The sequence below is a fragment of the Arthrobacter sp. Soil_C_49 genome (assembly GCF_057656635.1).
The window spans coordinates 56,737-114,407 of sequence record NZ_JBDGJZ010000001.1 but is presented as its reverse complement, the minus strand read 5'-3'; the positions used below and the strand labels follow the sequence as shown (position 1 = coordinate 114,407).

49 protein-coding genes (2 of these 49 only partly in view) are annotated in these 57,671 nt (G+C 66.4%); 15 read left to right on the top strand and 34 right to left on the bottom strand.

What is annotated here, in order from left to right:
* The 4 genes from AC3A4Z_RS00510 to AC3A4Z_RS00495 form a co-directional block, all read right to left on the bottom strand.
* A protein-coding gene (locus AC3A4Z_RS00510) for an RNA polymerase sigma factor (protein WP_493971566.1) crosses the window boundary here: on the bottom strand, positions 1-590 show its 5' end (the start). The gene continues 718 nt to the left of window position 1, outside the view; the window shows 590 of its 1,308 coding nt (coding positions 1-590); it begins with the start codon at positions 588-590; the stop codon falls past the left edge of the window.
* Between the two features lie 273 nt (positions 591-863).
* A complete protein-coding gene (locus AC3A4Z_RS00505) occupies positions 864-2,150 on the bottom strand; it encodes a DUF4192 domain-containing protein (RefSeq protein ID WP_498709338.1) in 1,287 nt (428 codons plus the stop codon).
* 131 nt (positions 2,151-2,281) lie between these two features.
* Positions 2,282-3,628: an MFS transporter gene (locus AC3A4Z_RS00500; protein WP_498709337.1), complete on the bottom strand. Its 1,347-nt coding sequence runs from the start codon at positions 3,626-3,628 to the stop codon at positions 2,282-2,284.
* A gap of 78 nt (positions 3,629-3,706) precedes the next feature.
* Positions 3,707-4,645, bottom strand: coding sequence for a proteasome assembly chaperone family protein (locus AC3A4Z_RS00495; RefSeq protein WP_498709335.1), 939 nt, complete (start codon positions 4,643-4,645; stop codon positions 3,707-3,709).
* Between the two features lie 260 nt (positions 4,646-4,905).
* Between AC3A4Z_RS00495 and AC3A4Z_RS00490 the strand changes: the two genes are divergently transcribed.
* From AC3A4Z_RS00490 to AC3A4Z_RS00470, 5 genes are all read left to right on the top strand, one after another.
* On the top strand, positions 4,906-6,432 hold the full coding sequence (locus tag AC3A4Z_RS00490; protein ID WP_498709333.1) for a leucyl aminopeptidase: 1,527 nt from the start codon (positions 4,906-4,908) through the stop codon (positions 6,430-6,432).
* A 261-nt stretch (positions 6,433-6,693) separates the two neighbouring features.
* On the top strand, positions 6,694-8,076 hold the full coding sequence (gene lpdA, locus AC3A4Z_RS00485) for a dihydrolipoyl dehydrogenase (RefSeq protein WP_493971571.1): 1,383 nt from the start codon (positions 6,694-6,696) through the stop codon (positions 8,074-8,076).
* Positions 8,077-8,193: 117 nt separating this feature from the next.
* Positions 8,194-9,948 (top strand): 2-oxoglutarate dehydrogenase, E2 component, dihydrolipoamide succinyltransferase, encoded by a 1,755-nt coding sequence (sucB, locus tag AC3A4Z_RS00480; protein WP_498709328.1) that lies wholly within the window; start codon positions 8,194-8,196, stop codon positions 9,946-9,948.
* Positions 9,949-10,063: 115 nt separating this feature from the next.
* Complete coding sequence (locus tag AC3A4Z_RS00475) at positions 10,064-10,414, top strand: hypothetical protein (protein ID WP_050055494.1); 351 nt, start codon at positions 10,064-10,066, stop codon at positions 10,412-10,414.
* A gap of 192 nt (positions 10,415-10,606) precedes the next feature.
* Positions 10,607-11,035: an OsmC family protein gene (locus AC3A4Z_RS00470; protein ID WP_142058077.1), complete on the top strand. Its 429-nt coding sequence runs from the start codon at positions 10,607-10,609 to the stop codon at positions 11,033-11,035.
* 81 nt (positions 11,036-11,116) lie between these two features.
* On the opposite strand, the gene AC3A4Z_RS00465 is transcribed toward AC3A4Z_RS00470, so the two are convergent.
* The gene (locus AC3A4Z_RS00465) at positions 11,117-14,632 is read right to left on the bottom strand and encodes a S41 family peptidase (protein WP_498709326.1); all 3,516 of its coding nucleotides are present in this window, start codon (positions 14,630-14,632) and stop codon (positions 11,117-11,119) included.
* 76 nt (positions 14,633-14,708) lie between these two features.
* On the opposite strand from AC3A4Z_RS00465, the gene AC3A4Z_RS00460 reads away from it, so the two are divergent.
* Positions 14,709-15,602 (top strand): TIGR01777 family oxidoreductase, encoded by an 894-nt coding sequence (locus tag AC3A4Z_RS00460; protein ID WP_498709324.1) that lies wholly within the window; start codon positions 14,709-14,711, stop codon positions 15,600-15,602.
* A gap of 27 nt (positions 15,603-15,629) precedes the next feature.
* On the opposite strand, the gene AC3A4Z_RS00455 is transcribed toward AC3A4Z_RS00460, so the two are convergent.
* The gene (locus tag AC3A4Z_RS00455) at positions 15,630-17,363 is read right to left on the bottom strand and encodes a serine/threonine-protein kinase (RefSeq protein WP_498709323.1); all 1,734 of its coding nucleotides are present in this window, start codon (positions 17,361-17,363) and stop codon (positions 15,630-15,632) included.
* A 163-nt stretch (positions 17,364-17,526) separates the two neighbouring features.
* Between AC3A4Z_RS00455 and lipB the strand changes: the two genes are divergently transcribed.
* From lipB to AC3A4Z_RS00435, 4 genes are all read left to right on the top strand, one after another.
* Positions 17,527-18,195, top strand: a complete 669-nt coding sequence (lipB, locus tag AC3A4Z_RS00450) for a lipoyl(octanoyl) transferase LipB (protein WP_493971576.1) — start codon at positions 17,527-17,529, stop codon at positions 18,193-18,195.
* Positions 18,192-19,211, top strand: a complete 1,020-nt coding sequence (gene lipA, locus AC3A4Z_RS00445; protein ID WP_498709320.1) for a lipoyl synthase — start codon at positions 18,192-18,194, stop codon at positions 19,209-19,211. The genes lipB and lipA overlap by 4 nt, the downstream gene beginning before the upstream one ends.
* Before the next feature lie 100 nt (positions 19,212-19,311).
* Entirely contained in the window at positions 19,312-20,064 is a 753-nt protein-coding gene (locus AC3A4Z_RS00440) for a DUF4191 family protein (protein ID WP_493971577.1), read from the top strand.
* A 79-nt stretch (positions 20,065-20,143) separates the two neighbouring features.
* Positions 20,144-20,602 carry a DUF3817 domain-containing protein gene (locus AC3A4Z_RS00435; RefSeq protein WP_498709319.1) on the top strand — a complete coding sequence of 153 codons (459 nt, stop codon included), beginning with the start codon at positions 20,144-20,146 and terminating at the stop codon, positions 20,600-20,602.
* A gap of 12 nt (positions 20,603-20,614) precedes the next feature.
* On the opposite strand, the gene AC3A4Z_RS00430 is transcribed toward AC3A4Z_RS00435, so the two are convergent.
* On the bottom strand, positions 20,615-21,052 hold the full coding sequence (locus tag AC3A4Z_RS00430) for an RDD family protein (RefSeq protein ID WP_498709318.1): 438 nt from the start codon (positions 21,050-21,052) through the stop codon (positions 20,615-20,617).
* A 279-nt stretch (positions 21,053-21,331) separates the two neighbouring features.
* On the opposite strand from AC3A4Z_RS00430, the gene glnA (AC3A4Z_RS00425) reads away from it, so the two are divergent.
* Positions 21,332-22,756, top strand: coding sequence for a type I glutamate--ammonia ligase (gene glnA / locus AC3A4Z_RS00425; protein WP_050055503.1), 1,425 nt, complete (start codon positions 21,332-21,334; stop codon positions 22,754-22,756).
* A 253-nt stretch (positions 22,757-23,009) separates the two neighbouring features.
* On the opposite strand, the gene AC3A4Z_RS00420 is transcribed toward glnA (AC3A4Z_RS00425), so the two are convergent.
* The 4 genes from AC3A4Z_RS00420 to glnA (AC3A4Z_RS00405) all read right to left on the bottom strand — a co-directional run bounded on the left by AC3A4Z_RS00420 (position 23,010) and on the right by glnA (AC3A4Z_RS00405) (position 28,439).
* Positions 23,010-23,552: a GNAT family N-acetyltransferase gene (locus AC3A4Z_RS00420; RefSeq protein WP_498710035.1), complete on the bottom strand. Its 543-nt coding sequence runs from the start codon at positions 23,550-23,552 to the stop codon at positions 23,010-23,012.
* Positions 23,549-23,992 (bottom strand): VOC family protein, encoded by a 444-nt coding sequence (locus AC3A4Z_RS00415; protein WP_498709317.1) that lies wholly within the window; start codon positions 23,990-23,992, stop codon positions 23,549-23,551. The genes AC3A4Z_RS00420 and AC3A4Z_RS00415 overlap by 4 nt, the downstream gene beginning before the upstream one ends.
* Before the next feature lie 85 nt (positions 23,993-24,077).
* Positions 24,078-27,089, bottom strand: coding sequence for a bifunctional [glutamine synthetase] adenylyltransferase/[glutamine synthetase]-adenylyl-L-tyrosine phosphorylase (locus AC3A4Z_RS00410; RefSeq protein ID WP_498709316.1), 3,012 nt, complete (start codon positions 27,087-27,089; stop codon positions 24,078-24,080).
* Positions 27,090-27,098: 9 nt separating this feature from the next.
* Positions 27,099-28,439, bottom strand: coding sequence for a type I glutamate--ammonia ligase (gene glnA / locus AC3A4Z_RS00405; RefSeq protein WP_050055506.1), 1,341 nt, complete (start codon positions 28,437-28,439; stop codon positions 27,099-27,101).
* Between the two features lie 267 nt (positions 28,440-28,706).
* On the opposite strand from glnA (AC3A4Z_RS00405), the gene panB reads away from it, so the two are divergent.
* Positions 28,707-29,603 (top strand): 3-methyl-2-oxobutanoate hydroxymethyltransferase, encoded by an 897-nt coding sequence (gene panB, locus AC3A4Z_RS00400; RefSeq protein WP_498709315.1) that lies wholly within the window; start codon positions 28,707-28,709, stop codon positions 29,601-29,603.
* Between the two features lie 57 nt (positions 29,604-29,660).
* Here the strand turns inward: panB and AC3A4Z_RS00395 are convergent, their stop codons facing one another.
* A complete protein-coding gene (locus AC3A4Z_RS00395) occupies positions 29,661-29,828 on the bottom strand; it encodes an SPOR domain-containing protein (RefSeq protein WP_493954359.1) in 168 nt (55 codons plus the stop codon).
* A gap of 120 nt (positions 29,829-29,948) precedes the next feature.
* On the opposite strand from AC3A4Z_RS00395, the gene map reads away from it, so the two are divergent.
* Positions 29,949-30,827: a type I methionyl aminopeptidase gene (gene map / locus AC3A4Z_RS00390; RefSeq protein WP_493971582.1), complete on the top strand. Its 879-nt coding sequence runs from the start codon at positions 29,949-29,951 to the stop codon at positions 30,825-30,827.
* A 151-nt stretch (positions 30,828-30,978) separates the two neighbouring features.
* Entirely contained in the window at positions 30,979-31,782 is an 804-nt protein-coding gene (gene ppgK, locus AC3A4Z_RS00385; RefSeq protein ID WP_498709313.1) for a polyphosphate--glucose phosphotransferase, read from the top strand.
* A gap of 122 nt (positions 31,783-31,904) precedes the next feature.
* On the opposite strand, the gene nrdR is transcribed toward ppgK, so the two are convergent.
* The 3 genes from nrdR to AC3A4Z_RS00370 form a co-directional block, all read right to left on the bottom strand.
* Positions 31,905-32,411 (bottom strand): transcriptional regulator NrdR, encoded by a 507-nt coding sequence (gene nrdR, locus AC3A4Z_RS00380; protein WP_498709312.1) that lies wholly within the window; start codon positions 32,409-32,411, stop codon positions 31,905-31,907.
* 144 nt (positions 32,412-32,555) lie between these two features.
* Complete coding sequence (gene hisD / locus AC3A4Z_RS00375; RefSeq protein ID WP_498709311.1) at positions 32,556-33,938, bottom strand: histidinol dehydrogenase; 1,383 nt, start codon at positions 33,936-33,938, stop codon at positions 32,556-32,558.
* Positions 33,939-33,942: 4 nt separating this feature from the next.
* On the bottom strand, positions 33,943-34,479 hold the full coding sequence (locus AC3A4Z_RS00370) for a hypothetical protein (protein ID WP_498709310.1): 537 nt from the start codon (positions 34,477-34,479) through the stop codon (positions 33,943-33,945).
* Positions 34,480-34,609: 130 nt separating this feature from the next.
* On the opposite strand from AC3A4Z_RS00370, the gene AC3A4Z_RS00365 reads away from it, so the two are divergent.
* A complete protein-coding gene (locus AC3A4Z_RS00365; protein ID WP_493971586.1) occupies positions 34,610-35,110 on the top strand; it encodes a flavin reductase in 501 nt (166 codons plus the stop codon).
* Between the two features lie 57 nt (positions 35,111-35,167).
* On the opposite strand, the gene dnaE is transcribed toward AC3A4Z_RS00365, so the two are convergent.
* From dnaE to ftsL, 19 genes are all read right to left on the bottom strand, one after another.
* Positions 35,168-38,725: a DNA polymerase III subunit alpha gene (gene dnaE, locus AC3A4Z_RS00360; protein ID WP_050055514.1), complete on the bottom strand. Its 3,558-nt coding sequence runs from the start codon at positions 38,723-38,725 to the stop codon at positions 35,168-35,170.
* A 35-nt stretch (positions 38,726-38,760) separates the two neighbouring features.
* On the bottom strand, positions 38,761-39,687 hold the full coding sequence (locus AC3A4Z_RS00355; protein WP_498710033.1) for an RluA family pseudouridine synthase: 927 nt from the start codon (positions 39,685-39,687) through the stop codon (positions 38,761-38,763).
* Complete coding sequence (gene lspA / locus AC3A4Z_RS00350; RefSeq protein ID WP_498709309.1) at positions 39,680-40,249, bottom strand: signal peptidase II; 570 nt, start codon at positions 40,247-40,249, stop codon at positions 39,680-39,682. The genes AC3A4Z_RS00355 and lspA overlap by 8 nt, the downstream gene beginning before the upstream one ends.
* A gap of 92 nt (positions 40,250-40,341) precedes the next feature.
* Entirely contained in the window at positions 40,342-41,028 is a 687-nt protein-coding gene (locus AC3A4Z_RS00345) for a DivIVA domain-containing protein (RefSeq protein ID WP_050055517.1), read from the bottom strand.
* 177 nt (positions 41,029-41,205) lie between these two features.
* Entirely contained in the window at positions 41,206-41,493 is a 288-nt protein-coding gene (locus AC3A4Z_RS00340) for a YggT family protein (RefSeq protein WP_050055518.1), read from the bottom strand.
* A 122-nt stretch (positions 41,494-41,615) separates the two neighbouring features.
* Entirely contained in the window at positions 41,616-42,146 is a 531-nt protein-coding gene (locus tag AC3A4Z_RS00335; protein WP_050055519.1) for a cell division protein SepF, read from the bottom strand.
* An 89-nt stretch (positions 42,147-42,235) separates the two neighbouring features.
* Complete coding sequence (locus AC3A4Z_RS00330; protein ID WP_498709308.1) at positions 42,236-42,973, bottom strand: YggS family pyridoxal phosphate-dependent enzyme; 738 nt, start codon at positions 42,971-42,973, stop codon at positions 42,236-42,238.
* Positions 42,966-43,655, bottom strand: coding sequence for a purine nucleoside phosphorylase YfiH/LACC1 family protein (locus AC3A4Z_RS00325; protein WP_498709306.1), 690 nt, complete (start codon positions 43,653-43,655; stop codon positions 42,966-42,968). Before AC3A4Z_RS00325 ends, AC3A4Z_RS00330 begins: the two co-directional genes overlap by 8 nt.
* 8 nt (positions 43,656-43,663) lie before the next feature.
* Positions 43,664-44,902 (bottom strand): cell division protein FtsZ, encoded by a 1,239-nt coding sequence (gene ftsZ, locus AC3A4Z_RS00320; RefSeq protein ID WP_455834014.1) that lies wholly within the window; start codon positions 44,900-44,902, stop codon positions 43,664-43,666.
* Positions 44,903-45,086: 184 nt separating this feature from the next.
* Positions 45,087-46,100 (bottom strand): cell division protein FtsQ/DivIB, encoded by a 1,014-nt coding sequence (locus tag AC3A4Z_RS00315; protein WP_498709304.1) that lies wholly within the window; start codon positions 46,098-46,100, stop codon positions 45,087-45,089.
* Positions 46,093-47,466: a UDP-N-acetylmuramate--L-alanine ligase gene (murC, locus tag AC3A4Z_RS00310; RefSeq protein WP_498709303.1), complete on the bottom strand. Its 1,374-nt coding sequence runs from the start codon at positions 47,464-47,466 to the stop codon at positions 46,093-46,095. The genes AC3A4Z_RS00315 and murC overlap by 8 nt, the downstream gene beginning before the upstream one ends.
* Positions 47,463-48,563 (bottom strand): undecaprenyldiphospho-muramoylpentapeptide beta-N-acetylglucosaminyltransferase, encoded by a 1,101-nt coding sequence (gene murG / locus AC3A4Z_RS00305; protein WP_498710031.1) that lies wholly within the window; start codon positions 48,561-48,563, stop codon positions 47,463-47,465. The genes murC and murG overlap by 4 nt, the downstream gene beginning before the upstream one ends.
* Before the next feature lie 7 nt (positions 48,564-48,570).
* Positions 48,571-49,914 carry a putative lipid II flippase FtsW gene (ftsW, locus tag AC3A4Z_RS00300; RefSeq protein WP_498709301.1) on the bottom strand — a complete coding sequence of 448 codons (1,344 nt, stop codon included), beginning with the start codon at positions 49,912-49,914 and terminating at the stop codon, positions 48,571-48,573.
* Positions 49,915-49,916: 2 nt separating this feature from the next.
* Positions 49,917-51,488, bottom strand: a complete 1,572-nt coding sequence (gene murD / locus AC3A4Z_RS00295) for a UDP-N-acetylmuramoyl-L-alanine--D-glutamate ligase (protein ID WP_498709299.1) — start codon at positions 51,486-51,488, stop codon at positions 49,917-49,919.
* Positions 51,470-52,579 carry a phospho-N-acetylmuramoyl-pentapeptide-transferase gene (gene mraY / locus AC3A4Z_RS00290; RefSeq protein ID WP_498709298.1) on the bottom strand — a complete coding sequence of 370 codons (1,110 nt, stop codon included), beginning with the start codon at positions 52,577-52,579 and terminating at the stop codon, positions 51,470-51,472. Before mraY ends, murD begins: the two co-directional genes overlap by 19 nt.
* Positions 52,576-54,042, bottom strand: coding sequence for a UDP-N-acetylmuramoyl-tripeptide--D-alanyl-D-alanine ligase (locus tag AC3A4Z_RS00285; RefSeq protein ID WP_498709296.1), 1,467 nt, complete (start codon positions 54,040-54,042; stop codon positions 52,576-52,578). The genes mraY and AC3A4Z_RS00285 overlap by 4 nt, the downstream gene beginning before the upstream one ends.
* A gap of 6 nt (positions 54,043-54,048) precedes the next feature.
* Positions 54,049-55,677, bottom strand: coding sequence for a UDP-N-acetylmuramoyl-L-alanyl-D-glutamate--2,6-diaminopimelate ligase (locus AC3A4Z_RS00280; protein WP_498709294.1), 1,629 nt, complete (start codon positions 55,675-55,677; stop codon positions 54,049-54,051).
* Between the two features lie 66 nt (positions 55,678-55,743).
* Positions 55,744-57,546 carry a peptidoglycan D,D-transpeptidase FtsI family protein gene (locus AC3A4Z_RS00275; protein WP_498709293.1) on the bottom strand — a complete coding sequence of 601 codons (1,803 nt, stop codon included), beginning with the start codon at positions 57,544-57,546 and terminating at the stop codon, positions 55,744-55,746.
* 47 nt (positions 57,547-57,593) lie between these two features.
* Positions 57,594-57,671: the end of a cell division protein FtsL gene (ftsL, locus tag AC3A4Z_RS00270; protein ID WP_498709291.1), read on the bottom strand. The gene runs 615 nt beyond the window's last position; 78 of the gene's 693 nt are visible here — the last part of the coding sequence; its start codon lies off the right edge, out of view; the stop codon is at positions 57,594-57,596.

Here is a 57,671-nt window from a genome sequence, read left to right as displayed (position 1 = left end):
CGCTTGCCGTCGTGGATGATGAACTCAAGTTCACGCTTGTACTTCGGGTCCATGGAGCCGTCGTCCGCGTTGATCTTCTCTTCGGCAAACAGCCCGGCTTCGATCCGGAGCGCAAGGTCCACTTCCTGCTCGGCGTTGAGCAGTGCGACCTTACCGATCTGCTTCAGGTAGTCCTTGACGGGGTCGGCGGTGGCGCCGGCTGACATGACCTGCTGGACAGGTGCGTCGTCGTCATCGGCATCGGAGTAGACGAAGCCCTTGCCTGATCCGGCAGCACCCTTCACGGGATCAGCTTCGGCGTCCTCTTCAACAACGTCAGGGCCTTCGAGGATGATGTCGTCGAGGTCTTCCTCGACTTCTTCTACCTCATCATCGGCGTCAGACTTGCCGGCAGCCTCGGCGGCGGCCTTCGCGCCGGGCTTGGGGCCGCGCTTTTTGGGCTCACGCTTGCCGTCCGCACCAGCTTCACCGGCAGAAGCCTTGTTGGCTGCCCGAGTGGCGGCCCGCTTGGCGGTGGTCGCAGCCTGCTTCTGCTCAGCGGACAGTTCGTCCTGGGCGGCGGGGTCCTTCTTCGTGGAAGACGGGGTCACAGAAAACCTTTCTAGCGGTGGTCTGTGGAATCACCATACGGGCAACACCACTATGACCCTGTCAAGTCCGTGGTGAAAACCAAGCGCCACCACGGCCGGCAGAGTCTATAAATACAACTGCCGGAGCGGCTGTAATGTTCCCCGAAAGGAGCAATTACAGGCATTTGATACACGGACCCAACCGGGTCTCGGCAACCATTGTCTCACGTTTCCCCGAATAGGACCTCCCCGTGGTCCTGCTGCCCTTGCCTCCAGGGCCAGGATCCTTGCCCGTCAGGCGGCATCCGGACCGAATTTCTGCCAGGCGGCGTCCTTCCGCGCCGCCCACCCGCACAGCGAACCCCTGCGGACCAGTTCGAGCAACAGCCCGGCCAGCCGGTATCCGGGCTCAATCTCAAGGGCTTCGCCGAAGTGGGCGGCGGCGTAGGAGCCGCGCCCCCGGCACCACGCGATCCATCCCCGCAATGTCAGCGCGGCCGCCGCGGACGCCCCGCCCGGGATGGCGAGCTGCTCCAGCACGAGGTCGAGGGAGTCCATGGTCCGCCACTGCGGGACCGGCGGGGCTTGCCCCATCAGGACATCCCTATAGCACGCGGTGCCCGCGAGGTCCCCGGGCACCGGAATGCCGGGACCATGGGCGTCATGCATATATTCGGACCGCATGGCGAAGGATGGCGGTCCCGGAGCATGCGGCCCGCAGGTGGTTGTTGCCCCGCCTGCTTCTTCCGCCGCAGGCTCCAGCGGCCCCGGTTCCTCCCCCTCACTGAAGATCCCGAACTCTTCGGCGCCCGCCAGCGCCGCCGGCCTGCCGGCCGCCGCCATCACCAGGACCGCATCGCGCCAGGCAGGGACAAGCAGCGTGGTCCGCAGGAACGCATCGCGCTGCACCGATGGCGGCCGCCCGTCATCAGGCCGGCGCAGCGTCGCTTCCCACTGCCGCAGGACCGCCTCGAACTGGGACCGGCTCTTCCGGCGGGGGTCCAGCTGGGCCCACCACACCGCCTCCGCTTCCAAAATCCCAGCCACGTAGGGTCCTGGTACCGGACCGGCAGCGGGCCGCTCTTCGGGCGGCGGCCCTACGCTGCTTCCGCGGAACACCATCTCGGTGCTGAGGAGGCTGTCGCGGATCTGCTCCAGCGGGCGTCCGGGCAACGGGCAGCAGGACGGGTCCGAACACCGCACGTCCCGCCAGTAGCGGTCCCCTACGTACCAGGCATCCTTAACCGGCATGCCGGCCTGGGCCAAAGCTGCCTCAAGGCCGAAGATCAGGCCGTCATAGCACCCTGGGCCGGACAACCAGCCGTTGTTGGTGAACAGGGCAAGCAGCGTACCGTTGGCCTGCCCGTCGGCCGCCAGGTATCCGCAGACCGTTGCGGCGAATGCTGCCGGATCAGCCAGGACGTCAGGTCCCGGGAGGTCGAGGCGAAGTGTTGCCCCCAGCCTCCTGCCCTGCAACGTCATGGCCACAATGCTGTTGGCGGGCCAGTATCCCAGCGAATGCGGGATGAAGCCCAGGATGTCTTCCGGGCCGCGGACTGTGAGTCGCTCTGGAGATGTCATGGCTCCAGCATTCGCCTGCGGTTGGACCGCGTCAGCAGGGAACCTGGCCTAAGTGCAAAAGCCGGGGCTGTGCAGGATAAGTCGGCCGCCACTGCCGGGCGGCCAACTGCCCGAAAGAGGCCTGTGCAGGACTAGTCGTCCGAAGACGCCGCCCTGCTGCGCCGCGCCAGGTTTTCCCTGCGCTGGCGGGCCAGGGCGCTGCGAAGCGGCGGCACCACAACACCTTGGGCCGCCATCTGCCGGCGCACCTTCCGCCGGCACACCAGCATGGCCACGGCCCCGAACCCGAGCAGCAGGAACTGGACACTCAGGGCGATCCGGAACGGTTCCAGCCCGTAGAGCGCGCCGTTCGAGAACCCGCTGGCGTAGAGCAGGTCCAGCACCAGGCCGATGAGGAAGATTGCGACCAGCGCGGCAATGAACCCGCCCACGTTCACAATCCCCGTTGCCGTGCCGATGCGGTGCGCCGGGTTGAAGGTCCGTGCAAAGTCGAAACCGATCATGGAGCCTGGACCGCCGATGGCGAGCACCACCACCAGGCCGGCCAGGAGCCACAGCGGGGAACGCCCGGGCGTCAGCAGCACAGCGGCCCAGGCCCCGGCAGTGGCGGCGGCAATCAGGAGGACCATGGTGGAGCGCCGCAGCGGATGGCGGGAGACAAAGCGGCCAATGAAGGGGCCTACGGCCATGGCGGCCGCCACGTACAAGGCCATCAGGGCGGCAACGGTTCCGGCGTCCAGGCCCTGGCCGGAAATCAGGAACGGGTAGCCCCAGGTCATGGCGAAGACGGTTCCGCTGAACTGGATGGTGAAGTGGCTCCAGAGGCCCAGCCGTGTTCCGGGCTGGCGCCAGGCGCGGGCCAGCGAGGCGCCGGTGGCTTTCAGGCCCTGCTGCGCCTGCGGTCGCGGGGTGCCGGGCGGCACGTCCTGCAGGAGCAGCACCACCAGGACCACGGCGAGTCCGGACATCCCGGCCAGCATCAGGAACGCCGGGGTCCAGCCGGCCGCGTGCAGTACGAACGCGAACGGGAGGACGCTGAACAGCTGCCCCAGCTGCCCGGACATGCCGGTCAGCTGCGTCACCAGCGGCACCCGCGCCGGGGCAAACCACAGCGGGATCAGCCGGATCACCGAAATGAAGGTCATGGCGTCCCCGGCGCCCACCAGGACGCGGCCCGCCACGCCGCCCGGGATGCTGTCGGCGAACGCCAGCTGGAGCTGGCCCAGGCCCATCAGCACGGCACCGCCCGCGATCATGGCCCGGGATCCAAAGCGGTCAACCAACAGCCCCACCGGGATCTGGAGTCCGGCGTACACGAGCAGCTGGAGGACTGTGAAGAATGAGATTGCAGAGGCGCTGGCGTGGAAGCGTTCCGTGGCCTCGAGCCCCACCACCCCGAAGGAAGTGCGCTGGGAGACGGCCACCAGGTACCCGAAGATTCCAATGGTCCAGATCAGCCAGGCTCGGGGTGCAGTCACGTCTTCATTATGCCCGGACAGCCGGACGGGCCCGGGGAGCAGCGTGCTCCGCTGCCGGCCCGGGCTAACATCGGCCGTCTATTGGCGCGGATTTTCGCGGGCGAGATAGGCCTCTACAGCGGCACCGAGGACATCGGCGTTGGGCAGCTCGTCATTTTCGTCCGCCAGGAGCGAGCGGCGGACCGTGCCTTCGGCCTTCTCGTCGTACCGCGACTCGAGCCGGGACACCACCTGCTGGACTTCGTCTGAGGCGTCGATCTGCTCGGCGATCTGCCGGCTGACCTCTCGGCCGGCTTCACGGAGCCTGTCCGAGGGCAGCATCAGCGAGGTGGCGGCGCCCAGGTACTCCAGGCCTGCAACGGCGGCGGTGGGGTATTCCGCCTCGGCCAGGTAGTGCGGCACGTGGATGACGTAACCGGCCACGTTGCGGCCTGCCTCCACGAGGCGCAGTTCGAGGATGTGTCCCACTGCCGCGGGCACTTCCACGGTGGGCTTCCACACAGAGATTCCCTCGATCAGGTCCGGCCGGTTGCCGTGGACCGTGACGCCTACCGGGCGGGTGTGCGGAACGGGCATGGGGATCGAGTGGATCCAGGTGACCAGGTTGACGTCGAGTTTTTCCACGATGCCAACCACTGCCCGGGCGAAGCGTTCCCATTGCAGGTCCGGTTCAAAGCCCGCGAGCAGCAGGAAGGGATTGCCCAGGCCGTCCACCAGCCGGTAGAGGGCGAGGCGGGGCTCCTGGTAGTCCTGCAGATGGTCTTCGACGAACGTCAGGTGCGGCCTGCGGGAGCGGTAATCGATCAGCTGGTCGGCATCGAAGACTGCAACGGGCTGGACGTCGAGCGTGTCCAGCAGTTCAGCATTGATCTGCTTCACCACTTGCCCGGCATCGGCGAAACCGGTGAAACCCATCACCAGGTTCAGCCCCTTGAGCTCCGGGCTGTGGAACAGCTCGATGTTGCTTGCATAGAGCGCGTCGGGGTCCAGCAGGGAGCCGGAGATCCGTTCAAGCACGGCATGTTCCTTTCATAGGTGCGGGTGGACATCCTCTACAACGCCGCAGGACAGCCGGGCATTCCTGCGGCTGGTGTGGCGCACATCTCAGGAAATTCACCGGCTCAGGCGGGGACGGGCTACGATCGGAACTGGCCTGCCAGACGGGCTTGCAGACACCCGGGCTGCGTCCCAAACGACGGCAATCCGGGCATCCATGGCAGAGCGGCCGAACATGCATCCCTGCCCGAACATCTCTCGAGAATTGAGGACTGATCCCTGTGGTCAAGAATACTGAAATCAACCTTAGTACCCTCGCCAGGGACCTGAAGAAGAGCCCCAGTGACGCAGTGGTCATCGGTGTGGGGAAGGGCACCGACGGCCCGGTCCTCCTGGACAACCCGCTGACGGCCAAGAGCGCAGAGGCGCTGGCGGAATCCCTCAAGGCCCTGGGCGTGACGGGGGCCGCGGACCAGATCGTCCGCCTGCCCGGCCTTCCGGAAACGGGCGCCGGAATCCTTGTCCTCGCCGGCACGGGCAGCGTGTCGGCCGGGAAGCCGCTCACGGGAGAAACGCTGCGCCGGGCGGCAGGTTCCGCTGTCCGCCAGCTTGCCGGCCTCCCCACCGTTGTCCTGGCGCTTCCGACGGCGTCCGTCGCCGACGTCGCGGCAGTCGCCGAAGGTGCTGCGCTGGGCGCCTATTCCTTCACGGAGTTCCGGTCCTCAAAGGACGGGTTGAAGGATCCCGTCAAGAACGCCGTCATCTTCACGGACCTGGCCGGCGGGGACGGCGTGGACGCCGCGCTGAAGCGTGCCGGGCTGATCGGCAAGGCAGTCAACGCCACCCGCTCGCTGGTCAACCAGCCGCCCAGCCACCTCTACCCCGAAACATTCGCCGAGGCTGCCAAGGAGCTCGCCAAGGGCCTGCCCGTCAAAGTCACCGTCTGGGACGAGAAGCGGCTGGAAAAGGAAGGCTTCGGCGGCATCATGGGTGTCGGCAAGGGCTCTGCCCGCCAGCCCCGCCTGGTCAAGGTGGAATACTCCCCTGCCAAGGCAACTTCGAAGATCGCCCTCGTTGGCAAGGGCATCACGTTCGACACCGGCGGCATCTCCATCAAGCCGGCCCTCGGCATGGGTGACATGAAGAGCGACATGGCCGGTGCCGCCGTCGTCCTTAACACTGTCCTGGCCCTCGCGGGACTTGGCCTGCCCGTCAAGGCGACCGCCTGGCTCTGCATAGCCGAGAACATGCCCTCAGGCGCGGCATCCCGTCCGGCGGACGTCCTGACGATGTTCGGCGGCAAGACGGTGGAGGTCCTGAACACCGACGCCGAGGGCCGCCTGGTCATGGCCGACGGCATCGTGGCCGCCAGCCGCGAATACCCGGACGCCATCATCGACGTCGCCACCCTCACCGGCGCACAGCTGATCGCCCTGGGCAACCGCACCGCCGGAGTGATGGGTTCGGACAGCGTCACGGGCCCGCTCAAGGCCGCCGCGGACCGGGCGGGCGAGCTGGTCTGGCCGATGCCGCTGCCCGAGGAACTGCGACCCAGCCTCGATTCACAGGTGGCGGACCTGGCCAACATCGGCGAACGCCACGGCGGCATGATGACGGCGGCCGTTTTCCTGCGCGAATTCGTGGGTAAGGGCAAGGACGGGGAACAGATCCCCTGGGCCCACATCGACATCGCCGGGCCTTCCTTTAACAACGGAAGCCCCTACGGCTACACCCACAAGCAGGGGACGGGCTGCACGGTCCGCACCCTGGTGGCCTACGTAGAGGACATCCTGGCAGCAGCGGCCTGACCCCAAGGGCCACCGCTGCCCGGCAGTCACGCGCCCTGCGGCAGGGAATGTTCCCTTCGCCGCAGGGCCGCGTGACACTCGACACAAGCGCTCCACAAACGCGGCCCCAAGGTGGAGCATGGATAAGTGGTTCGCTAAGGTGAACCACGGTAGTCACAAATGCAAGAGAACAGGCACGCTGACATAATCACGGCAGTGCAAGTTCCAAGACCAGATGATGCGCGGAAGAACGCGTCATCGTTCACGCGAGGGAGCGTTTAAGTGGCCGATCAGGCAACTGCGCAAGAATTCGACATCCTGGTACTCGGTGGAGGCAGCGGTGGATACGCCGCCGCCCTGCGGGCCGTACAGCTTGGCCTGACCGTCGGCCTCGTGGAGAAGGCAAAGCTGGGCGGCACCTGCCTCCACAACGGCTGCATCCCCACCAAGGCGCTGCTGCACTCTGCAGAGCTCGCCGACCACGCCCGTGACTCCGCCAAGTACGGCGTGAACGTCACCCTCGACAGCATCGACATCACCGCTGTCAACGCGTACAAGGACGGCATTATCGCCGGCAAGTACAAGGGCCTCCAGGGCCTCATCAAGTCCAAGGGCATCACCGTCATCGAGGGTGAGGGCAAGCTCCAGGGCACCGACACCGTCGTGGTGAACGGCACCGCCTACAAGGGCAAGAACATCGTCCTGGCTACCGGCTCGTACTCCCGTACCCTTCCGGGACTGGAAATCGGCGGCAAGGTCATCACCTCGGACCAGGCCCTGACCATGGACTACATCCCCAAGAGCGCCATCATCCTGGGCGGCGGCGTGATCGGCGTCGAGTTCGCTTCGGTGTGGAAGTCCTTCGGCGTGGACGTCACCATCGTGGAGGGCCTGCCCTCCCTGGTCCCCAACGAGGACGCCACCATCGTCAAGAACTTCGAGCGCGCCTTCAAGAAGCGCGGCATCAAGTTCTCCACCGGTGTGTTCTTCCAGGGCGTCGAGCAGAACAACGACGGCGTCAAGGTCACCCTGGTGGACGGCAAGACCTTCGAGGCGGACCTGCTCCTCGTCGCCGTCGGCCGCGGCCCCGTCACCGCCAACCTGGGCTATGAAGAAGCAGGCATCACCATCGACCGCGGCTTCGTCATCACCAACGAGCGCCTGCACACCGGCGTCGGCAACATCTACGCCGTGGGCGACATCGTCCCCGGCGTCCAGCTGGCGCACCGCGGCTACCAGCAGGGCATCTTCGTGGCCGAGGAGATCGCCGGCCTCAAGCCGGTGATCGTCGAGGACATCAACATCCCCAAGGTCACCTACTCCGAACCCGAAATCGCCACCGTGGGCTACACCGAAAAGGCAGCCAAGGAGAAGTTCGGCGAGGACCAGGTCCAGACCCAGGAATACAACCTCGCCGGCAACGGCAAGAGCTCCATCCTGGGCACCTCCGGACTGGTCAAGCTGGTCCGCCAGAAGGACGGCCCCGTGGTGGGCGTCCACATGATCGGCGCCCGCATGGGCGAGCAGGTGGGCGAAGCCCAGCTGATCGTGAACTGGGAAGCATACCCCGAGGATGTGGCGCAGCTGGTGCACGCCCACCCCACCCAGAACGAGTCCCTGGGCGAAGCCCACCTGGCACTCGCGGGCAAGCCCCTTCACGGCTAGTCTCCCCCCAAGCACCAAAGGGCCTGGTGCACCCGGCACACGATGCCGGGTGCACTAGGCTGGCCAACAAGGCAGCAATCATCCGCACAAAAGATCAATAAGGAGAACGGGGACGACATGTCTGAATCCGTTAACTTGCCCGCCCTCGGTGAGAGCGTCACCGAAGGAACCGTCACCCGCTGGCTCAAGCAGGTAGGTGACCGGGTAGAGGTGGACGAGCCGCTGCTCGAAGTCTCCACCGACAAAGTAGACACTGAAATCCCCTCTCCTGTAGCTGGCGTGATTGAGGAAATCCTGGTTGCGGAGGACGAGACCGCCGAGGTTGGCGCTCCCCTGGTCCGCATCGGCGACGGCTCCGGCGGCGGCGACGCTGCTGCACCGGCCGAGGAAGCTCCCGCACAGGAAGCACCGGCTGCCGCACCTGCCGAAGAAGCCCCGGCGCAGGAAGCACCCGCACAGCCTGCCCCTGCCCAGGAAGCACCTGCAGCCCCGGCAGCCGGCGGCGGCGAAGGACACGAGGTTACCCTCCCGGCCCTGGGTGAAAGCGTCACCGAAGGCACCGTCACCCGCTGGCTGAAGGCCGTGGGCGATTCCGTTGAGGTTGACGAGCCCCTGCTGGAAGTTTCCACCGACAAGGTGGACACCGAAATCCCGTCCCCCGTTGCCGGCACCCTGCAGGAAATCCGCGTCAACGAAGACGAAACCGCCGAGGTCGGTTCCGTCCTGGCCGTCATCGGCTCCGGTGCAGCTGCTGCCCCCGCGGAAGCGCCCGCCGCCCCCGCACCGGCACAGGAAGCACCGGCTCAGGAAGCCCCCAAGGCTGAAGCGCCGAAGGCCGAAGCACCCGCACCCGCCCCGCAGGCTGCGCCCGCGCCTGCGGCAGCACCTGCTCCGGCAGCCGCACCCGCGGCAGCCGAGGCGGCACCCTCCAACGGCGGATCCGAGTCCGGCTACGTCACTCCCCTGGTCCGCAAGCTGGCCAACCAGCACGGCGTGGACATCGCCTCGCTCTCCGGCACCGGCGTGGGCGGACGCATCCGCAAGCAGGACGTCATCGCCGCCGCCGAGGCCAAGGCCGCACCGGCTGCAGCCCCGGCAGCTGCACCGGCCGCATCTGCCCCGGCAGCGTCCAACGCCGCTGTTTCCTCGCTGCGCGGCACCACGCAGAAGGCACCGCGAATCCGCCAGGTCATCGCCCGCCGCATGCGCGAATCCCTGGAGATCTCCACCCAGCTGACGCAGGTCCACGAGGTGGACATGACCAAGGTGGCCAAGCTCCGTGCCCGTGCCAAGAACTCGTTCCAGGCACAGAACGGCGTCAAGCTGACCTTCCTGCCGTTCATCGCCAAGGCTGTTGCCGAGGCCCTCAAGCAGCACCCCAAGCTCAACGCTGCTTACGACGAGGACAAGCAGGAAATCACCTACCACAACGCCGAGCACCTGGCCATCGCCGTGGACACGGACAAGGGCCTGCTGGTTCCCGTCATTTCCGACGCCGGCAACCTGAACCTTGCCGGCCTGGCCGGCAAGATCGCCGATGTCGCCAGCCGCACCCGCGACGGCAAGATCGGCCCGGACGAGCTGTCCGGCGGTACTTTCAGCATCACCAACATCGGTTCGGTCGGGGCCCTGTTCGACACCCCGATCATCAACCAGCCGCAGGTGGGCATCCTGGGCACCGGCGCCATCGTCAAGCGCGCCGTGGTTGTTGCCGACGAGAACGGTGACGACTCGATCGCCATCCGTTCCATGATGTACCTGTCACTGACGTACGACCACCGCCTGGTGGACGGCGCGGACGCCGGCCGGTTCCTCCAGACCCTGAAGGCCCGCCTCGAAGAAGGCGCCTTCGAAGCGGACCTGGGGCTGTAACAGGCAAAAACCGCACGACGGCGGTGCAGGCAGCGGTGGGAAACCAGCGCAACGCCTGCACCGCCGTCGGCGTTTAACTACTACAAGCTGTAGAACCTCTGGCTACACTGGTCCCATGAACATCGTCTATAACATTGTGGTTTTCCTGCACATCGTCGGCGCCGCCATGATCGTGGGCATCTGGATCGGCCAGATGAAAAACCCCACCGTCCACCCCCGCCAGTTCGACGGCGCCATGCTCCAGCTCCTCACCGGTGTTGCCCTGATGGGCCTGATCCCGGCCCTGGACATCGACGCCAACTACGCCAAGCTGGGCATCAAGTTCGTCATCGCCCTCGCCGTCGGCGTGCTGGCCTTCATCGGCCGCCGGAAGTACAAGAACAACGAGCCCGTCAGCAAGGGCCTGGCACACGCAGTGGGCGGCCTGGCGCTGCTCAACGTGGCGATCGCCACCATCTGGCAGTAATTTCCCACTGCTAAGGCAATAACGACGGCGACATCCCCTTTCTGCGGGGGCGTCGCCGTCGTTATTTAAGCCGTGGTCACAATCCTCTGACAGCGGACAACCCGTGCACCCGGGGTGCCGAATCCCTAGGATGGGTAGCGGCGGGGTCCTGGCAGCAGCCTGCCCCGGTTCGAATCGATTTGAGGAGTGGTTATGGCAGCAACACGCACCGCGCACACCGTATGGAACGGCGACCTGATGACGGGTTCCGGGAACACCACGCTGGACAGCTCCGGCCTTGGTACCTACGAGGTCACGTGGAAGGCCCGCACCGAGGCTGCCGGCGGCAAGACCAGCCCGGAAGAACTCATTGCGGCAGCCCACTCGGCCTGTTTCTCCATGGCCTTCAGCCACGCACTTGCCCAGGCCGGACATTCCCCGGAGGAAGTCAACACCAAGGCTGACGTCACCTTCGTGCCGGGCACTGGCATCACCGGAAGCCACCTGACCATGTCCGCACGGATCCCCGGCATCTCCGAGGACGAGTTCCAGAAGATCGCTGCAGAGGCAAAGGTTGGCTGCCCCGTCTCCGGCGCCCTCGCCAGCATCGACATCACCCTGGACGCCACGCTGCAGTCCTAGGACTCTGCCCAGGCACAACAAAGGCCCTGTCCGGCCGGAAGGTTTTCCGGCCGGACAGGGCCTTTTCGTTGGCCTTTGCGGCTAGGGCTGCCGGCTTCCCTGCCGGCGTGCCGGCAGCGGCGCGGGGCGGAGCCGCCGGTAGCCTTCCCGGGCCGGCGGGCGGTCCGTGGGAAGTTCCTGCACCATCTCCTTCAGGGCACCGATGCCGTATTCGAGCTGCGGATCCCGGCCGGCGGCGTAGGCGTGCGGCGGATAAGCCACTTCGATGTCCGGGTCCACGCCGTAGTTTTCAACGTCCCAGCCCACGCCGCCGCTGAACCAGTTGGCGTACCGCGGCTGCGTGACTCCGGTGCCGTCGGCGAGGGAGAACCTGTTGTCGATGCCCACCACTCCGCCCCAGGTGCGGGTTCCGATCACGGGTCCGATGCCGCGGAGCTTGGACACCTGGGTGATGATGTCGCCGTCGGAGCCGGCAAATTCATCGGCGAGGATGATGACCGGCCCGCGCGGGGCGTGGTGCGGGTAGGTCCGGGGCTTTTCGCCGCGCGGCATGCTCCAGCCGGTGACTTTACGGCCGATGAGTTCGGCGACCAGCTGGGAGGTGTGGCCGCCCCGGTTGCGCCGCACGTCCACAATGAGTCCGTCCAGGGCTGTTTCGGTGTCGAGGTCCCGGTGGAGCTGGGCCCAGCCATTGGCCATCATGTCCGGAATGTGCAGGTACCCGAAGGTTCCGCCGGACGCCTCACGCACGGTCCGCCGGTTCGAGGCCACCCACTCCTGGTACCGCAGGCGCTCCTCATCCTTCACCGGAACGACGGCGACCCGTCGCTGCCTGCCCGTCCCCTCGCCGTGGGCGGTGCCGTTGAGCAGTGTCAGCTCGACGGCACGGCCTGCGGCGCCCACCAGCTGCATGGCCGGGGTGACGGAGCGGGACAGCGGGACACCGTCGATGGCCAGCAGGATGTCGCCTGCTTTGGCGCCCACGCCCGGCCTGGTCAGCGGAGATGTTGCGAGCGGGTCCGAGGATTCACCGGCGAGGATGCGGGTAATTTCCCAGCCCGCCGGGGTGAGCGAAAGGTCCGCCCCCAGGCGTCCCTGGCCGTGGCTGCCGTTTTCGGTGACGGCCGCCGGCCGGACGTAGGCGTGGGAGGTTCCCAGTTCGCCGTGCAGCTCCCACAGGAGGTCCACCAGGTCGTCGTGCGAGCCGAGGCGGTCCACCAGGGGACGGTAGCGCTTGTGGATGGACTCCCAGTCCTGCCCGGCCATGTCTTCTGCCCAGAAGAAGTCGCGCTGCAGCCGCCAGGCCTCGTCGAAAGCCTGGCCCCAGACGCTGAGGGGTTCCATCATTATCCTGATCCGGCCCAGGTCCACCTTGACCAGGTCGCCCGAATCCTCGTCCACTTTCTTGTCCGCCGGGACAACAGTGACCTTCTTCTCGGAGATCAGCACTACTTTGCTGCGGTCGCCGGAGAGCCGGAAACTGTCCAGCGATTCCACGAGGGTGGTCTGCTTGCGCCGGACAAGGTCGAAACGCGACAGGCTGGGGCGCGCGTCTTTGTCCTCCTGGCTGGCTTTGCCGTCGCCGGTGACCCCGGCGAGGGCCCAGTCAAGCCACAGCAAAGCGCCGTCGGCAGCCTTCAGGGACGTGTAGTTGCCCTGCGGCACCGGGACGCCGATGACGCGGTGGGCCAGGCCCTCGGCATCCACGATGACCTCGGGAGCGGCCGCATCGTCCTGCTTCGGTTCCGTCCCTGCCCCCGCAACCTCGCCGGCGTCGGGATCCACTGAAGGGCCAAAGGGCGACGGCGTGTCTGCAGCCAGTGCCACAAGGTAGGGCTTGATGGGGCTGGGGAAGGAGAGGTCGAAGGAGTGCCCGTCGTAGACGGGGTCGAAGCTGCGGTTGGACAGGAAGGCCAGGAACTTCCCGTCCGGCGTAAACGCAGGAGACGTGTCCCGGAACCGCCCGTCCGTGACGTCCACCGGCTCCGCGCCGGGATCGGTCACCTTTGCCAGGCGGAGCCGGCTGCGCGAACCGAAGGAGGTGACCGGTTCGGACCAGACCAGCCACCGGGAGTCCGCGGACCACGCGAGGTCCGAAACGGTGCCTTCGCCAATGCTGGCCACCAGTGTCAGTTCCCCGGTCCGTGTATCGGCCGCATACACCTCGCCGAAGGACGTGCCCAGTGCAAGCCAGTTGCCGTCCGGGCTGGCCTCCAGCGAACTGGTCCGGGTGGGGTGCGGAAAACCAATGCGCAGTGGTTCTGCTTGCGCGGGTACCCCGGCCTTCGCATCGTCAGGAGAAGGTGCTTCCTCCGGGGCGACGTCGGCCTGCTGGTCATCCCTGACAGCGGGCGTCGTTGCCCCGGCGGCCAGGACTGCAGCGCCGGCAGCCGGGACCGGCTGCGGCAAGGGCACGCTCTCCTCCTCACGACCGGCCGCCGGGCCGGTTGGCCCGTCCGGAGGTCCGGCGGGCGTGGCTGCGGAGGGTGCGGCGGCGGTGGCGGGGACGGGCGCGGCGACGTCCTTGATGTACAGCGCTTCGACGCCGTCGTGATCGGCGATGTAGGCCAGCCGCCCGTCGTTCAGCGGCCTTGGCAGGCGCGCCCGCACCCCGGGTGTTGCTTCGATGATGCGCGATGGGCCGTCTTTGTGCCGGAGCCAGGAGATGGTGCCGTGGGCTTCCACCGCGCTGGCCGAACCGGCAGCGTCCGGGACTGCCTCGCCGAGGTGTTTGGCGATGTTAAGCAGGGTCGGCCGCCTCGACTGCGAAGCCGACCCCAGGGTGATGTCCAGCCGCACGGCGTCGGCCCCGAGCCCGGATAGCATCCACAGCTCACCCGCGGACTCGAAGACCACCCGCTTTCCGTCCGTGCTGGCGTGGCGGACATAGAAGTCCTCGTGGTCCGTGTGGCGCTGCAGGTCTTTTCCGTTGGGCAGTATGGAATAGAGGTTGCCGTACCCCTCGTGGTCGGACAGGAACGCAATGCGCCCGTCCACCCACATGGGATCGGCGAGGTTGCCGTCCAGGTCCGGCAGCAGGCGCTCAAACTCGCCATTGCCGTCGTTGTCTATCCAGAGCTTTCCTGCGGTGCCTCCGCGGTACCGCTTCCACCAGGCGGGCTCGCGGGACAGCACGCTGCCCACCACCACGGGCCGCTCATCTCCCACCTCCGGGCCGAAGGCCACCGACTCCACCGGTCCGAACGGCAGCTCTTCGGCCCAGCCGCCGTCGAGCGGGACGCTGTAGGCGTGTGTGTGCCTGCTTTCGGCCTGGCGGAACGCGCTGGTGACCACCACCGAGCCGCCGGCCGTGAAGCCTTTGACCTTGGTGGTGCTGTGGCCGAAGTAGGTCAGCTGCCGGTAATCCCCGCCGTCCACTGCCGCCGACACCACCTCCGGCGCCGTTCCCTGCACCACCGTCCACACCAGCCGCTGGCCGTCAGGCGTGAAGCGGGGGTTGCGGGCAGGTAGCTGGAGGGAGGAGACACGCCATGCGCGGCCGCCGTCCAGGGGCGCAATCCACACGTCGTCCTCGGCCACAAAGGTGACCAGGTCGCCGTGCAGGTGCGGGTAACGGAAGTAGCTGGAAGAGGTCATCGTTCGATCATAGTCAACCCCCACCCGGCGCTGTTGTAGGTGCCGGGACCGCAGCAGCCGTGGTGTGATGGACCCCATGCGCATAGTCATCGCCGGGGCCTCCGGGCTGATCGGAACCCACATGTCCGCAACCTTCCGCGCTGCCGGGCACGAGGTGATTTCCCTGGTGCGGCGCGACGCCTCGTCCGCGGCGGAAGTCCGCTGGAACCCGGCCGCAGGGGAACTGGACCCGAACGCACTGGCCGGAGCCGACGCCGTCGTAAATCTCTCCGGCGCCGGTATCGGGGACAGGCCGTGGACACACAAAAGGGTGGCGGAGCTCTTCAGCTCCCGGCTTGGTCCCACCCGGACCCTTACCGATGCCATGCGGCGGTTGGATTCCCCACCGCCTGTGTTTATCAGCCAGTCCGGTGCCGGTTACTACGGTGATGCGGGAAACACGGTCCTTCGGGAAGATGCGCCGCAAGGGACCGGAACACTGGCCCGGATCTGCGGTGAGTGGGAGGCCGCGGCTGCCGCCGCCCCAACCGGTGTGCGTGTGGTGACACCGCGCACCGCGGTGGTGCTCAGCCGTAAGGGGGGTGCCCTGGGCAGACTGCTCCCCCTGATCCGTCTCGGCGTAGGCGGCCCGTTGGGAAACGGCCGCCAATACTGGCCCTGGGTCACCCTGCCGGATATCTCCGCCGCTTTCCTCTTCCTGCTGGAATCGGAGGTGAGCGGGCCGGTCAACCTCTGCGCCCCCGAGGAGGCCGACGTCAACGCGCTCGTGGCCGCCCTGGCCCATGCCCTCCACCGTCCCGCCGCCCTGCGGGTTCCTGCCCCGGTACTCCGGCTGGCGATGCGGAACCTGGCCGAGGAACTGCTGCTCGCCAGCCAGCGGACGGAGCCCGCCCGGCTTGTGGCTGCCGGATTCACCTGGCAGCATCCGACACTCGCCGAGGCGGCGCAGTGGGTGGCCGGCAAGGACTAGCGGCTCCCGGCCCCGTCTGCGGACACGTTAAGGGCCGGGAAGGATTTCGCTGACCCGCCACTTGCCGTCCACCGACACAAGCACCACGCGGAGCCGCTGCTCCGGGCCCGCGGCCCCGGCTGCCACAACGGCACCGTAGGCGTCCTTCTCCTCGTAGGCGGACGAGGCGGATGTCACGGCCACTACTGCGCGGGCTGCTGTTCCCGCCTCCACTGCCTGCACCTGGGACAACGTGCTGGAGAATCCGGCAAGGGTGTGTCCGGAAGCCCGCAGCCGCCCGCCGATTTGAAGGTCTGCTGCGGCGGCGCCGGAACCCGAATGGTTCACTTCGTCCAGCAGTTCCAGCCTTCCTGTACTGAACGCGAGGGACCTCAGCGATGACAGGCCCCGGACGGCCACCCCGGGATCAGGTGATATTGCCTCCTGCCGCGCGGCGTCGACGGGGTCCGCCTGCGGCGCCGGGACATGATGCGTTTCCGGGCCGGCTGCTGCGGTTCCCGCACTTTCGCTGGCGGGAGGGGAACCGGGTCCTGCTGCTGTGACCCCGGCGCCCGTGAGCCACCAGCCGCCCGCCACCGCTGCGAGGGCCGCGGCGGCAACGGCGCCCCGCCGCACCCGCGGGCCGCGTTCGCCTCCAGTGTGCCGGCCCTTCCGCGCGGGCCTGTCCTTCCGATGGTCCCGCGCGATATGGTCCGTCCCCTGGTCCCGCGCGGGCCTGTCCTTCCGCTGGCCCCGCGCGGCCCCGTCCGTCCGCTGGTCTTCGGCGGCATGGCCCGGCGCCGGGAACGGCAGCTTCCGCGGCGCGCCAAACTGTCCTGCCCATGCCGACGTCGCCACGCGCCTGCGCAGGCCGTCGAACCTTTGGCGCAGCCCGCCGGGCTCCTCCCGCGCGTGCAGGCGGGTCACCAGTTCGGGAAGGACCGTGGGATGGACTGCGGGCGCGAGGTCAAGGGGCAGCGGCGATGCGCTGCGGTACACCGCGGTCCCGAGGGCTGCTGCCGTGGGCCGGAGCCGCCGGTCTTCGGTAAGCCCGGACTCCAGGGCCGCGGCGAGTTCCCGGGGGACCTCCGGAACCAGGAGCGTCAGCGGCGGACGGTCCGCCGTGCGTTGCGGAGGCGCCCCCGTGAGGCAGAACCAGCCCAGGGCGGCAGCCGAATAGACGTCGCGTTCGGGTTGCAGGCCCGCCCTCACGGCGTCTACGGGTGCCGGGTCCATAAAACCGGGCGTGCCCCGGCCAGGAGCGGAAGCAGGATCGCCGAGCATCCGGGCGATACCGACGTCGGACAGCATGGGCTTCCCCTGGCCGGTGAACAGGACGTTGCCCGGTGAAACGTCGGCGTGCGTAAACCCTTTGCCGTGCAGGTATCCCAGCGCCTGGGCGATGGGCGTCAAAACTGTCACCGTCTCACCGACGCTGAGCCTGCCCCTTGCCGCCACCAGGTCCGCGAGTGAACCGGCCGGCGCGTAATCCATGATCAGGGCGGTGGTGCCGTCAGCGCCGTCTTCCACAGTCACGGCGTTGTGGGCTTTGATGAGGTGGGGATGGTCCAGGACTGACAGGATGCGGATCTCCCGGCGGATGCCCTCTTCCGTCATCGCTTCCCCGCGTGCTGCCCTGCGGCCGGCACGGCGGAAGCACTTCAGTGCAAACTCGCGGCCGCTCCGTTCCTCCCTGGCCAGCCATACTCCTGAGCTTCCGCCCTGGCCGAGCAACCGCCCCACGGAATAGCCGGGGACCCTTGGGCGCTGCGATTCTTCCATAACCTATGTCTAGCCGAATCCGGAACGGCGTGCAGAAGTTATCCACAGGCTGGCCCCGGCCTGCGGCAACGGTTTTTGGGGCTGCTGGGGGCTGGCTCACTGGACAGGGTGAGCTTCAGCACTAAACCGGGCGCGGAGCCGCCCAAGGTCTAAGCTGGTTCCCATGACTCTTGAGTTTTCACAGCTGGGTCTTGCTCCGGACTTTGTGGACTACACCCGCGGTTGGGCCATTCAGAGCGAACTCCATGACAACGTCGTTGCCGGAACGGCCCCGAGCACAGTCCTCCTCCTGGAACACGCCCCGGTCTACACCGCCGGTAAACGGACCGAGGACCATGAGCGGCCCTTCGACGGTACCCCTGTGGTCCCGGTGGACCGCGGCGGCAAACTCACCTGGCACGGCCCGGGCCAGCTGGTGGGTTACCCCATCATCAAGCTGAAGAACCGCGCCGGCATCCGCGATTACGTGGAGCGCCTCGAGTCCGTGATCATCACAGTGCTCGCCGACTACGGCATCCAGGCCGTCCGGATTAAAGGCCGCGCCGGCGTCTGGATCACGGCGGACGAAAAAGGCCCGGACAGGAAGATCGCCGCCATTGGCATCCGGGTCCACGAGGGCGTCACCATGCACGGATTCGCCATCAACTGCAACAACGATCTCACCCCCTATTCACAGATCATCGCCTGCGGCATCACCGATGCCGGCGTGACAACCATCGCCCAGGAAACCGGTTATGACGTTGCCCCGGCAGACCTCGTTTCCCGGATCACCGAAGAACTGCGCAAGAATGAAGACGCCCTGGTCGCTACCCCCGAAGGAGCTCTACTGTGACATTGGCACCTGAAGGCCGGAAGCTTTTGCGCGTTGAGCAGCGCAACTCTGCTGTTCCGGTGGAGCGCAAGCCGGAGTGGATCAAGGCCAAGGTCCAGATGGGCCCGGAATTCGTCGGGCTGAAGAACCTGGTGAAAAAAGAGGGCCTGCACACGGTGTGTGAGGAGGCCGGCTGTCCCAACATTTTTGAGTGCTGGGAGGACAAGGAAGCCACGTTCCTGATCGGCGGGTCCGAGTGCACGCGGCGGTGTGATTTCTGCCAGATCGATACCGGCAAGCCCTCCCCTGTGGACATGTTCGAGCCCACCAAGGTGGCCCGGTCGGTGCAGGCGATGCAGCTGCGCTACGCCACGGTGACCGGTGTGGCCCGTGACGACCTGGCCGATGAGGGTGTGTGGCTGTACGCCGAGACGGTCCGGAAGATCCACGAGCTGAACCCCGGGACCGGGGTGGAGCTGCTGATCCCGGACTTCTCCGGCAAAACCGAGCACATCGCCGCGATCTGTGACTCGAAGCCCGAGGTGTTCGCGCACAACGTGGAGACCGTGCCGAGGATTTTCAAGCGGATCCGGCCGGCGTTCCGGTACGAGCGGTCCCTGGATGTGATCACGCAGGGCCGGAACCTGGGTATGGTGACCAAGTCCAACCTGATCCTGGGCATGGGTGAAACCCGCGAGGAGATCTCCGAAGCGCTGAGGGACCTGCACGAGGCCGGGTGCGACCTGATCACCATCACCCAGTACCTGCGCCCGAGTGAGCGGCACCTGCCGGTAGACCGGTGGGTCAAGCCCCAGGAGTTCGTGGACCTGCAGGACGAGGCCACCGAGCTCGGCTTCCTCGGCGTCATGTCCGGCCCGCTGGTGCGTTCCTCCTACCGGGCCGGCCGGCTCTGGGCCACCGCCATGCGGAAAAAAGGCCGGGACATCCCCGCCGAACTCGCCCACATCGCAGAAGGCATCCAGGACTCCGGGACCACCCGCCAGGAAGCAAGCTCACTGCTCGCCGCGCATTCCTGAGGGCAACCATCCGAGACACCAAAGACAACACCCCGAAGGGCCGGCACCGGAGAACTCCGGTGCCGGCCCTTCGGCTTTGGTCACGTAGAATTGAGGCACTATGGCGAAATCCCCTGATTCCAGCAACCCCACTCCTGCGGGCTCGAGCGCAGTGAAGCGCGGCCTCTTCTCCCGCAAGCCGAAAGAAGCGAAGGTCAAGAAGCCCAGCCGGCTGAAGCAGATCGGCGAGGTCTTCAACATGACCCGCCGCCATGACCCGATGGTCCCGTGGCTGATGCTGCTGGTCTTCGTGGGTGTTGTGGCTCTCAGCTTCCTGGTGGGCTTCTTGCTGGACAACTGGATCACGGGCCTGATCATCGGCATCCCGCTGGGTCTGCTGGGCGCCACCCTCATCCTCTCGCGCCGCGCGGAGCGCGCCGCGTTCGCGCAGATCGAAAACCAGCCCGGCGCCTCCGGCGCTGCCCTGGGGACGCTGCGCCGCGGCTGGATCACCGAGGAACAGCCTGTGGCGGTTAACCCGCGTACCCAGGACGCAGTGTTCCGCGCCATCGGCCGTCCCGGCGTCGTGCTTGTCAGCGAAGGACCCAGCCACCGCGTGAAGCCGCTGCTGGACGCGGAACGCAAGCGTCTTGCCCGCATCCTGCCCAACGTCACCGTCCACGTCATCGAGAGCGGACGGGGAGAGGGCCAGGTGCCCATCAGCCAGGTGGCAAAGAAGATGGGCAAGCTGAAGAACGAACTGACCAAGCTTGAGGTCAATGCCGTCTCCAAGCGCATCGCGTCGCTGGGCAACAAGCTCCCCATCCCCAAGGGCATCGACCCCTACAAAGCCCGCCCCAACCGCGGGCGCTAGGCCAACCGCCCCGGTATCCGGCTACCCGCCGGTACCGGGGCTTTTTCGTGCACCAACACCGCCAGGAGGACACAGAAGCGTGAACCACAACAAGCTGACACAGGACCAGACGGACGTCCGGGTGGAGGAGGACCAGTTCAAGGAAGGGCAGGTCAACGAGGGCCGGGCAACCGAGGGCAACGCCGTCACGCCCGCCAAGACCCTGGCGCTGCGCACCTTCCGGATCTTCGCCATCGCTGAAGCGTTCAGCTGGGCAGCGCTCCTGATCGGCATGTACTTCAAATGGATTGCCGGCACGACGGAAATCGGCGTGCAGGTGGCGGGCCCCATCCACGGAGCATTGTTTGTTGGCTACGGGATCACCGCACTGGCGCTTTGGCGGCTCCAGCGCTGGCCGTTTGTGGTGGCGCTGTTCGCCGGGATATCGGCAGTGTTCCCCTTTGCCACGCTCTGGTTCGAGCGCTGGGCCGGCAAGCGGGGGCACCTTTCCGCCGCTGCAGGCGAGGCCGCGGCCGCAAGGGAGACCAGCCGGGTCTGAAGCCCGCGGATCCTACCGGCGCAGCAGCAGCGTGTTCATCGCCTTGTCATGGAGGCCGCGGTGATCGGGGTCGAAAATAACGGCAGGGATGACCAGGCACAGCAGGACGGACCTCACCAAAGCAGCGAGCGGTCCCGGCGCTCCGCCCCCGGCGCGCACCACGTGGATGCCCATGGCACGGTGCCCGATGCTGTAGCCGAGTGTGCCCACCAGGAGGATCTGTTCGACGGCGAAAATCGCCAGGTTCGCCCAGGCGTCGCCCCCGAAAGCGAAGTTGCTGATCAGCAGTGCGATGCCCCAGTCGATCAGGATCGCAACGATCCGGCGGCCTGCCCGGGCGATGGAACCGGGCCCGGACTCCGGCAGCCCGAGCCGTTCGCCCGGATATTTGGATATGCCGGAGGTGTCAGGGCCGGTGAGCCAGGAGCCAAGGTCTTTGCGATCTACCACCGTCCAAGTTTACCCGCGTTCACTCCGCCCACAGTGTGGAAGCGGTTAGACCACAGTGTGGACGGCAGATAGCGTTGCCATATCAGGGCATTCTGTAACCTGCCCGAAACAATACGGACACGGACGGGAAATGCCCCATCCATAGGCTGTTAGCAGTTTCAAGCGAATCCCCCGGCAGGGTGCACATCAGCAGGGAAACCTCGTGGTCTCCCTGCCTTTGGATTGCGTTGGATCCGATGGCTGTCACGCCAGATATTTACATATGCGTTAGGAGCATAGATGTTCAAGACTGCGGACGAAGTCCTCAAGTTCATCAAGGACGAAGATATTAAGTTCGTCGATATCCGCTTCACCGATCTCCCGGGTGTCCAGCAGCACTTTAACGTCCCGGCCAAGAGCGTTGACGCCGACTTCTTCATCAACGGCCAGCTCTTCGACGGATCCTCCATCCGCGGCTTCCAGGGCATCGCCGAGTCCGACATGCAGCTGATCCCGGACGTCACCACCGCGTTCCTGGACACCTTCCGCATGGAAAAGACCCTCGCGCTGAACTTCTCCATCGTCAACCCCCGCACGGGCGACCCGTACCACCGCGACCCCCGCGGCGTGGCCGAGAAGGCCGAAGCGTACCTGGCCTCCACCGGCATCGCAGACACCGCATTCTTCGCTCCCGAAGCAGAGTTCTTCGTGTTCGACAACGTCCAGTACCAGTCCTCCCCGCAGGGCAGCTTCTACAAGATCGATTCCGAGGAAGCACACTGGAACACCGGCCGCGAGGAAGAGGGTGGAAACCTCGGCTACAAGACCCCCGTCAAGGGCGGTTACTTCCCGGTCTCCCCCACCGACAAGCAGGCTGACCTGCGCGACGCCATGTGCGTTGCCCTGGACGAAGCCGGCCTTGAGGTCGAGCGCAGCCACCACGAAGTTGGATCCGCCGGCCAGGCCGAAATCAACTACAAGTTCACCACCCTGACGCACGCTGCCGATGACCTGCAGAAGTTCAAGTACGTCATCAAGAACACCGCAGACGCCTGGGGCAAGTCCGTGACCTTCATGCCCAAGCCGGTCTTCGGTGACAACGGCTCCGGCATGCACTGCCACCAGTCGCTGTGGAACGGCGGCGAGCCGCTGTTCTACGACGAGAAGGGCTACGCCGGCCTGTCCGACACCGCCCGCTGGTACATTGGCGGCCTGCTCAAGCACGCCTCCGCCGTCCTGGCCTTCACCAACCCGACGGTGAACTCCTACCGCCGCCTGGTCAAGGGCTTCGAGGCCCCGGTCAACATGGTCTACTCGCAGGGCAACCGCTCCGCCGGTATCCGCATCCCCATCACGGGCACCAACCCCAAGGCCAAGCGCATCGAGTTCCGCGCACCGGACCCCTCGTCCAACCCGTACCTGGCCTTCGCTGCCCAGCTGATGGCCGGCATCGACGGCATCCGCAACCGCATCGAGCCGCCGGCACCGATCGACAAGGACCTCTACGAGCTCCCCGCAGAAGAAGCCAAGGACATCCCCAAGGCTCCGGGCACGCTTGAGGAAGCCCTGGAGGCCCTGGCCGAGGACAACGAGTTCCTGCAGGCCGGCGGTGTCTTCACCCAGGACCTGATCGACACCTGGATCGAGTACAAGTACGAGAACGAGATCCGCCCGCTGTCGCTGCGCCCGAACCCCTACGAGTTCGAGCTCTACTACGGCGTCTAGTCTCCACAATTCACGAGACACCAAAGGCGGCCACCGGAACACTTCCGGTGGCCGCCTTTTTGGTGCCCTGCTCTAATCCTCGCCTGAAGGTGGGAATCCGGCTCCAGACGTGCTGAGACCGGGAGCCGGATCCCCTGACGAGTGTCCCCCGAGACGAAGACTAAGGAAGCCTTCCCCCCAACAAGGTTTGAAGAACACCGCCAATCCACATGATCTGCCAATCCGGGACCGAGTGCAACGCCGCACCGTACGGTTACGCCTGGCCGGCTGCTCCAAACGGCCTGAACATGGTCCGTTGGGGGCCTGAGGAGCCCCCCAGGTACCGGCCGCGGTCTTCGAACCCGGCCCGGCGGTAGGCGGACAGGCCCGCCGGATTGGCTTCGTTGACGGAGAGGACGACGCCGGCCTCTCCGGTCCCGTGGCGGCGGCTCAGTTTTTCAGCGGCCGCCACCGCCGCGGCAGCGCCCAGCCGGCCGTAGCCTCTGCCCTGCTGGCGCCGGTCAATGAGGAACCCGCGCAGCAGCCAGGCCGAATGGTCGTCCGGCCAGCCGGCAAGCCTGGCTGCCCCTGCCTGCAGCGTGAGCACCCCCACGGCCTGGCCGTTGGACTCAATCACGTAGGGACGGCGGGACTCCTCCGCCAGCCCCGCCAGGGCCATCCGCAGCGGGTCGCCAACAAACTTCTCCTGCCCGGGTCCCAGTTCCAGTCCCGCCACCGCCTCCAGCTGGATGGCGCGGGCGTCGTCGTCGAGATCCTGCAGCGAAATAAGCCAGACGCTGGATCCCGCTGCGTTCAGGACTGCTGGCCGGCGTCTGCGCTGCCCGCGGCTGACTCCGCCGGGGCCCCGGCAGGGTCCATCCAGAAGACCTCCCAGAGGTGCCCGTCCGGGTCCTGGAAGCTGTGGTTGTACATAAAGCCGTAGTCCTGCGGGTCCTGGGAGACGGACCCGCCATTGGCCAGGGCAGTACGCACGGCCTCATCCACTTCTTCCCGGCTGTCCACCGAGTAGGCGATGATTGCTTCCGCCGAGCCCTTAGCGCTGGCTACTTCCTTGGCGGTGAACGTCTTGAAGTAGGACTCCAGCAGGAGCATCACGTATGCGTTCTCATTCACGATCATGCACGTGGCATTCTCGTCCGTGAAGTCAGGGTTGAACGTGAAGTCCAGCGCCGTGAAAAAGTCCACAGTGCGGTTCAGGTCCTTGACAGGCAGGTTGAGGAAGGGTTGTTTTGGCATGCGCTCAAACTAGCACCCGCCCCTGACAGGTGTCAGCCGGTCCCCCGATTCCTCCCGCAATGGGCAGCCCGGGCCGCGCGCGTGGCTACTGGCCGTAAAAGACCCGCTCGAAGACCGCACGCGCCCTGCGGCTGACCCGCAAGTAGTCCTCCTCAAGGGCGGCGGCATGGCCTGGTTCGTAGCCGCACCAGCGCGCCACGGCTTCGAGGTCGCGCCGCGAGGACGGCAGCAGGTCCGAGGCTTTGCCGCTCCAGATGACGTTGGCGGACCTGATGCGGCTGGCCAGCCGCCAGGCCGCTGTGAGGAGCCGGGCATCGTCCCGCCCGAGCAGCCCAAGCTGCGTGGCGGCCTCGAGGGCGGCCACGGTGGAGGTGGTCCGCAGCTGCGGATGTTTGCCCGCATGCTGAAGCTGCAGCAGCTGGACCAGCCATTCGACGTCGCTAAGCCCGCCGCGGCCCAGCTTGAGGTGCCGGGCGGGATCCGCGCCGCGGGGCAGGCGTTCGGCCTCAACACGGGCCTTGACCCGCCGGATTTCACGGACATCCTGTTCGGACACGGTCTCGGGATAGCGGATGGGATCGATGAGCGCGAGGAAGTCCGTAGCCAGGGTATCGTCGCCTGCCATGGGCCGGGCGCGGAGCAGTGCCTGCGCCTCCCAGATCAGCGACCAGCGCCGGTAATACTCTGCGTACGAATCCAGGGAGCGGACCATCGCCCCGCTCTTGCCCTCGGGGCGCAGGTCCGCGTCCACCTGCAGCACCCGTTCGGCCATGATGGCGGGCTTCAGCGGCTGGGTGAGGAGGCTGGAGACCTTGGCAACAATCCGCGACGCCTGCTCCTGGGCTTCTTCCTCGGAGAAACCCGGCAGTGCCCGGTGGACGTACATCACGTCCGCGTCGGACCCGTAGCCGATTTCACGCCCGCCCTGCCGGCCCATGGCAACCACCAGGACCGCTGTTTTCAAGGGCCCCTTGGCGGACACAACGCCTTCGGCCACACGCAGGGCACCCAGGACTGCTGCCCTGTCGGTGTCCGCCAGGGCCGCCCCCACCGCGTCCTGGTCCAGCAATCCGGCGGAGTCGGCGATGGCGATCCGCAGTGTCTCGCGACGCCGGATCAGGCGGATCAGCCGCATGGCACTTTCCGGATCGGCGTGGCGGGACATCTTCGAGGTGATTTCCTGCCACTGTGCCTCGAAGCTGACCGGCACCAGGTCCTTATCGTGGCCGAGCCACGCCACTGATTCGGGCGAGACTTCCAGCAGGTCCGCGATCAGCCGCGAATTGGAAAGGACATGGCACAGCCGTTCGGCGGCCGCCTTCGAGTCCCGGAGCATGCCCAGGTACCAGTGGGTGGTGCCCAGGGTTTCGCTGACCCGGCGGAAGGCCAGGAGGCCGGCGTCCGGATCCACGCCTTCGGCCAGCCAGTCGAGCAGGATGGGCAGCAGCTGCCGTTGCAGCGCCGCCCGGCGGCTCACGCCGGCGGTCAGGGCCTCGATGTGGCGCATGGCGCCCTGAGGGTCCCGGTAGCCGAGGGCGGCGAGCCGGCCCTGGGCGGCTTCGGGCGTCAGCCTGGCGTCCTCGCTGCTGAGCTTGGCTGCCGTATTGAGCAGCGGCCGGTAGAAGATCCGCTCATGCAGTTCACGGACCGAGCGCTTGGTCTTCTGCCACGCCGCGAGCAGGGCGTCCGGGTGCGGGCGCTCGTTCGAAAACGGCCCCAACACCGCCTTGGCCAGCGCCCGGAGCGCCGGTTCGCCCACGGGCATGAGGTGGGTCCTGCGCAGCTGGAAGAGCTGGATGCGGTGCTCCAGGAGCCGCAAATACCGGTAGGCGTTGTCGAAGGCCGCAGCATCGGCCCGGCCGATGTAGCCGCCGGCGGACAATGCAGCGATGGCGGATGTGGTGTCGCGGCGGCGCAGCGATTCATCGGATTTGCCGTGCACCAGCTGGAGCAGCTGGACGGTGAATTCGACGTCGCGCAGTCCGCCGCGTCCCAGCTTGATCTGCCGCTGCTCCTCCGCGGGCGGGATATGTTCGGTGACCCGGCGGCGCATGGCCTGGACGGATTCAACAAACCCGTCACGGCTGGCCGAGCTCCAGATCAGCGGGGTGACGGCCTCTTCGTACAGTTGGCCAAGGACTGCGTCGCCGGCGATGGTGCGGGCCTTCAGCAATGCCTGGAACTCCCAGCTCTCCGCCCAGCGCGCGTAGTACGTCTGGTGGGAGGCCAGGGTCCGGACCAGCGGCCCGGATTTACCCTCCGGCCGAAGGTTCGCATCCACCTCCCAGAGCCCGGGTTCCCGGGCAACGGATGAGATGGCCCGGGAGATTCCGCTGGCCAGGGCAGTGCCGATGGTGGCAGCAGCAGCGTCGTCCAGGCCACCGGACTCCACCACGTAGATGACGTCGACGTCGGAAATGTAGTTCAGCTCGCGGGCTCCGCATTTGCCCATGCCAATGACTGCCAGGCCCACGCCGGCCACATCGGAGGCACTGAACTGGTTGGCAGCTTCAGCACGCGAGACGGCGAGGGCGGCCTCGATGGCGGCGCCGGCAAGGTCGGCGAGCTCCCCGCCCACGGACGGCATGAAGTCCAGGGGGTCGGCGGCGCACAGGTCCTTGACCGCCAGGTCCACGATGCCCCTGCGGTAGGCCGTCCGAAGGGCCGCGTAGGCGTCGGTTCCGGTGACGGCTGCGACCGGCCGGGCGGCACGGGGATCGGCCCCCACGGATTGCAGCAGCGAAGCACGCAGCTCCTGCGGATCAGCCGGCAGCGGCTCAGGACTGGGGCGCACCTCGAAGGCAGCGAGGTGTTCCGGGTGGCGGATGAGGAACTCCCCCAGCGCCTCGGATGCTCCCAGGACCCGGTACAGCGGTTCGCTGGTTTCGGGGTCAGCCGCGGCCAGCTCCCGCAGGGCCGGGTGCTTCTCGATCAGGCGGACCAGGGACTGCAGGGCAGTGTCCGGGCTTGCCGCCATCTGGAGCCCCGCAAAGAGCCTGTCTTCGTCCAGTCCTTCGAGCTCGCGGGCAGCGAGGAACCGCTCGCCCTTTTCGAGGTCGCTGAAGCCGGCGGAAATCAGGCGCCGTGCGAGGCTCACCACCGCTCCCTAGAGAATGCCCAGGTTGCGCTGCAGCTCGTAGGGCGTGACCTGGAGCCGGTAGTCCTGCCATTCGGCCCGCTTGTTGCGCAGGAAGTACTCGAAGACCTGCTCGCCCAGGATCTGGGGCATAAGTTCGGAGTCCTCCATGGAGCGGATGGCATCATGCAGGCTTGCCGGCAGCGGGTCGTGGCCCATGGCGCGGCGCTCGGCCGAGCTCAGCGACCAGACGTCGTCCTCTGCAGCGGCCGGAAGGTCGTAGCCTTCCTCGATGCCCTTGAGCCCGGCGCCCAGCAGCACGGCATAGGCCAGGTACGGGTTGGCTGCCGAGTCGATGCCGCGGTACTCGATCCGCGCCGACTGGCCCTTGCCCGGCTTGTACAGCGGGACGCGGACCAGCGCGGAACGGTTGTTGTGTCCCCAGCTCAGGTAGCTGGGAGCCTCGCCGCCGCCCCAGAGGCGCTTGTAGGAGTTCACGAACTGGTTGGTGACGGCCGTGAACTCGGGCGCGTGCTTGAGGATGCCGGCAATGAACTGGCGGGCGGTCTTGGACAGCTGGAATTCCGCGCCGGCCTCATAGAAGGCGTTGGTGTCGCCCTCGAACAGGGAGAAGTGGGTGTGCATGCCCGAGCCAGGGTGTGACGTGAAGGGCTTGGGCATAAAGGTGGCGTACGTGCCCTGCTGCAGCGCCACTTCCTTGATGATGGTGCGGAACGTCATGATGTTGTCCGCCGTCTGCAAGGCGTCGGCGTAACGGAGATCGATCTCGTTCTGGCCGGGTCCGCCCTCGTGGTGGCTGAACTCCACCGAGATTCCCACCGATTCCAGCATGGTCACGGCGGTCCGGCGGAAATCCTGCGCAACGCCGCCGGGGACATGGTCAAAGTAGCCGCCCTCATCAACGGGCACCGGTGCGCCGTCGGGTCCCGGCTCCTGGGACTTGAGCAGGTAGAACTCGATCTCAGGGTGCGTGTAGCAGGTGAAGCCCATGTCCGCGGCCTTGGCGAGAGTGCGCTTCAGGACGTTGCGCGGATCCGCAGCGGAGGGCTCGCCGTCCGGTGTAAGGATGTCGCAGAACATGCGTGAGGTCTGCTCAGTTTCGCCGCGCCACGGCAGGATCTGAAAGGTGGACGGGTCCGGCTGCGCCAGCATGTCGGACTCGAAGACGCGGGCAAGCCCTTCAATGGCTGAGCCGTCGAAGCCGAGGCCTTCCTCGAAGGCGCCCTCAACCTCGGCGGGCGCCAGGGCCACGGACTTGAGTGAACCCACGACGTCGGTGAACCACAGGCGCACGAAACGTACGTCGCGCTCTTCGATTGTGCGCAGGACAAACTCTTGCTGGCGGTCCATGATGGCCTCTTCTGTCGGTCAACGTCCATGCCCCGGTCCGCAGAGGAGGAAGCCGGAAAGCAGTTCACCAACACTGTACTAAGCAATTGGCGCCAGTGCTTGAGCCTGCGGGCCCCGTAACACAGCGTTAACACGTGGGCAGAGCCAAGGGCACCGGCCGCAGGGCCCGCACAGAGCCCGCCGCACCCGTAACTGTATGACGCGAATCACCCGAACGGGAGCCGCCGGCGCTGGTAAGGACTGCAGGTGCGGCACTACGCTCATGCCATGGCCACAAGCAACAGCTCCGACTCCAGCGTGCCCGCCGACGTTCCCGCCCCCTATGGCAGCGGACCTGCCCAGGGCGGCACGGCGGCTATTGCCCGGAAGCCGGCGAAGGTCCGGATCCACCACCTGCAGCAGGCCAAGGATGACGGCACGAAGTTCGCCATGCTGACTGCCTACGAGCAGTACACGGCGGAAATTTTCGACGCCGCCGGCATCGAGGTGCTCCTGGTGGGAGACTCCGCGTCCAACAATGTCTTCGGCAACGAAACCAGCCTTCCCGTCACCGTGGACGAACTGCTTCCCCTCTGCCGGGCTGTGGCACGTTCCGCCAAACGCGCGCTTGTGGTGGCCGACCTGCCGTTCGGCAGCTACGAGGTTTCGCCGGAGCAGGCGGTCGCTGCAGGTGTCAGGTTCCTGAAGGAGGGCCTCGCGCATGCCGTAAAGATTGAGGGCGGTAAATACTACGCGCCCACCGTCCGGGCCATGGTGCAGGCCGGGATTCCCGTGATGGCCCACATCGGCTTCACGCCGCAGAGCGAGCACGCGCTGGGCGGGTACCGGGTCCAGGGCCGCGGCGGCGACGCCCAAAGGTTGATAGACGACGCCGTCGCGCTGGCCGAGGCGGGCGCCTTCAGCGTGCTGATGGAAATGGTCCCCGCGGAGACTGCCGCCGCAGTGGACGCTGCCGTCAGCGTTCCCACCGTCGGCATCGGCGCCGGCAAGGAAACCACCGGCCAGGTGCTTGTGTGGCAGGACATGGCCGGCCTCAGGGGCGGCAGGATGGCCAAATTCGTCAAACAATATGCGGACCTGCGCACCACGCTCCTTGACGCCGCCGCCGCCTACGGCGAGGACGTCCGGTCCGGCCAGTTCCCCGGCCCGGAACACACCTTCTAAAAACCCGGCACTTGCGAAAGGCGGGCCGGCGTTAAGCCGGCCTGCCCGGCAAAGGTGTCAGTCGTCGTCGTCCTGCTTGTCCCACGCCTCATTGCGCGCGCGGACCTTTTCCAGTGCGTGCTCGGCTTCTTCCCTCGTTTGGTAGGGACCGATCAGCTGGCTCCAGTCCGACAGCCGGTCCTCCTCCACCTCGTGGGTCTTGATGTTGTACCAGTACTCGGTCATCGCTGTTCCCCGTTCTGCCGGCAGGAAGCTGCGGCGTGATGCGCGTAACTTAAATTCTTACGCGGCACGGACCCGCCTCCCGGTTGTTAGGCCTTCTGTGGTGCCTTATATGATCAATCTATGCCTTCCCTTGCCTCGACTGCACCCATCGGCACCCTCACCCCGGGAACCGTGAGCCCGCAGCGTCCAGTACCGGCGTCCATCCCCCGCCCGGAGTACGTCGGCAAACCGGCACCGGCCAAATTCACCGGTTCGGAGGTCAAGTCCGCCGAGACGATCGAGAAGATCCGCGTGGCCGCCAAAATCGCCGCGCAGGCCATCGTTGAGGTCGGCAAGCATATCGAGCCCGGCGTCACCACGGACCAGCTGGACAAGATAGGCCACGAATTCCTCCTCGACCACCACGCGTACCCCTCCACGCTCGGCTACCGCGGATTTCCCAAGTCCTTGTGCTCGTCGCTGAACGAAGTCATTTGCCACGGGATACCGGACAACACCGTGGTCCGCGACGGCGACATCATCAATATCGACATCACGGCGTACATCGGCGGTGTCCACGGCGACACCAACTACACCTTCCTCGTGGGCGATGTCGACGAGGAATCCCGGCTCCTGGTGGAACGGACGCAGGAATCCCTGAACCGGGCCATCAAGGCGGTCGCCCCCGGCCGCGAGATCAACGTGATCGGCCGTGCCATCCAGTCCTACGCCAAAAGGTTCGGCTACGGCGTGGTCCGGGACTTCACCGGCCACGGCGTGGGCGAAGCGTTCCATACCGGGCTGATCATCCCGCACTACGACGCCGCACCCGCGTACAACACCGTCATCGAGACCGGCATGGTGTTCACCATCGAACCGATGCTCACGCTGGGAACCGTGGAGTGGGACATGTGGGCCGATGACTGGACAGTGGTCACCAAGGACCGAAAGCGCACCGCGCAGTTTGAACACACCCTGCTGGTCACAGATACGGGCGCGGAGATCCTCACGCTGCCCTGACCGGCCCGCCACCGGCATCGCCCACGATCAAGTGCCGCCGCCGGTGACAAGAACCACCGCTGCTGAACAGCAGCCACCGCAGACTTAGCAACAACCGGGCCGGCTGCCCGCCGCCCCTCCCCTGCCCGCCCCTGCCACGAACGGAAACCCATTGGCCAAGAAGGACGAGAAGTCGCACAAGAACGCCCCGCTGATCGGCATCGACATCGGAGGCACGGGAATCAAGGGCGGCATCGTCGACCTGAAGAAGGGCAAGCTCCTGGGTGAACGGTTCCGCGTACCCACCCCGCAGCCGGCCACTCCCGAGTCGGTTGCAGAGGCAGTGGCGCTGGTGGTTTCCGAGCTCTCCGCCCGCCCCGAGGCCCCCGCCGCCGGCTCTCCGGTGGGCGTAACGTTCCCCGGCATCATCCAGCACGGCGTAGTCCATTCCGCGGCCAACGTGGACAAGAGCTGGCTCAACACGGACATCGACGCCCTCCTGACCGCCCGCCTGGGCCGTCCCGTTGAGGTCATCAACGACGCCGACGCCGCCGGGCTCGCCGAAGCGCGGTACGGCGCCGGTGCCGGGGTCGCCGGCACAGTCCTGGTGATCACGCTGGGCACCGGCATCGGCTCTGCCTTCATCTTCGACGGCAAGCTGGTGCCGAACGCCGAGCTGGGCCACCTGGAGATCGACGGCCACGACGCCGAGACCAAGGCCTCCGCCGTGGCCCGTGAACGCGACGGCCTGTCCTGGGACGAATACAGCATCCTGCTGCAGCGCTACTTCTCCCACGTCGAGTTCCTGTTCTCCCCCGAACTGTTCATTGTGGGCGGGGGCATCTCCAAGCGCGCGGACGAATACCTGCCCAACCTCAAGCTCAGCACACCCATCGTTCCGGCGGTCCTGCGCAACGAGGCCGGCATCGTGGGCGCCGCCATCGAAATCGCGCTGAAGCACAAGCTCGCCAAGTAGAAGGCACCCCCTGGATGCAGCAAGGCCCCTTCCGTTCGGAAGGGGCCTTGCTGCATGCAAAGTGATGCCGGTGGTGGCTGCGGCTTCCCCTCCACTGCCACCACCGGAGATGAGGGCGAGCCCTAGAGCGGGCTCTTTTCGGTGGTTTGGGCACCCTTCGCGGCGGTGCCCTTGGCGTCGTGTTCGGCTTCCTGGCGGAGCAGGGCGATGGCCGTTTCAAAGTCTTCGAGGGATTCAAAAGCCTGGTACACGCTGGCAAACCGGAGATAGGCCACTTTGTCCAGCTTCTGCAGCGGCCCGAGGATCACGAGGCCGACCTCGTGCGCGTCGATTTCGGCCGCACCTGAGGAGCGGATCTGCTCCTCGACTTCCTGTGCGAGCAACGCGAGGTCGTCTTCGCTCACAGGCCGCCCCTGGCATGCCTTGCGGACGCCGTTAATAACCTTGCTGCGGCTGAAGGGCTCCCCGACGCCGGACCGCTTGATCACGGACAGGCTGGTGGTTTCCACCGTGGTGAACCTGCGCCCGCATTCGGGGCACTGGCGGCGGCGGCGGATGGCCGAGCCATCGTCAGCCATGCGGCTGTCCACCACCCGGGAATCGGGGTTGCGGCAGAACGGACAGTACATGGCGTCCCTTCTTTCGCTTGGTGGCAGCTTGAGCGGTGCTCAAGGGCACAGAGGACCTTGCAGCGCCTTCAATTCTATGTCCCGGCATGGGGTAATAACAAGCGTGTAACTACTACATCTTGTGGTGGCCACTACTACATGGCGTTAGTTTGCGCCGGCAGTCCCGGGGAAGCGGGCCGTCACAGCTTCCCCGTGCGCGGGCAGGTCTTCGGCACCGGACAGGCTGACGATGTGTCCGCTGACCTCTGCGAGGGCTTCCCGGCTGTAGTTCACCACCTGGATGGCGCGCAGGAAGGTGGTGACGTTCAGGCCGGAGGAAAAGGCGGCCGTACCGCTGGTGGGCAACACATGGTTGGAACCTGCACAATAGTCCCCCAGCGATACCGGGCTGTAGTCACCCACGAAGATGGCGCCGGCATTGCGGATCCTCGCCGCCACGGCGGCGGCATCCCGGGTCATGATCTCCAGGTGTTCGGCGGCGTACGCGTCACAGGCTGCGATGCCCTGTTCCAGGCCGTCCACCAGGACAACGCCTGACTGGGGACCGGAGAGGGCTTCGCGGACCCGGGCCGAGTGTTTGGTGGCGGAGGCCTGCACGTCAAGCTCTGCGCGGACGGCTGCGGCGAGGTCCTCCGAATCGGTGATGAGCACCGATGCTGCCTTGGGGTCGTGCTCCGCCTGGCTGATCAGGTCCGCTGCCACCAGTGAGGGCCGGGCACTGGAGTCCGCCAGGATGGCGATCTCCGTGGTCCCGGCCTCGGAGTCGATTCCCACCACGCCCTTCACCAGGCGCTTGGCCGTAGCCACGAAGATGTTGCCGGGGCCGGTCACCACGTCCACCGGCTCCAGCGCAGGGCCGGACTCGGTGGCCGGCACCCCATAGGCAAACGCTGCGATCGCCTGTGCTCCGCCGATGGCGTACACCTCGGTGATGCCCAGCAGGGCTGCGGCGGCAAGGATGGTGGGGTGCGGAAGTCCGCCGAACTCCTTCTGCGGCGGCGAGGCCAGGGCGATGGACTCCACCCCGGCGGCGAGGGCCGGCACCACGTTCATGATCACTGACGAGGGGTAGACGGCCAGGCCGCCGGGAACGTAGAGGCCCACCCGGGCCACCGGCACCCAGTTCTGGCTGACCAGGGCGCCGTCGCCCAGTTCGACGTCAACGTTCCGGGGACGCTGGCCGTCGGCAAACCGGCGTGCCCGGCTGATGGATTCTTCCAGCGCCCGCCGCACGGCCGGGTCCAGCTGCTCAAGGGCGGTGGAGAGAGCCTCCTGCGGAACCAGCGGGTGGTCCTGTTCCACGCCGTCGAAACGGCGGGCAAACCCGGCCAGGGCCTCGAAGCCCCGCTGGCGCACCGCTGCAATGATGTCAAGGACCTTCTCCTCGGCGTCGGCCACTGTCTGGCCCTGGGCGCGCGGCACGGCGGCCCGAAGCCCCGCAAGGGTCAGGTTCCGGCCCCGGAGGTCAACGGTGCGGAAGCTCAGGGCGGCGGCAGGGGTAGCGGGAAACTCCGAAGAAATGGTCACCGCATCATTTTACGGGGCCAACCGCGGGGTGCCGTGCCTCCTCCGTGCCGCCGACGTCCTTCCTGCCCAGGAGGTGCATCAGCTCCAGCACAAACACGGACACGGCTGTGGCGGCAGGCCACAGCAGCAGCACCGGCCAAGCGCGCAGCGAAAAAGCGATGCTGGCGTTTGCGGTGGCATCGACGGCCGGGCCGAACAGCCGGGCTGACAACACCCCGGTCTGCCAGGCCAGGACCGCGCCGCACAGACCGCCGGCAAGGCCCATCAGGAGGTCCGCCTGCGGATCCTGGCGCTTTTTGTCGCCCAGGAACACTGCCAGCAGGCATCCTGCGAAGACCAGGAGCCCGGCCAGCGTGAGGTCCCTTGGAAACCACACTTGCGGGTGGGCGCCGTCGCCAAGGACCGGATTCCGGGTGATCAGGTTGAGGCCGCCCGGCGCCAGCAGCCACCAGAGAATCCCTGCCGGCACGCCAGCCACTGCCGGCAGCACGAGCAGGGCCCAGGGCAGCCGCGGACGAGCGCGTCCGGTCCGTTGTGTCATGCAACAAACCTTAACAGTTGTTCCGGCGGCTTAACTCCCGGACGCAGGGCTTGAAGGAGATTCCCCGCCTTCCCGGCAGGCCCATAGAGTGGAAGGAGAGAACACAGCCACACACCATCAGGAGTTCGACGTGACCGACAACGAGGCGCCCTTCGAACGGACGTTCAAGGAAATGTTCCGGCGCCATGCGGCCGGCGTCGCCATCATCACGGTCAACTACCAGGACCGGCCGTTCGGCTTCACCGCCACGTCCGTCGCATCCTTGTCCGCAAAGCCGCCGCGCTTCACCTTCAACATGGCCCGCAGCTCCGGGTCCTGGCCGGCCGTGGCCAACACCACCCACATCGGGGTCCACATGCTCGGCCTCGAAAACCAGGCGCTGGCCGACAAATTTGCCCGCGGCACCAACCGCTTTGAGGGCGACCACTGGGAAATTGGGCCGCACGGCGTTCCGGTGCTGAAGGACGTGGCCGGATGGCTGATCGGCGAGGTGCAGATGCGCCTCTCGTTCGAGAACAATGCCGTGGTGGTGGTCCAGGTGGTTGACGGCCAGGTGGGCGGCGAGGGATCCCCCCTGCTGTACCACGGCGGCGCGTACGGCCAGCCGGTCCCCCTGGACTACGAAATTTAGTTCCGCCCACGCGGCGGCCGACGGCGCAGGTGCTGCCCGCCGTCGGCCGTTCCTTTGTCAGGCGTCCAGGCAGGCGGGTCCCAGCAGGACCTTCAGGTCACCGAACAACGACGGGCTCGGGTTCACCCGGAGGTGGACGGGCAGGCCCATGATCTCCGTGCGGGTATCACCCTGCAGGTGCAGCCGCACCTCCGAATTGCCGCGGTGGGTCCGGAGCACGTCACCCAGTTCCGTGACTACGGCTTCGGTGGCCTTGTGCGTGGGCATGGTGATCACCAAGGGTCCGCCCAGGCCTTCGCTCAGGTCCGGAACGGAAAGTTCCATGCAGTTCAGGGTGATGGCGCCGTCGTCGCGCTTCTGCAGGCGCCCCTTGACCACCACGATCAGGTCCTCGGCCAATACTGAGGCGATGGGTCCGTAGACCTGGCCGAAGAACATCACTTCCATCGAGCCGCCCAGGTCCTCCACCTCTGCCCGGGCGTAGGCGTTTCCGCTGGCCTTCGCGATGCGCCGGCTCAGGGACGTGATCATGCCTGCGATGGTGATGATGGCGCCGTCCTGCGGCCCGTCCTCCCCCAGGACGGACGTGATGCTCATTTCGGCGTGCTGGCTCAACACCCCTTCGAGGCCCTGCAGCGGGTGGTCCGAGACGTACAGGCCCAGCATGTCGCGCTCGAAGGAGAGTTTGTCCTTCTTCTCCCACTCCGGCAGGTCCGGAATTTCGATGCTCAGCGACGACTCGGACTCCGCTTCCTCAAAACCGGCGAAGAGGTCGAACTGCCCGATCGCTTCGTTCCGTTTGAGCGTAATGACCGAGTCGATGGCTTCTTCGTGGATCATCGCCAGGGCACGGCGGTGGTGGCCCAGGGAATCGAAGGCGCCGGACTTGATCAGCGACTCGATGGTGCGCTTGTTGCAGACCACTGCCGGGACCTTCATCAAGTAGTCCTTGAAGGAGGTGAAGGCGCCCTCACTCTCCCGGGCCGCCACCATCGCTTCCACCGCGTTGACGCCGACGTTGCGGATGGCGCCCATGCCGAAGCGGATGTCGTTGCCCACCGGGGTGAAGTTCAGGGCGGACTCATTGACGTCCGGCGGGAGCACGGTGATGCCCATGCGCCGGCATTCGTTCAAGTAGATCGCGGACTTGTCCTTGTCGTCGCCCACGGACGTGAGCAGCGCAGCCATGTACTCGGGCGCATAGTGGGCCTTGAGGTATGCGGTCCAGTAGGAGATCACGCCGTAGGCTGCCGAGTGGGCCTTGTTGAAGGCGTAGTCGGAGAAGGGCAGCAGGATGTCCCACAGGGTCTTCACGGCCTCCATGGAGTAGCCGTTGTCCTGCATGCCCTGGGAGAAGCCGGCGAACTGCTTGTCCAGCTCGGATTTCTTCTTTTTGCCCATGGCGCGGCGGAGGATGTCTGCCTGGCCCAGCGAGTACCCGGCCAGCTTCTGCGCCACGGCCATGACCTGTTCCTGGTACACGATCAGGCCGTAGGTTCCGCCGAGGATCTCCTTGAGGGGTTCCTCCAGTTCCGGGTGGATGGGGATGACTTCCTGGATCCCGTTTTTCCGCAGCGCGTAGTCCGTGTGCGCGTTAGCGCCCATCGGGCCCGGCCGGTAGAGGGCCAGCACAGCCGAGATGTCCTCGAAGTTGTCAGGCTTCATCAGCTTGAGCAGGGACCGCATCGGTCCGCCGTCGAGCTGGAAGACGCCCAGGGTGTCGCCGCGTGCCAGCAGCTCGTAGGATGGCGCGTCGTCGAGCTCGAGGTTTTCAAGGTCGAGGTCGATCCCGCGGTTCATCTTGATGTTCTCGAGGGCATCGGAAATGATCGTCAGGTTCCGCAGGCCCAGGAAGTCCATCTTGATCAGGCCAAGGCCCTCGGACGTCGGGTAGTCGAACTGCGTGATGACCTGGCCGTCCTGGAAACGGCGCATGATCGGGATGACGTCGATAATCGGATCCGAGGACATGATCACGCCGGCCGCGTGAACGCCCCACTGGCGTTTCAGCCCCTCAATGCCAAGTGCAGTCTCAAACACCTTGGCGGCTTCCGGGTCGGTGCTGATCAGCTGCCGGAAGTCCCCGGCCTCGCTGTAGCGCTTCGCCTCCGGGTTCTGGATGTCGGCCAGCGGGATGTCCTTGGCCATCACCGCAGGCGGCAGCGCCTTGGTCAGCTGCTCACCCATGCTGAAGGGGTAGCCCAGCACGCGCGAGGAGTCTTTAAGCGCCTGTTTGGTCTTGATAGTGCCGTACGTGACAATCATCGCCACACGCTCGTCACCGTACTTGCGGGTCACGTAGTCGATGACCTCGGAACGGCGCCGGTCATCGAAGTCCACGTCGAAGTCAGGCATCGAGACGCGGTCCGGGTTGAGGAAGCGCTCGAAGATCAGGCCGTGGCGCAGCGGATCGAGGTCGGTGATGCGCATCGCGTAGGCCACCATGGAACCCGCACCCGAGCCACGGCCCGGGCCCACCCGGATCCCGTTGTTCTTGGCCCAGTTGATGAAGTCGGCAACCACCAGGAAGTAGCCCGGGAAGCCCATGGAGGTGATGACCCCGAGCTCGTAGTCAGCCTGCTTGCGGACCTCGTCCGGGATTCCGGCCGGATACCGGTACTGCAGCCCCTTATCCACTTCCTTCACCAGCCAGGAGGTCTCGTCCTCCCCCGGGGGGCACGGAAAGCGTGGCATGTAGTTGGCGTCCGTGTTAAAGGACACTTCGCAGCGCTCGGCGATGAGCAGCGTGTTGTCGCAGGCTTCCGGGTGGTCGCGGAACAGCTCGCGCATCTCCTGCGGCGACTTCAGGTAGTAGCCGCTGCCCGAGAACGCGAACCGGGAGCCGCCGTTGTCGTAAGTGGGTTCGAGGAGGGTCGAGCCGGACTGGATGGCCAGGAGGGCCTCGTGGGCCTTGGCGTCGTGCTCGTGCGTGTAGTGGAGGTCGTTGGTGGCGACGAGGGGAAGGTTCAGTTCCTTCGCCAGCCGCAGCAGGTCACCGGTCACCCGCCGCTCGATGTCCAGGCCGTGGTCCATCAGCTCGCAGAAGTAGTTGTCTGCGCCGAAGATGTCGCGGAACTCGGCGGCAGCCTCCAACGCTTCGCGGTACTGGCCCAGGCGGAGGCGTGTCTGCACCTCACCGGACGGGCATCCGGTAGTGGCTATCAGGCCCTCGGAATACGTGTTGAGCAGTTCCCGGTCCAGTCGGGGCCACTTGCCGAAGACGGAGTCCAGCGATGCGATTGATGAGGCACGGAAGAGGTTCCGCATCCCCACGTTGTTGTAGCTGAGTAGGGTCATGTGGGTATACGAGCCGCCGCCGGAGACGTCGTCCTTGCGCTGGGACTCCTCGCCCCAGCGCACGCGCCCCTTGTCGGTGCGGGCGGTACCCGGTGTTACATACGCTTCGACGCCGATGATGGGCTTGATGCCCTTGTCCGTGGCCTTCCGCCAGAAATCGAACGCGCCGAAAAGGTAACCGTGGTCCGTGGTGGCAAGTGCCGGCATGCCCAGGCGTTCGGTTTCATCGAACAGCTCACCCAGGCGGGCCGCTCCATCCAGCATGGAGTACTCGGTGTGGGTGTGCAGGTGGACGAACGAATCATTGCTGGAAGTCACCGCACTATTCTAATCGCTGGGCCGGACGGGGTCCGTCAGGCCCGCCCCGACTCCAGCACTTCCAGGGCAAACGCCAGGTCCTGCGGGTAGTCGCTGACAACACGCACGGACTCCCCCGTGACCGGGTGCTCAAAGCCGAGTTCCCGGGCGTGCAGCCACTGGCGGGTCAGCCCTAACGTGGCGGCGAGCCGGGGATCGGCACCATAGGTGAGGTCGCCGGCGCAGGGGTGGCGCAGCGCGGAGAAGTGCACCCGGATCTGGTGCGTGCGGCCGGTCTCCAGGTGGACTTCCACCAGGCTCGCTTTGCCGAAGGCTTCCACCACTTCGTAGTGCGTGACGGACGGCCGCCCGTCCTCAATGACGGCGAACCGCCAGTCGTGCCCGGGGTGCCGGCCGATGGGAGCGTCAATGGTGCCCACCAGCGGATCGGGCAGGCCCTGCACCACCGCGTGGTAGACCTTGTCAACGGTGCGCTCCTTGAAAGCCCGCTTCAGGGCTGTGTAGGCGCGCTCCGACTTGGCCACCACCATCGCGCCCGACGTTCCGACGTCGAGCCGGTGGACAATGCCGGCACGCTCCGGCGCACCTGACGTGGAAATCCGGTATCCGGCGCCCGCGAGGCCGCCCACAACAGTGGGCCCCACCCAGCCCGGCGAGGGATGCGCGGCAACACCCACGGGTTTATCGACCACAACGAAATCGTCGTCGTCCAGCAGGATCTTCAGACCTTCCACAACTTCCTCCACGACTTCCAGGGGGTCACGCCGTTCGGGCAGGCTCACCTGGAGGACATCCCCGGCCACGAGTTTGGCCGACTTGCCCAATGCTTTTCCTTTGCTGAGGACATGGCCCTCGGCGATCAGGGTTGCCGCGAGGGAACGCGAGATCCCCAGGAGCCCGGCTACCCCGGCATCCGCGCGGGACCCGCCGAACTGTTCAGCGACCACGACGCGCTCAAGCATCACCGGACTTTTCCTTCCGTGCCGTCAGCCGGGTTCCGTCCAGGGAGATGCCCCGCAGCGTCAGGATGCAGATGATCGCCACTGCCGAGACGACCGCCGAGTCGGCGATGTTGAAGATCGCGAAGTTCGGCAGCTGGATGAAGTCAACCACGTGTCCCATACCGAAGGACGGTTCCCGGAAGAGCCGGTCCGTCAGGTTGCCCAGCGCACCGCCCAGCAGCAGGCCCAGCGCCACGGACCACCATAGGGAGCCGAGCTTGCGGACCTGCAACAGGATGGCGACAGCCACGGCGGCCATGATGATGGAGAACACCCAGGTGACGTTTTCCCCGATGGAAAACGCCGCCCCCGAGTTCCTGATGAAGTACCAGTGCAGTACAGGCGGCAGTACGGGAATCCGCTCCCCTTCCACCATGGCGGACGTGACCCAGAGCTTTGTCAGCTGGTCCAGCACGTAAGCAAACACTGCGAACCCGGCAAAGAGGGACAGCAGCACGGCGCGGCGGGGGCGCGGGGAGGGCGGGACGGGGCGCGCGGCGTCGGCGGCAAGTTCGTCAGTCATGATGCTTTCATTCGTAAAACCGGTGTCAATGCCAAAAGCCGGTGGCCGAGGAATCCTCAGCCACCGGCTTTCAGAATACGTGCTTTGACAGACTAGTTGGCTTCGCTGACTTCCGGCGTAGCCACAGAACCGCGGGCGTCGAGGTCGCGCAGCTGGCCCTCGATGTAGGCCTTAAGGCGTGAACGGTAGTCGCGCTCGAAGCCGCGCAGCTGCTCCACCTTGCGCTCGAGCACAGAACGCTGCTGCTCCAGGGCACCGAGGATCTTGCGGGACTTCTCCTGAGCGTCGTTCACCAGACTGCTGGCCTCGATCTGCGCCTCGGCGATGATCTTGTCCTTCTGAGCCTGGCCGTCTGCGACGTGGCGGTCGTGCATCTGCTGGGCCATGGCGAGCAGGCCGGCAGCGGACTCGGCTGAGGCGGTGGCGGCCGGGGCGGCGGCAACAGGAGCGGCAGCTGCCGGAGCAGCCTGCTGGACGTCCTTCTTCTTCCGCTCTTCGGCGGCCTTGGCTTCTGCTTCGGCCTTCTCGCGGGCTTCGTCCTTGTCGGACTTGACGGGCGCGGGGACCTTTTCCACCACGGGCGCGGCAACGGTACTGGCCGGCACGCTGGAACCGGCTTCGGCGAGCTTCTTGCGAAGTTCGTCGTTTTCCTGGTTCAGGCGGCGGAGCTCGACGACGATCTCGTCCAGGAAGTCATCAACTTCGTCCTGGTCGTAGCCTTCGCGGAACTTGGTCGGCTGAAAGCGCTTGTTGACAACGTCTTCTGGCGTCAAAGCCATCTGGTCACCTCACTGGTCTGGTTAGTCAGTAGGCCTTCCGGCCGTCAAAACTACGGTACCTAAATTTGGTCTTGTTCCTCTAATTCAACACTGCGGTGTCAAACGCGAGTTTTTCTTCACATGGCATTCGCGGTTCCCTGCGGGTTCCGTCCCTGCCCTGCTGGTCTTTCCGGTAAATCAGGCGAGGCCCCTGGTGATCCCCATGGCAATGCTGACGCCGATGAACAGGACCAGGAAGCCCAGGTCGAGCGAGATGCCGCCCAGGCGCAGCGGCGGAATCAGCCGCCGCAGTCCGTTCAGCGGCGGATCGGTGATCGAGTACACGGCGTGGGCAACCACCAGGGCTGCTCCCCGGGGGCGCCATTCCCGGGCAAACATTTGGACCCAGTCAAAAACCAGGCGAATGATCAAGGCGACAAAGAACAGCAAAAGCGCGAGATAGACAAGCCCGAAAACAATTCCCATGACTTACTTCATATCTCCATGTCCCTTGTGGATACCGCGGTGTCCTGCGGATGTGTCTTGTCTATTTCAGCACAGATGCCAGGCAGGTGTGTCCCTGCCTGGCATCTGCTTCAGCTTGCTGCTCAGCTTTGGTTGAAGAAGCTGGCAGTGGTCTCGCTTGCCTTTTTGTCGTCACCGATGACTTCTACGTACGACGGTGAGAGCAGGAAGACCTTGTTGGTCACGCGCTCAATGCTGCCGCGGAGGCCAAAAACCAGGCCGGCGGAGAAGTCCACCAGGCGCTTGGCGTCAGCCTCGCCCATGTCCGTTACGTTCATGATGACGGGGATGCCGTCGCGGAAGCTTTCGCCGATGAGTTTGGCATCGTTGTAGGAGCGCGGGTGGATCGTGGTGATCTGGCGGAGGCCGGTGGCCTCCTCGCGGCTCGATGCCGCGCGTTTGATTGGGGTCACTGGGGCGCGGTATTCCTCTTCAGGGGTGTAGGACGATTCGCGGCTGACCTCACGGACGGGTGCAGGCGCACGGCGCTCCTCGCGGTCAGCTTCCATCGTTTCGTCCTCATCCTTACGTGTGGTCTGTTGCTCGGACTCGTAGTGTTCATCGCCGTCGGCGAGCCCAAGATAGATCATTGTCTTGCGCAGAGCGCCGGCCATGGTCGACTCCTAATCGTGTCCGTAAGCGGGCCGCCCAATGGCTTGACAGCACTGGAGTCCCCCGCCCATCACTTCCAATAGCACCGACGCTACCCCACGGGGGGACGCGATCCGAGAATATCGGAGCCGATTCTCAGGTGTGTCGCTCCGAAGGCGATGGCGGCTTCCAGGTCCTGGCTCATACCGGCGGAAATGGCGGTGGCGGCGGGATGCTCCGCGACCAGCCGGGCTGAAACTCCGGCGAGTTTTTCGAAGGCGGCCTCGGGCGGAGCGCCCAGTGGCGCTACCGCCATTACCCCGGCGAGGTCCAGGCCGGTGGAGGTTGCTATCCGTTCGGCAAGCGGCAGCACGTCTTCCGGCATGGCGCCGCCCCGGTGCGCTCCGGCGTCGTCCTCCAGGCTGACCTGGATAAAGCAGCGCAACGGAGCCCGCCCGGTGTTGCCGCGCTCGGCCTCCGCGGCCCTCGCCAGGGCATCCACGAGCTGGGGGCGGTCAACGGAGTGCACAGCGGCGGCGTAGCGGAGCACCGATTTGGCTTTTTTGCTCTGCAGCTGGCCCACGAAGTGCCAGGTAAGGCCGTACTCCGCCAGTTCAAGCGCCTTCGCCGACGCCTCCTGGTCGCGGTTCTCCCCCACATCAGTGACACCCAGCGCGGAGAGGCGTTTGATGTCCTCGGCCGGGTGGAACTTGGTCACGACTATCAGGGTGGGCAGGTCGTCCTGGCGGCCGGCGGCACCTGCCGCCGTGGCGATGCGCTGGTGAACTGCGGCGAGTCGTGTTCCGAGTTCACGTGTCCGTGCGTCGCTGCCTGCGGGGGCCTCAGTCATGGCACCACACCAGGCCTGCGAAGCGGCCCGTGTGCTTGTTCCTGCGGTACGAGAACAGGGACGGCGTTTCCAGGGTGCAGGGGCCGCTGTATTCAACAGTGACCCCCGCCTGTTCCAGCTGGCTGCGGGCGCCTGCCGGCAGGTCCAGCCCCGGAGTTCCCCATATGGTGGTGCTCCGTGAAGCCGGAACGGCGGCGGTCACCTCAGCCTGCAGCGCGGCCGGCACTTCGTAGCAGTTGCCGCAGATGGATGGACCCAGCCAGGCGCGGATCCCGCCGGCACCCAGGGACTTCATCCTGTCCACGGCCGCCGGAAGAACCCCGTTGGCAATCCCGGGACGGCCGGCATGCACAGCCGCCACAACAGGTCCCTCCGGAGCATCGCCGGCGAGCAGCACGGGGATGCAGTCCGCGACCATGACGGCGAGCGGGACCCCGCGGGAGACCATGGCATCGGCTTCCGGCGCGGCGGTGCCCTGGTCCATGACCGCCACGGCATTGCCGTGCACCTGGTTCATGAACCGGAGCCCCTCCGGCGCGACGCCGATGGCCCGTTCCAGGTCCCTGCGGCGCCGGCCCACCTCGTCGGGATCGTCCCCCACGTGCAGTGCCAGGTTTCCGGCGTCGGCGTCAGTAAAAGCGACGGAGAGGCCGGGCCGGATCTCGGCGCGCCAGTGGAACAAGCCGGGTCCTACTTCAGGAAGTCGGGGACATCCAGGTCATCCGAGTGGCTGCCGGTGAGGTCCGGCTCCACTACGGAGGGGAGGTCGACGTCGAAGCCTGAGTCAGCCGGGACAGCGGAGGGCCGCTGCTGGCCCCAGTTGCTGAGCCCTGCGGCGCCGACACCGGCGTGGATGGGCTGGACGCTGGCCTGGTGGCTGCCGGCGGAGGGTGCCTGGGCAGGCGCCGGAGCAGTCGCAGGTGCGGCCGGCCGCTGAGGAGCGGCCTGGGGCTGGGACTGGTCCATTGAGGGCGAGGTGGCCTTGACGTCGTCGAAGCCGGCCGCGATGACGGTCACGCGGGCTTCGTCGCCCAGGGCGTCGTCGATGACGGCACCGAAGATGATGTTCGCCTCCGGGTGCGCCACCTCCTGGACCAGGCGCGCAGCTTCGTTGATCTCGAACAGGCCAAGGTCCGAACCGCCCTGGATGGACAGCAGTACGCCGTGCGCGCCGTCAATGGAGGCTTCCAGCAGCGGCGAGGCGATGGCAAGCTCGGCGGCCTTGACGGCGCGGTCTTCGCCGCGGGCGGAGCCGATGCCCATCAGGGCCGAACCCGCACCCTGCATCACTGACTTGACGTCGGCGAAGTCGAGGTTGATCAGGCCGGGGGTGGTGATGAGGTCGGTAATGCCCTGGACGCCGGAGAGCAGCACCTGGTCGGCGGAGCGGAAGGCATCGAGCACCGAGACGTTGCGGTCGCTGATGGAGAGGAGGCGGTCGTTGGGGATCACGATCAGGGTGTCCACTTCGTCCCGCAGGGCATCGATGCCTGCTTCAGCCGAACCGGCACGGCGGCGGCCCTCGAAGGTGAACGGGCGGGTGACCACGCCAATGGTCAGGGCACCCAGGGACCGGGCAATGCGGGCGACGACGGGAGCGCCGCCGGTGCCGGTGCCGCCACCTTCACCGGCTGTGACGAACACCATGTCGGCCCCGCGCAGGACTTCCTCGATCTCGTCTGCGTGGTCTTCGGCAGCCTGCTTGCCCACTTCGGGGTTCGCGCCGGCGCCGAGGCCGCGGGTCAGCTCGCGTCCCACGTCAAGCTTGACGTCGGCGTCGCTCATCAGCAGGGCCTGGGCGTCGGTGTTGATGGCGATAAATTCAACACCTCGGAGGCCGACCTCGATCATACGGTTGACTGCGTTCACGCCACCGCCGCCGATGCCGACGACTTTGATGACGGCCAAGTAATTCTGCGGAGCTGCCACGTTACGTGTCCCTTGTTCGTGTCTTATTGCTAAATCTGATGAAGAGCTTAATGCCTGCAACCTTAACCTTCGAGTTGAAGGTTATAGTTATGTCAAGTAACTCATGTCTGTGACGGTATTTCCTCTGGTTCACACATTCAATAACCGGCTCCGCGTGTCGGATTAATACCGGAAAGAAAGCGTGTCAGCGGGTCACAGGGTGCCGGGGCACACTGACGTCGTACACCTTGACCGGGTTTTTCGGATCCACCGGAGCCTTGAGCAGTGCGGCCAGCACCTTGGCTTTGAGTTCCTTCTCGCTGGCGTTGCCCCAGATGATGGTCTGGCCGTCAACAAGCTTGAGTTCCACCGCGTCCACCGACTGGGCGGAGGCATTGGAGAGCTTGGCCAGCACATCCGCCGGCAGGGCGCCCAGCACCTCTGCCGTTGCCCGGAAAAGATCCTTACCGATGGTACCGGCACCGCCGTCGATGACGGGCAACGACACCGACGCCGGATCAGCTGTCGACGCCAGCTGGATGCCTTCCACGTCAACCAGCTGGTACTGCTCCCCCTGCTTCACCAGTGCCACCGGCACTCGTTCGCGGACGGCAACGGCCAGGCCCGACGGCGGACGTGCCTCCGCGGACACTGACTTCACCTGCACCAGCGGCTCGAGCAGGCGCCCTACTTCCTCGTCGGTGACCTGCGGCAGCGGTTTGCCGCGCAGGGGTTCCAGCGCGGTTTCCACCTGGGCCGGCGTCAGCAGGTGCGTCCCGGACACCGAGATGGTCCGCACCGCAAGGGCTGGGGAAAAGACCGCAGCGGCAAGGAGCCCGGCCACCACGGCAACCACAATGGCGGCCGCCACCAGGACGTTCCTCTTCCGCCGCTTCCCCTTGGGTTCGGGGAAAGCGACAACGTTCCCGGCACTGCTTGAGGCCTGCGTGGTGCCGCCTGCATTTTCCTGGGCGGTCGCGCCTTTGCGGAGCGCTCCTCTTGTGGCCGCGTCCTTTTCGGGTCCGCCCTTACCCAGTCCGGCGAAGGGCGCTTTCCTGGCCTTGGGGGCCGGCTGTGGAACAGGCTCCGGCGCAGCCCGCGAAGCCGAGATGACGTCCTGGCTGCTGTCCGCATCCGGGCCCGACTGGCCTGGCCGGGTACCGGGATTGCCTGGCCGCCGGCTTGTGGACGTGTAGGTGGGGCGGCGCGGGCTAGGCACGCAGGGCCTCCACAATCTGCGGCCCGTACGCCGTTACGTCGCCGGCGCCGGCGGTGAGGATGATGTCACCCTCCCCCGCCGCACCGGCGAGTGACGCCACGGCTTCAGCGGCCGGAACCAGCCGCCCGCCGTCGTCCAGGTGATCCGCGATGAGCTGGCTGGTGACGCCGGGAATCGGATCTTCGCGTGCAGGGTAGATGTCCAGCACCCAGGCAGTATCGGCAAGGTTGAGGGCCTCGGCGAACTCCTTGGCGAATTCCCGGGTCCGGGAGAACAGGTGCGGCTGGAAGAGCACATGCACCTTGTTGCCGCCGGCCACCGACCGGGCCGCGGCAAGGGCCGCGCGGACTTCGGTGGGATGGTGGGCATAGTCGTCGAAGACCCGCACACCGCGCGCCTGGCCTTTGAGCTCGAAGCGCCGTGCTGCGCCGGAGAAGTGCGCAAGGGCCCCAGCCGCCACGGCAGGCTCCACGCCCAGCTCAAGTGCCACGGCAAAAGCGGCGGCCGCGTTCAGGGCGTTGTGCCGGCCCGGCACCTGCAGCTCAAGCGGGAACCGGCCGGCTTGGGTGGACACCGAAACGTCTCCCGGGCCGCCGTCGTGCAGCACCAGGTCCGCTTCGTTGCCCGTGCCGTAAAGGATCACGCGGGTGTTGCCGCGCTCCCTGGTGCGCCGCGCCAGGGCCAGGGCGCCGGCGTCGTCCGCGCAGGCCACCAGTACGCCGTCTGCGGGCAGCAATTCTGTGAACCGGTCGAAGGATTCGTAGACGGCTTCAGCGGTGCCGTAGTAGTCCAGGTGGTCCGGCTCAACGTTGGTGACCACGGCGATCTTCGGCCGGTAGTTCAGGAACGACCCGTCGGATTCGTCTGCCTCGGCCACAAAGATGCCGGACGTGCCGTGGGCGGCGTTCACTCCGAGGGCCGGGACGTTGGCTCCGATGGCAAAGGAGGGATCGAGGCCGGCGCCCTGCAGCAGGACCGCCACCATGGAGGTGGTGGTGGACTTGCCGTGGGTTCCGGCTACGGTCACCACAATGTCCTCCCCCATCGTGGCGGCGAGGGCCTGCGAACGGTGCAGGACCGGCAAGCCGGCCTCCCTTGCTGCCGCCAGCTCCGGATTGTCGGCGCGGATGGCGGAGCCGGCCACCACGGTCTGGGCGTCCGCCAGGTTGGCAGCGTCATATCCGACGGCGATACGCGCGCCGGCGGCGGCGAGGTCCGCCATCACGGGCAGGTCCTTGGCGTCAGAGCCGCTGACGGGCACACCGCGGGCCACCATGATCCGGGCGACGGCGGACATGCCGACGCCGCCGATCCCCACGAAGTGGACCCTGCCCAGCGACGCCAGGGTGGGGATGCCGTGACTCATTTGGATACCGCTTCCAGGACAAGACCAGCCATGCGCTGGTCGGCGTTTCGAATACCAAGCCGGTAGGAATTGGCTGCCATGGTGGCGAGCCGGGATTCATTGGTGACAAGCGGGATGAGTTCCCGGCCCACCCACTCGGGCGTGAAATCTTTGTCAGACACCAGCACGGCGCCCCCGGCGGCTACCAGTCCGGCAGCGTTGAGTGCCTGTTCGCCGTTGCCGATGGGCAGCGGCACCAGGACGGCTGGCACGCCGGCGGCGGCAACCTCGCAGACGGTGGCCGCTCCGGAGCGGGCCAGCAGGACGTCGGCGGCTGCGTAGGCGAGCTCCATGCCGTCGATGTATTCCACCTGGCGGTAACCGTCGGCAGCCAGCGGCCTTCCGTCGTCGTCCAGGACGGACTTGCCGCGGCCGGTGACATGCAGGGTCTGGATACCGGCGCCGGCCAGCTGCCCCAGGGCGCCGGCGATGGTCCGGTTAATACTTTGTGCTCCTGATGATCCGCCGGTGACGATCAGTGTGGGTTTGGCGGGGTCCAATCCCAGGGTTGCGCGGGCTGACGCACGGGCCGCTGCCCGGTCGAGGTGCGAGATTTCGGTGCGCATGGGCATGCCCACGTGCACGGCGCCCCGCAGCGGGGTGGTCTCGAAGGCCACGGCCACACGTTTGGTGAACAGCGCTCCCACCCTGTTGGCCAGGCCGGGCCGGATGTTGGCCTCATGGATCACGATCGGAATGCCGCGCTTCCGCGCCGCGAGGTACATGGGGGTGCACACGTATCCGCCCACCCCCACCAGGACGTCCGCTGCCGCGTTGTCCAGGATGGCGCCGGCCTGCCGCACGGCTCCGGCGAGGCGTTGCGGAAGGCGCAGGAGGTCGGCGGAAGGTTTGCGGGGGAAGGGCACGCGGTCGATCGTGGCAAGCTCAACCCCGGCGGCGGGAACCAGCCGGGTTTCCATACCCGCGGGGGTGCCGACGGCGAGGATCGCGGCGGCGGGAGCGGCGTCGCGGATGGCTGCTGCGATGGCCAGGAGGGGACTGATGTGGCCGGCGGTTCCGCCGCCCGCCAGGACGATTGAGGGATTGTTCGAGGTCATCTTGGGGTCAGGCACGCTTTCTTGCAGTCTTTGTGGCGGCAGCGGCGGTCCGCGCCGGTTTGGCCTTGAACTTCAGCATCCGCTTGGGGCGGATGGCCGGAGCCATTTGCTCACGGGCCAGGGAGAGCACCACCCCGATGGCGCAGAGCGACATCAGCAGCGCTGAGCCGCCGTAGGAAATGAACGGCAGCGGCACGCCGATGACGGGCATCAGGCCGGTCACCACCGACATGTTGACGGTGGCCTGGCCCAGCAGCCACACCATGATGGTGCCGGCCAGGACGCGGTGGAACATGTCCTCCTGTGCCACCACCACGCGGTAGATCGCCGCCCCCAGGATGGCGAAAAGGATCAGGACGACGACGGTGCCCACGAGGCCGAGCTCCTCGCCGATGATGGCGAAGATGAAGTCGTTGTGGGCTTCGGGGATCCAGCTGTACTTTTGCCGGCTCTGCCCCAATCCGACTCCGAACCAGCCTCCGGACGCAAGCCCGTACAGGCCGTTGGTGGCCTGGTAGTTGGCGTCGATGCCGTCGGCGCAGGACTCCCCCGTCCACCAGGAGGTGATGCGGCACATGCGGTTTGAACTGGTGACCGCCATCACGGCGGTTCCGGCCGCTGCTGCCAGACCTGCGATGCCGAAGAGATAAAGGGGCGCCCCGGCAAAGAACAAAGCGGCAGCCGTGATCATCATGATGATCATGGCCGTTCCGAGGTCGTTGCCCACCAGGACCAGGCCAACGATGATGATGGCCATGGGGACGGCAGGAATCGCGACGTGCTGCCAGCGGCTGAGCAGCCTGCCCTTCCTGGCCAGGACGGTGGCCATCCACAGCGCGAGTGCCAGCTTGGACGCTTCGGAGGGCTGGAAGGTGATACCGCCGATGTCGATCCAGTTCTTGTTGCCGTTGACCTCCGCGCCCACAATCTGCACCAGGCCCAGGAGGACCACTGCGGCGATGATTGCCACCCACGCGAGCCGTTTGAGCCACACCACATTGATGCGGGAGAGCACAAACATGGTGAAAATGCCGATCGCGGCGAACACCCCCTGCTTCAACGCGTCGCCGTAGGGCGACTTTCCCGCGGCGATGGATTCCACGCTGGACGCGGAAAGGACCATCATGATCCCGATTGCCGTCAGCGCCAGGGTTGAGCCGAGGATGAGGTAGTAGGTGGAGCCGTTCTTGGAGGTCCCTGTGCCTTCCAGTGCGGACCAGAATTTCCGGTAGGCAGCTTTTACGCGCAGGGGGGCGGAGACCGGGCGTTGCGCCGGTACCGCCGAGGAGCCGGGGCCTGGCTTGCCGGCCTGCCGTTTGTCTGGCTGGGGCCGGGTGGGCGTGCTGACCATTGTTACTCCTCGCCGGTCTGGGCCTGCCCTTCCACCAGCTCGCGGACAGCTTCGATGAAAGTGTCACCACGGTGAGCATAGGAAGAGAACTGATCCATGGAAGCAGCTGCCGGAGCCATCAACACAGTATCGCCGGATTCAGCGAGCTGTGCTGCTGACGCAACGGCACCGGCCATCACCGTCTCACCGGAAGAACCGGCGTGGACGGCACCAGCCGCTGCTGCAGTCTGCACCTCTTCAGTTTCGCCCGCGCCCGGGATGATCACCGGGACATCCGGCGCGTGTCGCTGGAGGGCCTGGCTGAGGGCAGAAGTATCACTGCCAATGAGCACCACGGCCTTGAGGCGCTGGACGTGCTCACGGATCAGGTCGTCGTAGCTGACTCCCTTGGAGAGGCCGCCGGCAATCCAGACGACGTTGCTGAAGGTGGCCAGCGAGGCCGATGCTGCGTGCGGGTTGGTGGCCTTGGAGTCGTTGATCCACAGGACGCCGTTGTGGCGGGCTACCGGCTGGATGCGGTGGTCGCCGGGGATGTAGTCCTGGATGCCCTTCCGTACCGCCTGCGGGTCCACGCCGTAAGCCCGCACCAGGCCTGCCGCTGCCAGGGCGTTGGCCACCATGTGGCGGGGTGCGAAAGCGCCGAGGTCGGTCATGGAGGCGAGTTCCGCGGCGCTGTCCTTGCGCTCGGCGATGAACGCCCGGTCCACCAGGAGGCCTTCCACCACGCCGAGCATGCTGATGGCAGGAGTGACGGTGGTGAAACCGACGGCGCGGCAGCCTTCCACAACGTCGGCGTCTTCGACCATCCGCTCTGTTTCGATCTGCTCGGCGTTGTAGATGCAGGCTTTCTGGGTCTGCCCGTAGACCTTGGCCTTGTCTGCCAGGTAGGAATCGTAGGAGCCGTGCCAGTCAACGTGGTCCTCGGCGACGTTCAGGCACACACTGGCCACCGGTGACAGCGAGTGCGCCCAGTGCAGCTGGAAGCTGGAGAGTTCGACGGCGAGGACGTCGTACTCGACGGGGTCGCGGAGGGCGTCAAGGATGGGGGTGCCCACGTTGCCCACGGCGATGGCCTTCAGGCCGGCCGCCCGGAGCATGGACTCGGTGAGGCCAACGGTGGTTGTCTTGCCGTTCGTTCCGGTGATGGCGAGCCAGTCGGCAGTCTTGCGGCCCTCGCGGACCCGCACCCGCCAGGCGAGCTCGACGTCGCCCCATACCGGGATGTGGGCACGTGCGGCGGCGGCGAGCAGCGCCTGATCGGGACGCCAGCCCGGTGAGGTCACAATCAGTTCGGGCTGTTCGCCGTCGATCCTGGGGATTCGGGTGACGGCGTCCTCCCCCAGCAGGACATCGGCGGCGCCGACGATCTTCAGGGTTTCGGCGTGGGCTTTGGCGGTGTCGGACGTGGCAGCGTCAACCACCACCACCCGCGCGCCCAGTTCGATGAGGGTATCGGCGGCCGCAAAGCCGGAAACGCCGATGCCGGTCACCACAACGCGGAGGCCGGACCAGTCGGAGTCCCAGCTGACGAGGTCCTTGAGGCGGGGAGAAACAGTCACAGCAGCACAACCCATTCAGCGTAGAAGATGCCCAGGCCCACGGCCACGAAAAGTCCGCCGAGGATCCAGAACCGGACCACCACGGTTACTTCGGCCCAGCCCTTCAGTTCGAAGTGGTGCTGCAGCGGTGCCATCTTGAAGACGCGTTTCCCGCCGGTGGCCTTGAAGTAGCCCACCTGGATGATGACGGACAGGGTGATCAGGACGAACAGGCCGCCGATGATGCCCAGCAGGAGCTCAGTCCGGGAGAGGATGGCGAAGCCTGCGATGGCCCCGCCAATCGCCAGCGAGCCGGTGTCGCCCATAAAAATCTTTGCCGGTGACGTGTTCCACCACAGGAAGCCGACCAGGGCCGCGCTCATGATGGCTGCCAGCAGGGCAAGGTCCAGGGGGTCGCGGACCGAGTAGCAGCCGCTGCCCGCCTGCCGCGGCGATCCGCAGGCCTGGTTGCTTTGCCAGATTCCCATCAGCGTATATGCGCCAAAGACCATGACTGACGCGCCTGCGGCGAGCCCGTCGAGACCGTCGGTGAGGTTGACCCCGTTCGTTGCGGCGGTAACGATCAGGTTGGACCACACCACAAAGAGGACTGCCCCGAGGACGGTGCCGCCGAAGGCGAGGTCCAGCCACGGAAGGTCGCGGACCAGGGAAATCTTGGTGGAGGCCGGGGTGACACCGGCGCCGTTGGGAAAGTTCAGCGCGAGGACCGCGAAGATGATTCCCACGGCACCCTGCAGGATCAGCTTGGCCTTGGCGTCCAGGCCAAGGCTGCGCTGCCGGGAGATCTTGATGAAGTCGTCCAGGAAGCCCACCAGCCCCATCCCCACCATCAGGAACAGCAGGATGAGGGCGGACGCGGAGGGCCCGGGAGCACCCGGGTTCACCATCAGCATGATCAGGTGCGTGAGTCCGTAGCTCAGCAGTACGGCTGCCACCACCACGGTTCCGCCCATGGTGGGGGTGCCGCGCTTGGTGTGGTGCGAGGTGGGTCCGTCATCCCTGATGAACTGTCCGTAGCCGCGGCGGACCAGCAGCCGGATGAAGAGCGGTGTCCCCACCAGGGCAAACAACAGGGCCAGGCCGGCGCCGATCAAAAGTGCAATCACAGCAGAGTGCTCCTTTCGTCGGCCGGTTGGGGGCTTTGTGGGGGTAATGCTATCCGATCGCCCAGATGCCGCAGTCCCACGCTGTTCGAGGACTTGAACAGCACCAGGTCCCCTGGTTCGAGTTCGGTGTCCAGCAGGTCGTAGGCCTCGTCCACTGTTTCGGCGAAGAGGCATTCGTCACCCCAGGACCCTTCCTGGACGGCGGAGACGTAGAGAGCGCGGGCTTCCCTGCCCACCACCAGCAGGCGGGAGATATTGAGCCGGACCACCTGGGTGCCCACGGCGGTGTGTTCCCGGATGGAGTCATCGCCCAGTTCAAGCATGGCGCCGAGCACCGCCCACGTGCGGCGTCCGCGGCCGAGATCTGCCAGCGTGCGCAGGGCGGCGCGCATGGATTCGGGGTTGGCGTTATAGGCGTCATTGATGATGGTGACGCCGTCTGCCCGTTCGGTGCGTTCCATCCGCCAGCGGCTTGCGGCGGCCTGGCTGCTGAGGGAGGACGCAATGTCCTGCCCTGGAACGCCGGCTGCCCAGGCGGCTGCTGCGGCGGCCAGCAAATTGCCCACATGGTGCGCGCCGATGAGGAGGCTGCTGACGTGCAGGCCGGTTTCACCGTCCGGAAGCTGGAGGTCGAATTCCGGGTTGCCGTCAGCGTTGGTGTCGGCGTTGATGGCCTGCACGGCCGCATCGGCGCGGCCCTCCGCGGAGAATCCGAGCACTTTTGCGGTGGTGCGTGTGCGCATGGCGGCCACGCGGTCGTCGTCGAGATTGATAATCGCGGTGCCGGCAGGAGCCAGTGCCTCCACAAGCTCACCCTTGGCCAGGGCGATGTTCTCCACTCCCCCGAACTCGCCGGCGTGCGCCGTTCCCACGGCCAGCACCACGCCGATGTCGGGTTTGACCATGTCTGCCAGGTAGCGGATGTGTCCGATTCCGGTGGCACCCATCTCGATCACGAGGTAGCGCGTATCCGGGCCCGCCCGGAAGACGGTGAGCGGCACGCCGATCTCACCGTTATAGGAACCCTGCGGCGCAACGGTGTTTCCCTGCGTGGACAGTATTCCGGCGAGGAGGTCCTTGGTGGTGGTTTTTCCGGCCGAGCCGGTGATTCCCACCACTGTCAGTTCGCTGCCCTGTTCGGCGCGGGCCTTGCGGATCCGGCGGACGGCTTCCGCAGCCAGGGCACCCATCGCCAGCACGGCGTCCGGAACCACCACGCAGGGGTAGCTTGTCCCGTCCGCAGCCTCGACAGGGCGTTCCACGAGGGCAAGGCTGGCGCCGGCCGAAAACGCGGCGGCCACGAAGTCGTGGCCGTCGGCGTGCTCGCCGGGCTTTGCGACGTAGAGCGAACCGGGCATGGCAACGCGTGAGTCCGTGACCACCGAAAGGGGCGTGATTCCGGGATCGGCGTCCAGGCGCCCATTAGTGATTTCGGCGATCTCCGCCGCAGTAAAAGCAATCATCTCGGTCTAGGACTCTATCCGGTCGTCTTGGAGAGCGTTGAATCCCCTGGCTGTCAAGGCGCTGCGAAGCTCCACCCTGTCGTCCAGGGCATGGTTGACGCCTTTCACTTCCTGCCACACTTCATGGCCGCGGCCGGCCACCAGGATGGTGTCCTGCGGCCGGGCGAGTTCAACGGCACGGCGGATGGCTTCGGCGCGCGGGAAAACCTCCAGGACCTCGCAGGCCAGGGAGTCTTTCTCCTGCGCTTCCCGGGCTCCGGCGAGGACATCGGCGCGGATGGCGGCCGGATCCTCGTCGTGCGGATCGTCGTCGGTGATGATGACGGTATCGGCAAGCCGTGCGGCGATGGCACCCATGGCCGGCCGTTTGCCCTGGTCGCGCTGGCCTGTGGCGCCGAACACCACGATGAGGTTGGAGTCTGCATCCGGGGACCGCACGGCTTCCAGGGCCCTGGCAAGTGCGTCGGTGTTGTGGGCAAAGTCAACAATGGCAGCGGGTTCGGTGGACACCAGCTGCATGCGTCCGGGGACCGCCACGGTAAACGGATCCGACTCGTCAAGCGCGGTCTGCAACGCTGCGGCGTCCACTCCTGCCGTCAGCACCATGACTGCCGCCAGCGCTGCGTTGGCCACGTTGAAGCTGCCGGGCAATCCGGTGTGCACGGTGAGCCGTACGCCGTCCGGGCCGCTCAGCGTGAACTCCGTCCCGAGTCCGCGCGAGGCAGTTGCTGAAACAGTCCAGTCCGCAGCCGCTCCGGCGGTGCTGAGGGTGGTGACCGGCACGGTGGTGGTGCCGGCGAGCCGCCGGCCCCACTCGTCGTCGACCGTTACCACTGCGGCGCGGGCACGGCGCGGCGTAAACAGCTCCGCTTTGGTGGCGAAGTAGCCATCCATGGTCAGGTGCAGGTCCAAATGGTCCTGGGTGAGGTTCGTGAAGCCTGCAACATCGAACAGCACACCATCCACGCGCTGGAAGGAGATGGCATGGGAGGAGACTTCCATCGCAGCGGCCGCGAGCCCGCGTTCGCGCATCAGGGCGAGCAGCGCGTGGACGTCGGTGGATTCCGGGGTGGTGAGGAGGCTGGGAATCGGGTCGCCGCCGGCGTGGATCTCGATGGTGCCGATCAGCCCGGTACTGCGGCCGAGGGCGCGCAGCAATGAATTGATGAAGTAGGTGGTGGTGGTCTTCCCGTTCGTGCCCGTCACGCCGAACAGCTGCGGCTGGCCGGCACCCGGCTGGCTGCGGTAGATCAGTGCGGACAGCGGTCCCACCACGTTGCGCGGCGACTCCACGATCACCACGGGTACCGGGGTCTCGGCGGGTGCCAGCAGCCGGGCACCGGCATCATCGGTGAGAACTGCCACCGCCCCTGCCTCGACAGCCTGCGGCACGAAGTCTGCGCCGTGCCTGGCGGCGCCGGGGAGGGCGACGTAGAGGTCGCCCGGTTCCACAGCACGCGAATTCAACGAAATTCCGGTGACTTCCACCTCGGCGGCCGGGCCGGGGACCGCAACATCGATAGCTTCGCCGATGCTTGCCAGCCGTACCGGTTCCACAGCAGAGGGGCGGAAGCGGCCCTGGCCGGCGGGTCCCTCCGGGACGGCGCGGTTGTTGGGCGGGTTGATCTCTGACAAGGAATCTCCGATGGTGCTAGTCGTGCCGGCATGGGTGGGCCGGTGGTGGTGCTCTGCGCGGGACTGCTACTTGGCGAACTGGGGCAGCCTGGCCGGTTCGCCCGTGGACGGCTGGACGTTGTACATCCGCAGTGCCTGGCTCATGACCGACCGGAAGACCGGCCCGTTGGTAATCCCGTAGATGCTGCCCTTGGGCCGCTGGAGTACCACCTCCACAATAAACCGCGGATCATCCATCGGTGCCATTCCCACCATGGAGGCGGTGTAACCGCAGAAGCCGGACTTCCCGTCGTCGCACGGTGATTCCGAGGTTCCGGTCTTGGCGCCGACCCGGTATCCGTCGATCCCTGCGTCCTTGATCTGGCCTTCCGTAACGGCACTTTCCAGGATGTCCTGGACCTGCTGTGCCGTGTTCTCCGAAACCACCCGGGTGGATGGTGCGGCCGGCACCTTTTCCTCGGTGCGGTCCGGGGACACATAGGAATCGATCAGGCGGGGCTGGAGCATCACGCCGTTGTTAGCGACCGACTGGAACGCCCTGACGGTCTGCAGGGTGGACTGCGAAACGCCCTGCCCGAACAACACGGTGTATTCCTGGCGCCCGTCCCACTGCTCCCAGGGCGTGAGGATTCCGGACGCCGTGGCGGGGAGTCCGATGTCCGGAGCCTCGCCGATGCCGAATTTTTTCAACCAGTTGTAGCGCTGTTCCTTGCTCAACTCCTGGCCCGCCATCACTGTGCCGGTGTTCATCGAGTAGCCCAGGATGCCGGCGAGAGTACGCTTTTCGGTGCCGTGGGAAAAGGAGTCGCTGAAGGTCTGGCCGTTGACCGTGTAGGACGGGGGCAAGGTGTACTCGCTGAGCGGATTGGCTTTGCCTTCTTCGATCAGCGCCGCCGCCGTGAGCATCTTTTCGACGGACCCTGGCTCGTACGCTGCAGTGACGGCACGGACGCCGCGGTCCTTGGCAGCCACCCGGCCGGGGTCATTGGGGTCGGGGGCGTTGGTATCGGCCATAGCCACCAGGTTGCCCGTCTTGACGTCCATCACGATGATGACGCCCCACTCGGCACTGAGCTTGTCTGTCTGGCTTTGGATAGCCTGCTGGGCAAAATACTGCAGGTCCGAGTTGATGGTGAGCTTGATGTCCTTGCCGTCCTGCGGCGGGGTCAGCTCATCCATGCCCACCGGGATGCGCAGGCCGTCGGCACCGATCTCGAACAGGCGCTTGCCGTCCGTACCCTTCAGCAGCCCGTCCTGGGTCTGTTCGATGCCGGCCTGGCCGGTGCTCCCGTCCTGCAGGAACCCGATGATGCCGCCGGCCACGGAGCCATTGGGGTAGACGCGCTTGCTGACGCCTTCGGTGACGATGCCGGGAATCTGGAGCTTGGAGATGCGGTCCTCAATGTCAGGCTTTACATCCTTGGCCACAATGTAATAGGGCTGGTTGCCGGTGACGGCGTCGCGGATGGCATCCTTCTCCATGCCCAAAGCAGCGCCGAGCTCGGTCAGGCCCTGGTCGCGGCTGACGTCCACCAGCTTTTCCTTGCCGTCCACCGTTTCCAGGCGCTTGAAAGTCTCGGTTTTGGTGTTGACGCGCTGGTCCACCACCACGTTGTAGCGGATCACGCTGTTGGCCAGGACGGTACCCGTGGAGTCCAGGATGCTGCCCCGCTCGGCGGGGAGCACGGTCTGCTTCATCCTGCTGTTGAGGGCGGCCTCGGCCATTCCCCCTACGTCCAGCCCCTGGACCAGGAATAGTTTTCCGCCCACCACCAGCAGGAGCGAGAGCATGATCCCCAGGCCGAGCCGGAGGCGTTTGGTGGCGTTGGGCACCTCGCTGCTTCTTGCCTTGCCGGTCCTCTGCGCCACCGTGATATTCCTTGCTGCTCGACCCTGTTGCCTGCCAGACCTGCCTGTTACTGCCCGGGAACCTTTTGCTCCGGCGCGGGAACGGACCCACCGTGGAGTTCCACGGGCGGCACCGCCGCCGCGGC

Excerpts from the sequence above, each read along its gene's own strand:
- AC3A4Z_RS00505 (WP_498709338.1), bottom strand. The coding sequence starts at position 2,150 with ATGACATCTCCAGAGCGACTCACAGTCCGCGGCCCGGAAGACATCCTG.
- sucB (WP_498709328.1), top strand. The coding sequence starts at position 8,194 with ATGTCTGAATCCGTTAACTTGCCCGCCCTCGGTGAGAGCGTCACCGAA.
- AC3A4Z_RS00475 (WP_050055494.1), top strand. The coding sequence starts at position 10,064 with ATGAACATCGTCTATAACATTGTGGTTTTCCTGCACATCGTCGGCGCC.
- AC3A4Z_RS00470 (WP_142058077.1), top strand. The coding sequence starts at position 10,607 with ATGGCAGCAACACGCACCGCGCACACCGTATGGAACGGCGACCTGATG.
- AC3A4Z_RS00465 (WP_498709326.1), bottom strand. The coding sequence starts at position 14,632 with ATGACCTCTTCCAGCTACTTCCGTTACCCGCACCTGCACGGCGACCTG.
- AC3A4Z_RS00460 (WP_498709324.1), top strand. The coding sequence starts at position 14,709 with ATGCGCATAGTCATCGCCGGGGCCTCCGGGCTGATCGGAACCCACATG.
- AC3A4Z_RS00455 (WP_498709323.1), bottom strand. The coding sequence starts at position 17,363 with ATGGAAGAATCGCAGCGCCCAAGGGTCCCCGGCTATTCCGTGGGGCGG.
- lipB (WP_493971576.1), top strand. The coding sequence starts at position 17,527 with ATGACTCTTGAGTTTTCACAGCTGGGTCTTGCTCCGGACTTTGTGGAC.
- AC3A4Z_RS00440 (WP_493971577.1), top strand. The coding sequence starts at position 19,312 with ATGGCGAAATCCCCTGATTCCAGCAACCCCACTCCTGCGGGCTCGAGC.
- glnA (WP_050055503.1), top strand. The coding sequence starts at position 21,332 with ATGTTCAAGACTGCGGACGAAGTCCTCAAGTTCATCAAGGACGAAGAT.
- AC3A4Z_RS00415 (WP_498709317.1), bottom strand. The coding sequence starts at position 23,992 with ATGCCAAAACAACCCTTCCTCAACCTGCCTGTCAAGGACCTGAACCGC.
- glnA (WP_050055506.1), bottom strand. The coding sequence starts at position 28,439 with ATGGACCGCCAGCAAGAGTTTGTCCTGCGCACAATCGAAGAGCGCGAC.
- panB (WP_498709315.1), top strand. The coding sequence starts at position 28,707 with ATGGCCACAAGCAACAGCTCCGACTCCAGCGTGCCCGCCGACGTTCCC.
- AC3A4Z_RS00395 (WP_493954359.1), bottom strand. The coding sequence starts at position 29,828 with ATGACCGAGTACTGGTACAACATCAAGACCCACGAGGTGGAGGAGGAC.
- map (WP_493971582.1), top strand. The coding sequence starts at position 29,949 with ATGCCTTCCCTTGCCTCGACTGCACCCATCGGCACCCTCACCCCGGGA.
- nrdR (WP_498709312.1), bottom strand. The coding sequence starts at position 32,411 with ATGTACTGTCCGTTCTGCCGCAACCCCGATTCCCGGGTGGTGGACAGC.
- AC3A4Z_RS00370 (WP_498709310.1), bottom strand. The coding sequence starts at position 34,479 with ATGACACAACGGACCGGACGCGCTCGTCCGCGGCTGCCCTGGGCCCTG.
- AC3A4Z_RS00355 (WP_498710033.1), bottom strand. The coding sequence starts at position 39,687 with ATGCTTGAGCGCGTCGTGGTCGCTGAACAGTTCGGCGGGTCCCGCGCG.
- lspA (WP_498709309.1), bottom strand. The coding sequence starts at position 40,249 with ATGACTGACGAACTTGCCGCCGACGCCGCGCGCCCCGTCCCGCCCTCC.
- AC3A4Z_RS00345 (WP_050055517.1), bottom strand. The coding sequence starts at position 41,028 with ATGGCTTTGACGCCAGAAGACGTTGTCAACAAGCGCTTTCAGCCGACC.
- AC3A4Z_RS00340 (WP_050055518.1), bottom strand. The coding sequence starts at position 41,493 with ATGGGAATTGTTTTCGGGCTTGTCTATCTCGCGCTTTTGCTGTTCTTT.
- AC3A4Z_RS00335 (WP_050055519.1), bottom strand. The coding sequence starts at position 42,146 with ATGGCCGGCGCTCTGCGCAAGACAATGATCTATCTTGGGCTCGCCGAC.
- AC3A4Z_RS00330 (WP_498709308.1), bottom strand. The coding sequence starts at position 42,973 with ATGACTGAGGCCCCCGCAGGCAGCGACGCACGGACACGTGAACTCGGA.
- murC (WP_498709303.1), bottom strand. The coding sequence starts at position 47,466 with ATGAGTCACGGCATCCCCACCCTGGCGTCGCTGGGCAGGGTCCACTTC.
- murG (WP_498710031.1), bottom strand. The coding sequence starts at position 48,563 with ATGACCTCGAACAATCCCTCAATCGTCCTGGCGGGCGGCGGAACCGCC.
- ftsW (WP_498709301.1), bottom strand. The coding sequence starts at position 49,914 with ATGGTCAGCACGCCCACCCGGCCCCAGCCAGACAAACGGCAGGCCGGC.
- murD (WP_498709299.1), bottom strand. The coding sequence starts at position 51,488 with ATGGGTTGTGCTGCTGTGACTGTTTCTCCCCGCCTCAAGGACCTCGTC.
- AC3A4Z_RS00285 (WP_498709296.1), bottom strand. The coding sequence starts at position 54,042 with ATGATTGCTTTTACTGCGGCGGAGATCGCCGAAATCACTAATGGGCGC.